At 66.6% G+C, this 56,654-nt stretch carries 51 protein-coding genes, 1 tRNA gene and 1 pseudogene (2 of these 53 running past the window's edge); 23 read left to right on the top strand and 30 right to left on the bottom strand.

Features of this window, described 5'->3' with window-relative positions; translation table 11 throughout:
- Both thiC and MXA07_RS08575 read left to right on the top strand, forming a co-directional pair.
- Positions 1-6: the final stretch of a phosphomethylpyrimidine synthase ThiC gene (gene thiC / locus MXA07_RS08580; protein WP_247731626.1), read on the top strand. Its footprint begins 1,377 nt before the window's first position; only the last 6 of its 1,383 coding nucleotides appear in the window; its start codon lies beyond the left edge, outside the window; it ends in the stop codon at positions 4-6.
- A gap of 65 nt (positions 7-71) precedes the next feature.
- On the top strand, positions 72-1,052 hold the full coding sequence (locus tag MXA07_RS08575) for a PhzF family phenazine biosynthesis protein (protein ID WP_247731625.1): 981 nt from the start codon (positions 72-74) through the stop codon (positions 1,050-1,052).
- Positions 1,053-1,168: 116 nt separating this feature from the next.
- On the opposite strand, the gene MXA07_RS08570 is transcribed toward MXA07_RS08575, so the two are convergent.
- The 4 genes from MXA07_RS08570 to MXA07_RS08555 all read right to left on the bottom strand — a co-directional run bounded on the left by MXA07_RS08570 (position 1,169) and on the right by MXA07_RS08555 (position 4,733).
- Complete coding sequence (locus MXA07_RS08570) at positions 1,169-1,738, bottom strand: hypothetical protein (RefSeq protein ID WP_247731624.1); 570 nt, start codon at positions 1,736-1,738, stop codon at positions 1,169-1,171.
- 56 nt (positions 1,739-1,794) lie between these two features.
- Positions 1,795-2,319 (bottom strand): DUF5817 domain-containing protein, encoded by a 525-nt coding sequence (locus tag MXA07_RS08565; RefSeq protein ID WP_247731623.1) that lies wholly within the window; start codon positions 2,317-2,319, stop codon positions 1,795-1,797.
- 56 nt (positions 2,320-2,375) lie between these two features.
- Positions 2,376-3,416: a glycosyltransferase gene (locus MXA07_RS08560; protein WP_247731622.1), complete on the bottom strand. Its 1,041-nt coding sequence runs from the start codon at positions 3,414-3,416 to the stop codon at positions 2,376-2,378.
- 393 nt (positions 3,417-3,809) lie between these two features.
- Positions 3,810-4,733, bottom strand: coding sequence for a glycosyltransferase (locus MXA07_RS08555; RefSeq protein ID WP_247731621.1), 924 nt, complete (start codon positions 4,731-4,733; stop codon positions 3,810-3,812).
- A 279-nt stretch (positions 4,734-5,012) separates the two neighbouring features.
- Here MXA07_RS08555 and MXA07_RS08550 point away from each other — a divergent pair, with 279 nt between their 5' ends.
- The 4 genes from MXA07_RS08550 (at position 5,013) to MXA07_RS08535 (ending at position 10,865) form a co-directional block, all read left to right on the top strand.
- Entirely contained in the window at positions 5,013-6,359 is a 1,347-nt protein-coding gene (locus MXA07_RS08550) for a sulfatase-like hydrolase/transferase (protein ID WP_247731620.1), read from the top strand.
- A gap of 136 nt (positions 6,360-6,495) precedes the next feature.
- A complete protein-coding gene (locus tag MXA07_RS08545) occupies positions 6,496-9,378 on the top strand; it encodes an oligosaccharyl transferase, archaeosortase A system-associated (protein ID WP_247731619.1) in 2,883 nt (960 codons plus the stop codon).
- 256 nt (positions 9,379-9,634) lie between these two features.
- Positions 9,635-10,576, top strand: coding sequence for a DUF368 domain-containing protein (locus MXA07_RS08540; RefSeq protein ID WP_247731618.1), 942 nt, complete (start codon positions 9,635-9,637; stop codon positions 10,574-10,576).
- 151 nt (positions 10,577-10,727) lie between these two features.
- Positions 10,728-10,865 (top strand): DUF7503 family protein, encoded by a 138-nt coding sequence (locus MXA07_RS08535; RefSeq protein ID WP_247731617.1) that lies wholly within the window; start codon positions 10,728-10,730, stop codon positions 10,863-10,865.
- A 107-nt stretch (positions 10,866-10,972) separates the two neighbouring features.
- Here MXA07_RS08535 and MXA07_RS08530 read toward each other — a convergent pair whose 3' ends face one another.
- A complete protein-coding gene (locus MXA07_RS08530) occupies positions 10,973-13,117 on the bottom strand; it encodes a hypothetical protein (protein WP_247731616.1) in 2,145 nt (714 codons plus the stop codon).
- Between the two features lie 327 nt (positions 13,118-13,444).
- Here MXA07_RS08530 and MXA07_RS08525 point away from each other — a divergent pair, with 327 nt between their 5' ends.
- The 3 genes from MXA07_RS08525 to twy1 all read left to right on the top strand — a co-directional run bounded on the left by MXA07_RS08525 (position 13,445) and on the right by twy1 (position 15,757).
- Complete coding sequence (locus MXA07_RS08525; protein ID WP_247731615.1) at positions 13,445-14,122, top strand: HAD hydrolase family protein; 678 nt, start codon at positions 13,445-13,447, stop codon at positions 14,120-14,122.
- A 77-nt stretch (positions 14,123-14,199) separates the two neighbouring features.
- Positions 14,200-14,679 carry a hypothetical protein gene (locus MXA07_RS18240; RefSeq protein ID WP_343217262.1) on the top strand — a complete coding sequence of 160 codons (480 nt, stop codon included), beginning with the start codon at positions 14,200-14,202 and terminating at the stop codon, positions 14,677-14,679.
- Positions 14,680-14,779: 100 nt separating this feature from the next.
- Positions 14,780-15,757, top strand: coding sequence for a 4-demethylwyosine synthase TYW1 (twy1, locus tag MXA07_RS08515; RefSeq protein ID WP_247731614.1), 978 nt, complete (start codon positions 14,780-14,782; stop codon positions 15,755-15,757).
- 74 nt (positions 15,758-15,831) lie between these two features.
- Here the strand turns inward: twy1 and MXA07_RS08510 are convergent, their stop codons facing one another.
- Positions 15,832-16,155 carry a DUF5615 family PIN-like protein gene (locus MXA07_RS08510; RefSeq protein ID WP_247731613.1) on the bottom strand — a complete coding sequence of 108 codons (324 nt, stop codon included), beginning with the start codon at positions 16,153-16,155 and terminating at the stop codon, positions 15,832-15,834.
- Complete coding sequence (locus tag MXA07_RS08505; RefSeq protein ID WP_247731612.1) at positions 16,152-16,376, bottom strand: DUF433 domain-containing protein; 225 nt, start codon at positions 16,374-16,376, stop codon at positions 16,152-16,154. Before MXA07_RS08505 ends, MXA07_RS08510 begins: the two co-directional genes overlap by 4 nt.
- 428 nt (positions 16,377-16,804) lie before the next feature.
- Between MXA07_RS08505 and MXA07_RS08500 the strand changes: the two genes are divergently transcribed.
- Complete coding sequence (locus MXA07_RS08500; RefSeq protein ID WP_484496860.1) at positions 16,805-17,089, top strand: DUF8028 family protein; 285 nt, start codon at positions 16,805-16,807, stop codon at positions 17,087-17,089.
- A gap of 80 nt (positions 17,090-17,169) precedes the next feature.
- Here the strand turns inward: MXA07_RS08500 and katG are convergent, their stop codons facing one another.
- Positions 17,170-19,311, bottom strand: coding sequence for a catalase/peroxidase HPI (gene katG, locus MXA07_RS08495; protein WP_247731610.1), 2,142 nt, complete (start codon positions 19,309-19,311; stop codon positions 17,170-17,172).
- Positions 19,312-19,687: 376 nt separating this feature from the next.
- Between katG and MXA07_RS08490 the strand changes: the two genes are divergently transcribed.
- Complete coding sequence (locus tag MXA07_RS08490) at positions 19,688-21,055, top strand: M48 family metallopeptidase (protein ID WP_247731609.1); 1,368 nt, start codon at positions 19,688-19,690, stop codon at positions 21,053-21,055.
- Positions 21,056-21,111: 56 nt separating this feature from the next.
- Here the strand turns inward: MXA07_RS08490 and cofG are convergent, their stop codons facing one another.
- The 4 genes from cofG to MXA07_RS08470 form a co-directional block, all read right to left on the bottom strand.
- Positions 21,112-22,287: a 7,8-didemethyl-8-hydroxy-5-deazariboflavin synthase subunit CofG gene (cofG, locus tag MXA07_RS08485; RefSeq protein WP_247731608.1), complete on the bottom strand. Its 1,176-nt coding sequence runs from the start codon at positions 22,285-22,287 to the stop codon at positions 21,112-21,114.
- Between the two features lie 103 nt (positions 22,288-22,390).
- Entirely contained in the window at positions 22,391-23,041 is a 651-nt protein-coding gene (gene cofC, locus MXA07_RS08480; RefSeq protein WP_247731607.1) for a 2-phospho-L-lactate guanylyltransferase, read from the bottom strand.
- 125 nt (positions 23,042-23,166) lie between these two features.
- Entirely contained in the window at positions 23,167-24,351 is a 1,185-nt protein-coding gene (locus MXA07_RS08475) for a tubulin/FtsZ family protein (protein ID WP_247731606.1), read from the bottom strand.
- A 271-nt stretch (positions 24,352-24,622) separates the two neighbouring features.
- Complete coding sequence (locus MXA07_RS08470; protein WP_247731605.1) at positions 24,623-25,522, bottom strand: complex I NDUFA9 subunit family protein; 900 nt, start codon at positions 25,520-25,522, stop codon at positions 24,623-24,625.
- A gap of 166 nt (positions 25,523-25,688) precedes the next feature.
- On the opposite strand from MXA07_RS08470, the gene tmk reads away from it, so the two are divergent.
- Positions 25,689-26,279, top strand: a complete 591-nt coding sequence (gene tmk, locus MXA07_RS08465) for a dTMP kinase (RefSeq protein ID WP_247731604.1) — start codon at positions 25,689-25,691, stop codon at positions 26,277-26,279.
- Here the strand turns inward: tmk and MXA07_RS18285 are convergent.
- Together MXA07_RS18285 and MXA07_RS08460 are read right to left on the bottom strand one after the other, a co-directional pair.
- Complete coding sequence (locus tag MXA07_RS18285) at positions 26,194-27,243, bottom strand: CocE/NonD family hydrolase C-terminal non-catalytic domain-containing protein (protein ID WP_425492204.1); 1,050 nt, start codon at positions 27,241-27,243, stop codon at positions 26,194-26,196. The genes tmk and MXA07_RS18285 overlap by 86 nt on opposite strands.
- Before the next feature lie 55 nt (positions 27,244-27,298).
- Entirely contained in the window at positions 27,299-27,529 is a 231-nt protein-coding gene (locus tag MXA07_RS08460) for an Lrp/AsnC family transcriptional regulator (protein WP_247731603.1), read from the bottom strand.
- 117 nt (positions 27,530-27,646) lie between these two features.
- Between MXA07_RS08460 and MXA07_RS08455 the strand changes: the two genes are divergently transcribed.
- Complete coding sequence (locus tag MXA07_RS08455; RefSeq protein WP_247731602.1) at positions 27,647-28,342, top strand: potassium channel family protein; 696 nt, start codon at positions 27,647-27,649, stop codon at positions 28,340-28,342.
- On the top strand, positions 28,339-28,572 hold the full coding sequence (locus tag MXA07_RS08450) for an Lrp/AsnC family transcriptional regulator (RefSeq protein ID WP_247731601.1): 234 nt from the start codon (positions 28,339-28,341) through the stop codon (positions 28,570-28,572). The genes MXA07_RS08455 and MXA07_RS08450 overlap by 4 nt, the downstream gene beginning before the upstream one ends.
- Positions 28,573-28,628: 56 nt before the next feature.
- On the opposite strand, the gene MXA07_RS08445 is transcribed toward MXA07_RS08450, so the two are convergent.
- The 5 genes from MXA07_RS08445 to hutU are packed head-to-tail and all read right to left on the bottom strand — an operon-like array spanning position 28,629 to position 34,816.
- Entirely contained in the window at positions 28,629-29,150 is a 522-nt protein-coding gene (locus MXA07_RS08445; protein WP_247731600.1) for a DUF5813 family protein, read from the bottom strand.
- 37 nt (positions 29,151-29,187) lie between these two features.
- Positions 29,188-30,816: a histidine ammonia-lyase gene (gene hutH / locus MXA07_RS08440; RefSeq protein ID WP_247731599.1), complete on the bottom strand. Its 1,629-nt coding sequence runs from the start codon at positions 30,814-30,816 to the stop codon at positions 29,188-29,190.
- Entirely contained in the window at positions 30,809-32,074 is a 1,266-nt protein-coding gene (gene hutI, locus MXA07_RS08435) for an imidazolonepropionase (RefSeq protein WP_247731598.1), read from the bottom strand. Before hutI ends, hutH begins: the two co-directional genes overlap by 8 nt.
- Positions 32,067-33,080 (bottom strand): formimidoylglutamase, encoded by a 1,014-nt coding sequence (gene hutG, locus MXA07_RS08430; RefSeq protein WP_247731597.1) that lies wholly within the window; start codon positions 33,078-33,080, stop codon positions 32,067-32,069. Before hutG ends, hutI begins: the two co-directional genes overlap by 8 nt.
- Positions 33,080-34,816 (bottom strand): urocanate hydratase, encoded by a 1,737-nt coding sequence (gene hutU, locus MXA07_RS08425; RefSeq protein WP_247731596.1) that lies wholly within the window; start codon positions 34,814-34,816, stop codon positions 33,080-33,082. The genes hutG and hutU overlap by 1 nt, the downstream gene beginning before the upstream one ends.
- 84 nt (positions 34,817-34,900) lie before the next feature.
- Between hutU and MXA07_RS08420 the strand changes: the two genes are divergently transcribed.
- Positions 34,901-35,545, top strand: a complete 645-nt coding sequence (locus MXA07_RS08420) for a helix-turn-helix domain-containing protein (RefSeq protein ID WP_247731595.1) — start codon at positions 34,901-34,903, stop codon at positions 35,543-35,545.
- Between the two features lie 353 nt (positions 35,546-35,898).
- On the opposite strand, the gene citE is transcribed toward MXA07_RS08420, so the two are convergent.
- Genes citE through glmS form a run of 5 tightly spaced genes read right to left on the bottom strand, consistent with a single transcriptional unit; the run spans position 35,899 to position 41,255 of the window.
- On the bottom strand, positions 35,899-36,939 hold the full coding sequence (gene citE / locus MXA07_RS08415) for an L-malyl-CoA/beta-methylmalyl-CoA lyase (protein ID WP_247731594.1): 1,041 nt from the start codon (positions 36,937-36,939) through the stop codon (positions 35,899-35,901).
- 56 nt (positions 36,940-36,995) lie between these two features.
- Complete coding sequence (gene mch, locus MXA07_RS08410; RefSeq protein ID WP_247731593.1) at positions 36,996-38,084, bottom strand: 2-methylfumaryl-CoA hydratase; 1,089 nt, start codon at positions 38,082-38,084, stop codon at positions 36,996-36,998.
- A complete protein-coding gene (locus MXA07_RS08405) occupies positions 38,077-39,354 on the bottom strand; it encodes a methylaspartate ammonia-lyase (protein WP_247731592.1) in 1,278 nt (425 codons plus the stop codon). Before MXA07_RS08405 ends, mch begins: the two co-directional genes overlap by 8 nt.
- Positions 39,344-40,801, bottom strand: a complete 1,458-nt coding sequence (locus MXA07_RS08400) for a methylaspartate mutase subunit E (RefSeq protein ID WP_247731591.1) — start codon at positions 40,799-40,801, stop codon at positions 39,344-39,346. The genes MXA07_RS08405 and MXA07_RS08400 overlap by 11 nt, the downstream gene beginning before the upstream one ends.
- Positions 40,802-40,814: 13 nt before the next feature.
- A complete protein-coding gene (gene glmS, locus MXA07_RS08395) occupies positions 40,815-41,255 on the bottom strand; it encodes a methylaspartate mutase subunit S (protein WP_247731590.1) in 441 nt (146 codons plus the stop codon).
- Between the two features lie 334 nt (positions 41,256-41,589).
- Here glmS and mct point away from each other — a divergent pair, with 334 nt between their 5' ends.
- The 3 genes and pseudogenes from mct to MXA07_RS08380 all read left to right on the top strand — a co-directional run bounded on the left by mct (position 41,590) and on the right by MXA07_RS08380 (position 43,682).
- Positions 41,590-42,771, top strand: coding sequence for a succinyl-CoA:mesaconate CoA-transferase (mct, locus tag MXA07_RS08390; protein WP_247731589.1), 1,182 nt, complete (start codon positions 41,590-41,592; stop codon positions 42,769-42,771).
- Between the two features lie 397 nt (positions 42,772-43,168).
- Positions 43,169-43,240, top strand: a pseudogene (locus tag MXA07_RS08385) (hypothetical protein); the annotation flags it as partial.
- Positions 43,224-43,682, top strand: coding sequence for a class I SAM-dependent methyltransferase (locus tag MXA07_RS08380; protein ID WP_247731728.1), 459 nt, complete (start codon positions 43,224-43,226; stop codon positions 43,680-43,682). The pseudogene MXA07_RS08385 and the gene MXA07_RS08380, both read left to right, overlap by 17 nt.
- A 205-nt stretch (positions 43,683-43,887) precedes the next feature.
- Here MXA07_RS08380 and MXA07_RS08375 read toward each other — a convergent pair.
- Together MXA07_RS08375 and MXA07_RS08370 are read right to left on the bottom strand one after the other, a co-directional pair.
- Positions 43,888-43,972 (bottom strand) — tRNA-Leu (locus tag MXA07_RS08375).
- Positions 43,973-44,436: 464 nt separating this feature from the next.
- The gene (locus MXA07_RS08370; RefSeq protein WP_247731588.1) at positions 44,437-44,985 is read right to left on the bottom strand and encodes a peptidylprolyl isomerase; all 549 of its coding nucleotides are present in this window, start codon (positions 44,983-44,985) and stop codon (positions 44,437-44,439) included.
- 211 nt (positions 44,986-45,196) lie between these two features.
- Here MXA07_RS08370 and MXA07_RS08365 point away from each other — a divergent pair, with 211 nt between their 5' ends.
- Positions 45,197-46,168, top strand: a complete 972-nt coding sequence (locus MXA07_RS08365) for a succinylglutamate desuccinylase/aspartoacylase family protein (RefSeq protein ID WP_247731587.1) — start codon at positions 45,197-45,199, stop codon at positions 46,166-46,168.
- A gap of 25 nt (positions 46,169-46,193) precedes the next feature.
- Here the strand turns inward: MXA07_RS08365 and MXA07_RS08360 are convergent, their stop codons facing one another.
- Positions 46,194-47,546: a sulfatase family protein gene (locus tag MXA07_RS08360; RefSeq protein ID WP_247731586.1), complete on the bottom strand. Its 1,353-nt coding sequence runs from the start codon at positions 47,544-47,546 to the stop codon at positions 46,194-46,196.
- 289 nt (positions 47,547-47,835) lie between these two features.
- On the opposite strand from MXA07_RS08360, the gene MXA07_RS08355 reads away from it, so the two are divergent.
- Both MXA07_RS08355 and MXA07_RS08350 read left to right on the top strand, forming a co-directional pair.
- The gene (locus tag MXA07_RS08355) at positions 47,836-50,964 is read left to right on the top strand and encodes a beta strand repeat-containing protein (protein ID WP_247731585.1); all 3,129 of its coding nucleotides are present in this window, start codon (positions 47,836-47,838) and stop codon (positions 50,962-50,964) included.
- Between the two features lie 331 nt (positions 50,965-51,295).
- Positions 51,296-51,913, top strand: a complete 618-nt coding sequence (locus MXA07_RS08350; RefSeq protein WP_247731584.1) for a hypothetical protein — start codon at positions 51,296-51,298, stop codon at positions 51,911-51,913.
- Between the two features lie 85 nt (positions 51,914-51,998).
- On the opposite strand, the gene MXA07_RS08345 is transcribed toward MXA07_RS08350, so the two are convergent.
- Positions 51,999-52,835 carry an HNH endonuclease gene (locus tag MXA07_RS08345; RefSeq protein WP_247731583.1) on the bottom strand — a complete coding sequence of 279 codons (837 nt, stop codon included), beginning with the start codon at positions 52,833-52,835 and terminating at the stop codon, positions 51,999-52,001.
- A 130-nt stretch (positions 52,836-52,965) separates the two neighbouring features.
- Positions 52,966-53,679 carry a DUF547 domain-containing protein gene (locus MXA07_RS08340; RefSeq protein ID WP_247731582.1) on the bottom strand — a complete coding sequence of 238 codons (714 nt, stop codon included), beginning with the start codon at positions 53,677-53,679 and terminating at the stop codon, positions 52,966-52,968.
- A 148-nt stretch (positions 53,680-53,827) separates the two neighbouring features.
- Between MXA07_RS08340 and MXA07_RS08335 the strand changes: the two genes are divergently transcribed.
- Positions 53,828-54,841: an AI-2E family transporter gene (locus tag MXA07_RS08335; RefSeq protein WP_247731581.1), complete on the top strand. Its 1,014-nt coding sequence runs from the start codon at positions 53,828-53,830 to the stop codon at positions 54,839-54,841.
- 116 nt (positions 54,842-54,957) lie between these two features.
- Positions 54,958-56,211, top strand: coding sequence for a tRNA (N(6)-L-threonylcarbamoyladenosine(37)-C(2))-methylthiotransferase (locus MXA07_RS08330; protein ID WP_247731580.1), 1,254 nt, complete (start codon positions 54,958-54,960; stop codon positions 56,209-56,211).
- Positions 56,212-56,276: 65 nt separating this feature from the next.
- Here the strand turns inward: MXA07_RS08330 and MXA07_RS08325 are convergent, their stop codons facing one another.
- Positions 56,277-56,654: the 3' portion of an HIT family protein gene (locus tag MXA07_RS08325; protein WP_247731579.1), read on the bottom strand. Its footprint extends 171 nt past the window's final position; 378 of the gene's 549 nt are visible here — the last part of the coding sequence; the start codon falls outside the window, past its right edge; its stop codon occupies positions 56,277-56,279.

Raw genomic sequence — 56,654 nt, 5'->3', positions numbered from 1 at the left:
GAGTGAGCGACCGTCGCTGGCCGGCGGGACGCGTCGGTACGATTAACAGGCCACCATCCGTTCGGTCGGACATGAGCGCAGACTCCCGGACGATCGCCGTCCAGCTCGTCGACGCCTTCACGGACGAGGCGCTCGCGGGTAATCCGGCCGGCGTGGTGTTCGAGGCGGACGATCTCGCCGCCGAGCAGCGCCAAGCGATCGCGAACGAGCTCTCGGTGAGCGAGACCGCGTTCGTCGAGAAGAGCGACCGAGCGGACCGTCGCTTGCAGTACTTCACCCCCACGCAGGAAGTCGACCTCTGCGGACACGCCACGATCGGAACGCTCGTCGCGGCCCACGAGTCCGGCCGGATGGAATCAGGGGCGGGGACCATCGAGACCAACGTGGGTATGCTCGACGTCGAGATCGAGCCGGACGGGACCGCATGGATGACCCAGGACGCTCCGAGCGTTCGTGAAGTCGACATCCCGTACGACCGCGTCGCCGACGCCCTGGGCATCGAGGTCGCTGCGCTGGAGGGCGTCGGTGCCGATCTGCCCCTCGCCGTCGCCTCGACGGGACTACCCTTCCTGATCGTCCCCGTGACGTACCTCCAGGACCTCGGCGGCGCGGAGCCGGACATGGCGGCGATCGAGACGGTGAGCGACGAGGTCGACGCGACCGGCATCTACGTCTTTACCTTCGATACGCTCGCAGCCGACTCGACGCTCCACGGTCGGATGTTCGCACCCGGCGCCGGCGTACCCGAGGACCCCGTGACCGGAACGGCGAGCGGCGCGACCGGCGCCTACCTGCGCCGATTCGGGGCGTTCGACGCCGGCGCCGATGGAGCGCTCGCGGCGGGAAGCGACGGGGAGACGAGCGTCGCCGTCTCCATCGACGAGTCGGCGCCCGCGGAACTGCGCATGGAACAGGGCCACTACGTCAACCGGCCGGGAACCGTCAGGGTTCGGGTCGACGGCGACGTGCAGGTCGGCGGACGCGGCGTTCGGTCGATGACGGGCGAACTGACGGTTCCGTCGGTAACGGAATCGGACATCATCGAAGGCTGAGGGGTCGAACGTGCCCGGTCGCTGATCACCGCGTACTCCCACTGATCGACGCGTCCAACGCTGGTCGAGGTGTCCCTCGCTGATCAACCCGCCCGTATCGGGTCGTCCTCGTTCCGTCACCCCTCGTCGTCGGACCGCGTGGTCGACTGCCCAGCGGCGTCGGCAGGTCGTCCAGTCGTCGCAGCGACGTCGCCCGTCGTCCCTTCCGCGCCCGACACGCGGTTGCGTTCGCCGGCCGTCTCGTCCGCGTTCCGTCCGTCGTCGAGTTCCGGTTCGTGGAACGCCTCCGCGCTGCTCGAATCGAGCGATTCGACGGCGTACCTGGTCTTCTCGACGTCGGTTTCCATCTCGGTCAGTCGCCCGTCGAGCGCCTCGAGCACGTCGCTTCTGATCTTCGTCGTATCGATCGCCGTCCGCGTCTCGGCGGTCGTCGCCTCGGGAAGCGTCTTGAACAGGGCGAACGCGCCACCCAGTTGCCAGCACGCGAGACCGAGGAGTCCAGCCGCGACGAGTACGGCAGTATTGGCCTCCTCGAGTGCAGCGCCCGGATCCGAAAGCAGGGGCTCGACTGAGCCGCCGAGGCTCGCGATCGCACCGATGGCGAACACGACCGATCCGAGGACGAACGCGCCGGCCGTCATCGCCCGATACCGAAGCGCCCATCGGAGTGCCGTCAGTGATTCCATAGTCGGCCTAGCTAGCTATACCGTCATAACAGTGTGGGGGTTACTGTGCGGCTCGGTCAAAGCAATCGATAGGTGCCGCGGTGCTCGCTCGCGTCACCGTTCCGGACGAGTTTCTCGAGGACGGATTCGACCGCCTCGGCCGGGACGCCCCGGTCGCTCGCGTACTCGACGATCGCCGGTTCGGTGGCCGTCTCGAGCGACTCGATCGCCGCCTCGACGATCTCGCGTCGACTGCCGTGCCCGGCGCTGCCGCGTGGATCGCGTTCACCCGCGGCCGAGATGGCGTCCGGATCGAGCCCGGACGCAGAGAGATACGCCTCGTCGTCGACGACGCCGTCCGCAACGGTCGATTCGAGTTCGTCGAACGAGTCGATCGAGGCGAACGCCTCGCCCTCGTCCTGGCGATTGGCCAGCATCGAGGCGCGAACCTCGCGCGCGTGATCCGCGTCCTCTGTTTCGAGGAACGTCCGTCGGCGGTCGTACGATCGACGCGAGCCACACCGCGGACACTCCGTCGTCTCTGATCGGCCCTCGAGCAACCAGAGGTGCGAACAGTCGCTGCAACCGACGACGGCGTACATGATCGGCGGTGGGGGCGCCAGGCAATTGAACGCGACGGTTGGGTCGCCGATTTCCGTTATGTATTGTTCGGTTCGGCTACGTTGTCGGGGGTGATGCTCCTGAACAATCGATCGTAGCCGTCCGCGATCTCGTCCCAGCTCGCCGCGCGAGCGATCTCCTTCCCCGCCCGCGAATACGACTCGCCCAGGGACGGATCCGACCGAAACGCCTCCAGTGCGTTCGATATCGCGACCGGTTCGAGGTCCACGAAGCACAGTTCGTCCGAATCGTACCAGCGTTCCAGTTCACCGCGCCGAGCGACGATAGGCAAGCCAGCTGCGCCGTACTCTTTGAGCTTCAGCGGTTGTTCGGCGTCTTTGAAACAGAAGCCGACGTCGGCGTGCGCGAGGAATCCGGGCATCAGGCGGTACGGGAACGCACCCGGATACGCCACGTTCTCGACGTTCCTCGCGGCCTGATCGACGGTCGACTCGAGTTCTCCCTCGCCGACGAAGCAAAACTCCCACGCCGGAGTCTCCCGGGCAGCCTCTAGCAGTTCGGTAATGCCGTACGACGGTGAGAACACGCCGATATAGATCCCGATCGGCTTTTCCAGGTCGACGCCGGCATCGAGGAGGATCTCTCGAGCCTCCGCTACCGCACCCTGCTCCGGATCGGCGAACCGATCGAAATCGACGGCGTTGGGGAGTTTGACCGCGTCGGAGATCCCTCGTTCGGCGGCCTCCTGGAGCGAGGACTCGTAGACGAACGCGGTCGCGTCCGCTCGCTCGAGCGCCTGCCACTCGTACCACTCGAAGAACCGATAGAGCGGACCTGGCAGATAGTCGATGTCAGATATCGGATCGCTCACGTCGCCGAGAAACGGTTTTCGACGGAGAACCGAGAGTGGATACCCGAGATAGAGACCGACGCGGACGTTCCCGGCGATCACGTCGTAGTCGCCGGTGAGTGCGCGTCCGATCGCGTCGATCGAGTCTCGTCCGCTCGCGTCGACGATGTCGATCTCGTAACCTCGCTCTCGAAGGCGGTCGGCGATCCGCTCGCGTCTGACGCTGATGTTGTCCCCTTTCGATGGACGTAACCAGAGGACGTTCATGTCATCCCGAACGGCGGGTAGTGTGACTCTCGGTGGTTGACGCCGGTTCGCGCTCCAGAGATCGTTGGGCGTGTTGGATCGCACCGTACGAAGGGAGGACGGGCAGTACGCCCCGTGACCCATTTTCGCGTGAAATTCTCCCGGTGAGATACTGCGATATCGCTTTCGGGAAACCCGTTCCGAACCCGGACCGACCCGTATCGAGGCGGAATCGAAGTGAAACGCTGTCTGGACAGGCACGTCGGCCACCGACTGACATCCGGCACCATCTGTCTCTACGTAAGACGTGGTGTGGCACTCGATTAATATCTGTTGTCACATTCACTCGGATGCTCCGGTACCGACGCGGCGGTTCCATCTGTCGAGCAGACAGGGGACGAGTTGGCACCCTCGTTACGTTCGTAACCACGCACGAACCGCTCCCGTCAGGTAGCCAGCTCCCACCGTGGCCGTAAGCAGAAGGAGAAACAAGAGTTGCTGCAAGCGGTTCCACCGGGGCGGCCGGTGCAGGGTCATCACTCGCCGCGGCACGAAATCGACGAAAAGCTGCCTCAAGAACGCGCCTTCGTCACTCCCCAGCTCCGGTGTCGAGCGACTCAGTTCGTACTTCGATCGCCCCTGCTGGAATGCTCGATTGAGTAACCATCGCCAATCGGTCCGATGCTCGTATATTTTGTGTCCAACGACCGCGTCCGGATTGTAATAGACCGTCCCACCGAGTTCCGTTCGCAACCGAGTCGCGAGATCCGTTTCTTCTCCCTGCCCCTGTTTGTCACCGATTCGACCGAGTGATTCGTCGAATCCACCGATTCGCTCGAAGACGGACGTTCGAAAGGAGATATTGGAGCCGAACGTGTTTCTCACCGGCCCGGCGTCCGGGAAGCCTCGATGGGTTACGCCGACGAGCCAGTAGAATTCCTCCGGGAGGAAGGTCGGTTTCCCGGCGACCCAGAGGGGAGCCATGCGACCGCCGACGGATTCGACGTCGCGGTCTCTATAGACGGAGACCAGTTCGGCAATCCAATCGGGTTCCGCGACCGCATCGTCGTCCATAAACGCGACGACGTCGCCAGACGCGAGGGAGATCCCTACGTTTCGGCTCGCCGAGAGGCCGACGTTTTTTTCGTTACAGTGAACGAGTACCCGATCCGTATCGCCCCAATCGTCCCGTGCCCACTCACAGACGCGATCGGAGCCATCGACGACGGCGATTACCTCGACGGACTCGTATTCCTGATCGAGGACGCTCTCGATCGCTTCACAGAAGTCCTCGTACAGCGACGGGGAGTACGTACAGATAACGACCGAAACGTCCATCGATCCGAGCATACGAAAGGAGCGTCAAAAGGATTTAGATTTCGGCGGCCGAGGAACTCGTCCGGTCCGATCGACGGCTAGACGGACTGACGGGACGAGTGTGGCCGCTGGATCATCGACCCTCGCGTCACCCATCGATCACGTGTCGAACGCGCGGCGAAGCCGTATCGAGCATCGAGGTGAAGCCGTATCGAGCATCGAGGTGACGGTATTCCCGAGAGGTTCCCCGACCGGGACCGTGGCGATACATCCAAGACGGACCGAGGGAATGCTGTGACAATGAACGTCAAGCGGACGCTGATCGAGCGACTGCCGCCGTCAGTGAAACGAGTTCTCGCGATCCCCTACGACTGGCAGCAGACGCGCGCCGCCGATCGCGCATTCGCCCAAAAGGAGCTTCCACCGGCGGAGCGAGATCCGGACGCACCCGCCCACATCGTTTGTCTGGTCGTCGACGCCCTCCGTGCGGATCACGTCGACGCGCAGCTGACGCCGTTCCTCGCCTCGCTGAACGGCACGGATGCGATTACACCGAGCACCTGGACGTTTCCGGCGATGTCCTCGTTCGTCACCGGCGTCTATCCGCACGAACACGGCGCGATGAAACAGTCCGACGAACCCGACGACTCGTCAGGGCTTTCGCTCCCGCCTCGAATGGCCGAGGACCGAACCACCCTGACCGAGACCCTGGCCGGTGCTGGCTACGAAACGTACGGCGGATTCGGCCACGACACGCCGTTCGTGGCGTTGTCCGGCAGATTCGAAACGCACGAGCTGTATCACTCGATCACCGCGAACGCGGACGACGTCCTCTCGGATCACGTAAACTGGCTCGCCGGTCGAGAGCGTACGTTCTCGCTCGTACACCTCGCTGACCCACACGTCCCGGTCGATCCGCCGACCGCCTACTGGGAGTCACACGAGGTCGATCGCTCGATCGAGGCGATCGAAAACTGGCGGTACGGTACCGAAACCGAGTGTGCGGACGACTGCCGTCGCTATCGCGAACACCGTCGGCGCCTCTATCGAGCAGCGATCGACTACGTCGACGACGCGATAGAACGCTACGTCGCGCGACTGGACGAAACGATCGACGAGGACTACGCGCTCCTCGTCACCGCCGATCACGGAGAAGCGCTTTGGGAGCACGTCGATTTCGACGTTACGCACTTCGACGGTACCGGTTGCGTGGATCACGGCGGTGCGCCGTACGACGAGCTCGCACGTGTTCCACTGCTGACGAACCGCCAGTGGGAGGTCGACGCGCCAGTTTCCCTCGTCGACGTCGCCCCGACGATTCTCGACAGCGTCGGTGTCACCGGCCCGCACATGTCGGGGGTCTCGCTTCGTGGAGACGCGCCGGCCGAGCGACGATTACTCGTCGAAGGAAGTCTCAGCGGATACGAGAAAAAGGCCGTCTACGACGGCGGGGCCAAACTCGTCGCCTCTCGAGGGAACGACGTCGAGGTGGTCCTCGATTCGAACACCGACGAGCCGATCGACGTCTCCGAAGACCGTCTCGAATCGATGCGCGAGTCGCTGCCACCCTGGCCGGACGGGGGCGAAAACCAAACTGAAGTTCCGGAGGTGGTCGAAGATCGGCTCGCACAACTGGGGTATCGATAGTACCGACGAAAGTCATCCGCCGAAAACCGTACGTGATCCGTTACTATCTGCTACGATGCGATTCGAGCGGAACGCCCGGTCGTTCACCGCTTCCGTATGAGAAGGCTTATTGATCCGATACCGAATCGATAGACCAATGAGTAGCGAGACTGCAGACGCTCGAGCCCTCCAGGCCGACGATGTCGTTGCATACGCGGAGCGCTACGGCCACCTCGCGCTGGTCGGCGTCCTGATGGTGTTCATGCTGTGGGTGCGCCTGAAGAACCTCGGGTCGTTCCGGGGGAGAGACCGCCTCGCCTTCACGGGGATCGACTCGTGGTACCACTGGCGAGCGACCGACTGGACGGTCCAGAACTTTCCGTGGGTGATGCCGTACGAAGTGTACACCGGGTTCCCGGACGGGAACAACGTCGATCAGTTCAACACGCTGTTCGACCAGTTCGTCGCGCTCCTCGCGATGCTCATCGGCCTCGGAAGCCCGACCCAGTCCGACATCTACCTCGCGGCGTTGATCGCGGGCCCCATCCTCGCGACGCTGACGGCGATCCCGGTGTACCTGATCGCGAAGCGAGTGAGCGGCGACAACCGCTTCGCCGGGCTCGTCGCGGTCATCATCCTCGCGTTATCGCCGGGTGAGTTCACCAGACGGTCCCTCGCCGGCAACTTCGACCACCACGTGGCGGAAGCGCTGCTCATGGCCGTGGCGATCTACGCGCTCGTCGTCGCGCTCCGGAGCGCGGAGCGAGACAAACCCATCTGGGAACTCGTCACCAGCCGGGACTGGTCCCTCCTTCGGACGCCGACGAAGTACTCGGTCCTCGCCGGCGTCGCCATTACACTGTATCTCTGGGTCTGGCCGGCCGGGATCGTGCTCATCGGTATCCTCGGCATCTTCTTCGCCGTCCAGCTCGCCCTCGATTTCGTCCGCGGCGTCTCGCCTGACCACGTCGCGTTCGTCGGCGTCGTCAGTATGGCCGTCACGGCCCTCTTCTCCCTCCTCAAAACGGACGTCTACTCGCTCACCGAGGTCACCCAATACAGCCTCATTCAACCCGCACTCGCGGTACTCGTCGCGCTCGGCTGTCTCTTCATGGCCTGGTTGGCCCGACAGTGGGAAACACGCGAGCTCGAACGCGTCTACTACCCGGCCGCCATCCTCGGCCTCGTGGCGGCCGGACTCGTCGTCCTCTGGATCGCACTCCCCGATCTCTACAATACGGTGATGACCAACGTGACGACACGGTTGCTCCCGATTCGGTCGACCGATACCGCGTTGACCGTCCAGGAAGTCCAACCGCCGGACGATATCGTCCGTCGGGCCGCGCGATCGTTCGGTATGGGGCTGTACCTGTTCATTCTCGGGCTCGTCCTGCTGATCGCGCGGCCGTTCGTCGGCGATCGGTTCCGCGCCGAACACACGCTCGTGATCGTCTGGGGGCTGTTCCTGCTCGGCATGGCCGCCTCCCAGTCGCGCTTCTGGTACTACTTCGTACTCCCAGTCTCGATCCTCTCGGGCTATACGATCGCCCAGGTCGTCGGGCTGATCGACCTCAACCCGAGCGATCGAGTGCGCGACGTCAAGGGGTATCAGGTGCTGACGATTCTGCTCGTCCTCACCGTCCTCTTCGTCCCCTTCGCGCCCGGAATCGCGAGCTACACCGCACCGGATATCGCAGATGCGGTGCAGCCGGGCGGCGAATCGGATACGTGGGCCGAGGGCAACGAGTTCCTGCAGGAGAACACGCCCGAGCCTGGAAACCTCTACGGCGCCGGGAACGAAAGTGAACTCGACTACTATGGCACCTACGAGCGGCCCGCCGACGGTGACTACGATTACCCCGGCGGCGCCTACGGCGTCATGTCGTGGTGGGACTACGGCCACTTCATCACGAGTCAGGGCGAACGGATTCCCCACGCGAACCCGTTCCAGCAACACGCTCGCAGCGCCTCGGCGTTCCTCCAGGCGCCGTCCGAGGACGCCGCGAACGAGGTTCTGGACGCGATCAGCGCCGGGATGGAGCCGCGCCTCGACGCTTCCGGCAACGTGACAGTCGACGCGCCGGAGGACGTCGACAACGACGTTCCGTACGTGATGATCGATCACAAGATGGCCGGCGAGAAGTTCCCGGCCATCGCTCGGTGGACCGGTCCGAACCGGGCGATCTACGGGACGCAGAAGGATATCAACCTCGGCGTGCAGAACGAATCGCAAACGCTCCCGGCGTTCAGCGACGCGTACTACGACACTCAGCTGGCGCGGCTCTACCTCGACGACGCCAGCGGGATGGAACACTACCGCCTGGTCCACGAGGCGGACGAGTGGGCGCTCGTCGGCGGGCAGGTAACGCAAACCCGACCACTCCCGTTCAGCAACGCAATCCTGAACGCCGATTCGTGGGGGCCGATGGTGGAGAACACGTCGATGCTCTACGAGCGTGAACGTAAGAACGGCAACCTCACGCGGACGAATTTCTACGAGCCCCACGTGGAGTCGTCGCTCAAAACGTTCGAACGCGTCGAGGGGGCGACGATGACCGGCCAGGTCGAAAACGCGACGAACGCCTCGTCGATCCGGGTCTCGCTCGAACTGGAGACGGCGCCCGGCCGGACGTTCACGTACACCCAGAACGCCGAGCTCGGTGACGACGGGAGCTTCGAGGTGACGGTCCCGTACGCGACGGACAACGTCCGCGGCCCGGACGAGGGCTACACGGACAGCTCCGTCACCGCCAACGGCAACTATTCGGTCGTGGTCCAGGGCGATGACGGCATCCACCAGGCGTCCGCGAACGTCTCCGAAGGGGCCGTCTACGACGGCGAGTCGATCGCCGTCGACGGGTTCGAGTTTACGTCCTACGACGATCTGTTCGAGACGAACCCGGGCGACGAATCGGACGAAAACGTGACTGACGGCAACGCGACCGACGGCGAAGGCGATACCGAGAGCGGATCGGATAACGAAAGCGACGCCACGAGCGAGCGTATAAGCGGTCCGGACGTCCGCGTCCCACCGCAATAGGCACCATCTACGGGTTGCGGATTTCGCTCCCGTTCGAGTACGCCGGGATGCAGTTGCCCCGCTGTAGCCGCTTCCATCGGCGTCGGCTCAGAATACCTGCTGTCCGGCGATATCACCTGCGGAGACGCGCTCGCCGTCGGCCGCAGATATCGTCGCGGCCGCGGGCGCTCGGAGCGAGCATCCGAGCGAACAGGTCCCGCGACGCGAACTGGGAGCGAAGCGAATGCTTTTGCGTCGGCCGGCAGTAACGCCACCAATGCGCGAGGCGCTGACGGTCTATCTGAAGGGGTTCGCGATGGGGTCGGCGGACGTCGTTCCGGGGGTGTCCGGGGGGACGATCGCGCTCATCGTCGGAATCTACGATCGATTGATACGGGCGATAACGGCGCTCGACCCGTCGATCCTCGCCGACATCGATCGCCTCGGTTCCGCGGACGGGCGGGCCGACCTCCTCGCGGACCTGCGCGAGATGGACGTTCCGTTTCTCGGAGCGCTCGGGCTGGGCGTCGCCTCGGCGGTCCTGTTGCTCGCGAGTACCATGCACTTCCTGACGACGACGTATCCCGTCCCGACCTACGGGTTCTTCACGGGGCTCATCGCCGCCAGTGCCGTCGTCCTCTACGGAGAGGTGGACGTGACCACGCCCGCTCGCATCGTCGTCGCAGTGGTCGGCGTCGTTCTGGCAGTGTCGATTACGGGCGTGACCGCGGGCGAGGTCTCACACGCGCTCCCGATCGTCTTCGTCGCGGGTGCGATCGCCGTCTGTGCGATGATCCTCCCCGGCGTCTCGGGATCCTTCCTCTTGCTCGTGCTCGGCCAGTACGAGTACATGACCGGAACGCTCAGCGAGGCGATCGACGCGGTCACCGCCGTGCTGGGGGGCGCGTCGGCCGGCGAGGCGATCGATCCGTTGCTCGTCGTTTCCGTCTTCCTCACTGGTGCGGTCGCGGGACTGTTTTCGATGGCCCACCTCGTCCGACGAGCGCTGGATCGAAATCGGGAGGTGACGATGACGTTTCTGGTGAGTCTGATGGTCGGTGCGCTGCGACTGCCGATCGAACGTATTGACGGGAATCTCGGCCGCTCGACGACCGAGTCGCCGAGCATCGCGATCGCCGCCGCCATTCTCGGCGCCAGCCTCGTCTTGGCCGCAAATCGATTCGCCGTCGACGGGCGGGCGCTCACCAGTCCGACGTGACTGCCAGCGCCGATTGGCGGGGCAGCACTGGTGTTGGCCGATCCGGCGACGTTCGTCGATCCGCGACAGTGCAAGTCATTAACATACATGTTTTAATCGTCTGAATTCTTAAGATACTGTTATTACCATTGGAAACATGGTTCCGGTTGCAATGTCAGCAACCGAATCCCTCACGGACGCCGTCGAAGCACACCCACGACTGCTCGGAATCCTGTTCGCCGCGATGGTGCTGCTGAGTCAGGCTGGATCGGTCGCCGCCTCCGCAGCCGACGTCGGCGTCGGTCCCTGATCGGTCCGTCCGAGTCATCCCACTGTTCGTCGTCGGTGATACCACGACACGAGCGATAGGAGAACAGCCGGTCGGTTCGACTATCGCTCCCCATTCGAATCGGAGCATCAGTCGCCGTCGGAACCGGTCCCGTTTGACGGGCAGATTTCGTCGAAGAACGCAGGTGGCCCGATATCGGTATTCCACTGGAGGGCCCCGTCGTAGATGACCGGCATCTCCGTCCAGCTGAAGTAATTGCGCAGTTCGTCCGAGGCGACCGCCGCCCGAATGTCCTGGATCGGAAGCAGGAAGAGTTTTCGAACAGATTCGATGTTCGGCGACGTGACAGAGCCGATACGAAACTCCTTGGCGGGATAGAGGTTGAACCGGACCTCGTGCTCGTCTCCGGTGGCTCGGTCGACTTCGACGAGCGTCGGCGCGCCGCCGTCGGTCTGGGCGATGTCGACCGATCCGTCGCCGACGATGAGGTACTGATCGCCCAGAACCGTTTGGTCGGCGACGACTTCGAGGGCGACCCGGAGCGGGAAACCGAGGTTGAGCAGCCTGGCCAGCGCCGCGCCGGACTCGACGGCGTGCTCGTTGATGACGTCTCCCAGCGTGGCGACGCCGCCGAACGCACCGTTTCGAGCCAGCGCGAGTCCCTGCTCGTAGGACTGACAGGCGTTCAGGAAGAACACGCCGAGGTCGACCGACGAGAGCGATCGGACGTCGAGCTCACCGTCGGGACAGCGCAGTCCGTCGGCCGTGGCGTGTCCGATGTAGTGGAGGAAGTCGTAGCCGCCGGTCTCGAGCAGCTCCGCGAGGTCGTCGCTCGCGACGCCGAACGCCGAGTCGACCTCGAACGGCAGGATCTCACGCGAGCCGTACGTTTCGTCGAGGACGTCGTGCTCGTCCAGCATCCGCGAGTCGTTACAGACGAGCAGGATCTCGATCGATTGGGTTCGCGACCCCCTGTCGAGCTGGTTGCGATAGCCCTCCACGGTGGCTTTCGACGCGCCGCGCGGGATCGAATCGCCGAACCACGCGTGTTCGATCGAGCTGTCGGTCACCGCCGGTTCGACGACCGAGAGCGACTCCGCCCCCTCCGATGGGGAGGGGTTGCGATGCTGGCTCGCGGAGCGCACCAGCGGGCCGGCGGCGGACGCTCGCGCGGGCGCCGCGGTGTCGACGTCCGTTCGAATCGTCTCGGTGGTGCCCTCGGGTTGCCTGACGATCCCGAGTTCGTTGACGACGAACGGGAGGAGTTCCGCACTCGACGATCGGGGCGGAACGTAGGCGGTGAGCGGCCAGCGCGGGAGGTGGGGCCGAACGGTCTCGTAGTCCACCTCGAGGTAGTACTCCAGCTGTTTCGGCAGGGGCATGCCGTAGAGGGTCGACGGCGATCGCGGGAGGGTCGATTCGAGCGTCTCCCGTTCGTGGAGGTCGTACTGGTAGACGCCTTCGGTTCTGACCAGACAATCGAGAAAGAACAGCTGTTTGAGCGTCTCGCCGACGTCGTCTTCGAGCGGCACCTCGCGGCCCAGTTCGTACCGTTCCGAGTCCGTGTGAACCGCCGGCTCCGGACCGGGAACGAGATCCGCACCCAGGTAGAACGAGAGCGGAGCGATCGTAAAGAGATCCTCGTAGGTCGGCGGCGTCTCGATCGTGACGCCGGTCTCGGGCGGCGTGTTCGTGGTGTCGACCGAAAACTCCTCGCCGAGTTCGATCAGCGGGGGATGGCCCCGAAGCGTCGGCCAGGATCGTTCGGCGGTATCCGTCTTCAGGGCGGATCCCAGTGCGGTGATCGCATCCATCACCGATCGCGGATCATCGGGCGTCGTAATGGTCCCCGCGGGCCGTTCGTGCAACGAGCGGGCGCCGAACTCGATCGAGACCGGCCGATCGAACGTGATCTTGATGGAGTTCATCCCCATCGTGATCGTCCCTTCGTCGGCGATGCGACAGTACAGCTTCATCGGACCGTCCATCCCGACGAACTGCGTGGACGAATCGAGCTCGTAGGTATCGCCGGCCTCGAGCCGCACGTCGGCACGGCCCGACACGTCGTGAATATTTACGAGGTACTTCTGGTCGAAGATGAGCGTCTCGGCATCGATGCGACAGGTCGAATCGACGGGAAAGCAGAACCGATCCGAGACGCTCGTATCGGGAGAGGCGGGGCGGTCCGTCCTGATCGAAAGCTGGCGCTGTTCGTTCGAATCGAACAGCTTCAGCCCTGGGGGGTCGCTCATTTCGGTTATTTCGATGGCCATTCGTCGGTGTGGCGTTCATACCGTCCCAACAGCAAAAAACCAACTGATTCTCAGCTTAAACAATTAGTGATGGGAATTACCGTGAAGGCGTCGTTGCACGGGGGTCGTCGACGGCGGTGCGGCAATCGAGATCGGACCGGTTTCAGGATAGAACCCTATCAGCAACCCCGCCGAGCGAGCATCGTCGGTGGCCGGTGGATACCCGCCATCCAGTCCGCGGGTGGTGCGCGAGATGCCCGAACGGATCGTACCCGTTGCGAGCGTGGTGCGGGGGGACGACAGGACCCGGGACGGCACGTTTTTGCGTCCGCCCGCGAATCGTCCGGTGTGACGCAGGTACCGCCGCTGGTCCTCGACATCGACGGCACGCTCACCAGACCGGCCGGTCCCGGCCTCGACGCGCGGGTGTTCGCTCCGTTGCGCGGCTGGGAGGCACCGATCGTGCTGGCGACGGGAAAAGCCGCGCCGTATCCGGTCGCGCTCTGTCACTTCCTGGCGATTCCGGAACGCGCCGTCGCGGAGAACGGCGGCGTCGTGGTCACCGACGACCGGTTCGTCGTCGCGGGGGACCGCGAGGGCCCCGCCGCCGTCGCGCGCGAGTACGAACGCGCCGGCTACGACCTCGGCTGGGACGGTCTCGATACGATCAACCAGTGGCGCGAAACAGAGGTCGCGGTCAGTCGCGACCAGCCCCGCGAACCCCTGGAAGCGATCGCCCGCGCAGCCGGGCTTCGCGTCGTCGACACCGGCTACGCCTATCACGTGATCGGTCCACACATCTCCAAAGGCGCGTCGCTCGAAGCGCACGCCGACGAACTGACACTCGACCTCGAGGCGGCGGTCGCGATCGGCGACTCCGAGAACGACGTCTCGACGTTCGAGCGCGTCGACCGGAGTTTCGCCGTGCGAAACGCCGACGCGGCCGCCAAAGCCGCGGCCGACGAAGTCGTCGACGGCGAGCACGCCGACGGCACGCTCTCGATTCTCGAGCGATTGCGGGACTGACGAACGTCGCTGTCGGCGGAAACGTGCGAAACTCCGGATCGAGAGGGCTTTCCTCCTCCACGGGCAATCTCCAGCGTATGTCTCCCGTCCATGTCGAGGGCGTCGGGCCGTCCGCATATTTCGGCGCGGAGTCGACGGGGTCGGCGGTCGCCAGCGTCCTCTCGGCCGACCCCACGGAGATCGCGGTCGGGGCCATCGGGCTCGTCGCCACGGTCGTCGTCTTCGCGTGGGTGCGCCGCGACGCCAGCGCGAACGACGTCCCCCGGGCGCGGCTGTGGCCGATCCTGGCCAGCGGCGCCGTCGCCCTCGGGCTGTACCTGTACCTCTTCGCGCCGGTTCCGATGACCGGCGTCATCATGACGTCGAATACCGGGCTGGTCCTCTACGGCTTCGAACGCGAACTCGCCACTCGGGATCCGGCCCCGACCGAGCCCGGAACGCTGCCGCACGCACCAACCTCGAGCGACGAGTCGACGGCCTCGAACGGCAATCCGTCGGCCACGACTGGCGAGTCGTCGACCTCGAACGGCGAATCGTCCGTCACGGACGGTGAGTGACGGACGGATTTCGATCGCGACTCCGTCGCTGGCGGTCGCCGTCGAGGGAGTCGACACCCGGACCACGACCCTTTTGAGCCCCAGTCCCGAACGCCAGGTTATGAGCGACGCGGACGGGCCGAAGCAGGTCTCCGACCCGGACTACCACAGCGTCAACCACACGGCCGCCCAGACGTGCGGCTGGACGGCCAACGCCCTCCGCGGCGAGGGCAAGTGCTACAAGAACATCTTCTACGGCATCGAGTCACACCGCTGCATCCAGATGACGCCCGTGGTCCGGTGTAACGAGCGCTGCGTCTTCTGCTGGCGCGACCACCAGGGCCACGCCTACGAACTCGACGACGTCGAGTGGGACGACCCTGAGGCCGTCGTCGACGCCTCGCTGGAGCTGCAGCGCAAGCTGCTCTCCGGTTTCGGCGGCAACGACGAGGTCCCTCGCGAGGTCTTCGACGAGGCCATGGAACCGCGTCACGTCGCCATCTCGCTGGACGGCGAACCGAGCCTCTATCCCTACCTGCCGGAACTAATCGACGCCTTCCACGATCGGGACATCACCACGTTCCTCGTCTCGAACGGCACCCGTCCCGGCGTGCTCGCCGACTGCGATCCGACCCAGCTGTACGTCAGCGTCGACGCACCTGAACGGCACACCTTCGACCAGGTCGTCCGCGCGATGGAGGACGACGCCTGGGAGACCCTGCTCGAGACGCTCGACGTGCTGGCTGCGAAGGACGAGACCCGCACCGTCCTGCGAACCACGCTCCTCCAGGGCGAGAACATGCACAGCCCCGACTGGTACGCCGGCCTCTTCCGGCGGGCCGACCCCGACTTCGTCGAACTCAAAGCCTACATGCACGTCGGCCACTCGCAAGGTCGCCTGGATCGCTCGACCATGCCCGACCACGAGGACGTCGTCGCCTTCGCCGAGGCCATCGGCGAGCACATGCCCGATCACCCGGTTCTGAAGGAAGTGCCCGCCTCCCGCGTGGCGCTGCTCGCCCGCGAAGACGACACCTGGGTGCCGAAACTGAACAAAGGGAGCGAGTTCTGGGAGCGCGATCCGGTCGCGGCGGAGTGACGGTCACACCCGTCGGGATCTAGGGACGGTCTAGGCTCGTCGGTTGTTGCAACTGGTGCGGTAACGGCGAGACCTCAACAGTAATGGATTCCGCGGTCGTCTGACGAGAGGGTCTCGAGAAGCGCGTCGATCGTTTTGACGACGCCTCCGATGTCGCGCCCCGCCTGCTGGACGTAGATGATGCCCGCGTGTTCGAGTTCGTTCGTTTCGACCAGGGAGAGGAAGTCATCGTCGAAGGTGACGAGTATCCAATCGTTCCGTCGCGCGTAGGAGAGCTGGTCTCGATCCGGGTCGCCTAACGTTCCTTCCCCACGAACGGTGTGGACGGTCCATTCGCGCCTCCTGAGCCCGTCGGCGACGGGAATCCATATTCCCTCGTCACAGTACAGCGGCCTCATGCGACGGCGGACTCCGCAGATCGGAACTCGTCGATATGATCGTAGTAATAAGCGAGCGCTCGATGGACGTCGCCCAGCGAAAGATCGGGATAGAGTTGCGTTATTTCGTCCGGTTCGTATCCGCTATGTTCGTAGGCACCTGCGATATCCTTCACCCGAATGCCCGTCCCCTCGATAGTGGGTGCACCATCACTGTGGGCAGGATCCTGAACGATGCTCATGGACGATGATATGGTCGGTATCACATTTAAAGTCGCGGTTGGAATGTACCGAGCGAGGGACGCAAGTCGCTGGAAAGCAACCAGGATAAAACGGCCCTCGCTCTTCGCAGATTGATCCCGACCCGGTCCGCCAGTCGGTCGTCCGTCAGTCGTCGAGATGACCGTCCCCCGGTATCACTCTCCGCAATCGCGGGGAACCAGGTGCTCGAGAACGTGATCCGCCGTCGGGGGATTTGTTGCGATGCTCGCCCGCGAGCGACGCCTGGGTGCGAAACTGAACAAAGGGAGCGAGTTCTGGAAGCGCGATCCGGTCGCGGCGGAGTGACGGTCACACCCGTCGGACCAACGCGTCGCAGACGCTGCCGGCGACAATCCGACCTCGCTTCGCCCGAGCGCCCAAGCTACAATCGCGATTTGAGTCTGCGTGAGTGATAATATGGCATCGACGAAAGTATGAATGCGGACGGTTCGACGCCGTCCGCGAATCCGATCACCCCGCCACCATGCATCGACTCCCCCGACTCGTTTGGACCGCCCTCCGCGCGATCGCGTTCTGGGCCGCCGTCGCCCTCCCGCTGGCGTACGTACCCGCACTGGTCGATCTCGTGCCGACGGTGCTGGTTCTCGCAATCGTTCCGATCCACGCCCTCTGCCTGATCGTGGGCCACGAACACACGCCCCGATCGCAACCCGTGTCGCCGTCACGATCCTGATCGCGGCGGAATTGCCCACCCGCGAACGACGCAGCCGAGAAAACGAAACCGAACACCGACGAACGCGGTAGCTGCGAGGCTTACTCCAGATCGAACCGATCGGCCGCCATCACGGAGTGCCACGCGTCGACGAAGTCCGCGACGAACGTCTCCTCGCCGTCGTCGGCACCGTAGACCTCCGAGAGAGCGCGAAGCCGGGAGTTAGAGCCGAAAACGAGGTCCACGCGCGACCCCGTCCACTCGACCTCGCCTGTCTCGCGGTCGCGAAGCTCGAAGACCTCGCGGTCCTCCGAGACCGGCTCCCACTCGTAGTCCATCGAGAGTACGGTCTCGAAGAAGTCGTTGGTCAGCGTCTCCGGCTCGTCGGTGAAGACGCCGTACTCCGAGCCCTGGTAGTTGGCGTCGAGGACGCGCATGCCGCCGACGAGGACCGTCATCTCGTCGGCCGTCAGGTCGAGCAGGTCCGCCTTGTCGACCAGCGCTTCCTCGGCGGTGAGCCTGGTCTCGTCGGTCATGTAGTTCCGGAAGCCGTCCGCCGCCGGCTTCAGCGCCTCGAAGGACTCCACGTCGGTCTGGTCCTGCGTGGCGTCCGTGCGGCCCGGTTCGAACGGAACCGTCACGTCGTAGCCGGCCTCGCTCGCGGCCTGCTCGACGGCCGCGTTCCCGCCGAGGACGATCAGGTCGGCCAGCGAGACCCGCACGTCGTCCGATCGCGAGTCGTTGAAGTCGGCCTGGATTGCCTCGAGCGCCGAGAGGACCGTCTCGAGTTCGGCCGGTTCGTTGACCTCCCAGCTGCGCTGGGGTTCGAGGCGGATCCGCGCGCCGTTGGCCCCGCCGCGCTTGTCGCTGTCGCGGTAGGTCGAGGCCGCCGCCCAGGCGGTCTTGACCAGCTGCGAAACCGACAGCTCGGAGTCCAGAACGCGCGCTTTGAGTTCCTCGATCTCCGCGTCGCCGATCAGATCGTGATCGACGTCGGGGAGCGGGTCCTGCCAGAGCAGTTCCTCGTCGGGGACCTCTGGGCCGAGGAAACGCTCCGGCGGGCCCATGTCGCGGTGGATCAGTTTGTACCACGCCTTCGCGAAGGTCTCCTGGAACTCGTCGGGGTTGTCCTGGAAGCGCTCGAGGATCTCCCGGTAATCGGGATCCTTCTTGAGGGCGACGTCGGTCGTCAGCATCATCGGATCTTCCTTCTTCGAGGGGTCGTGGGCGGCGGGGACGGTGTTCTTCGGCTCGTCGTCCACCGGCGTCCACTGCCACGCGCCGCCGGGCCCCTCGACCGGCTCCCACTCGTAGTCGAGCAGGTTGTCGATGTAGGAGGTGTCCCACATGGTCGGCCAGGCGTTCCACGCGCCCTCGATGCCGCTGGTGATCGTGTCGCCGCCCTTCCCGGAGCCGTACTCGCTCTTCCAGCCGAGGCCCTGCTCTTCGATCGGGGCCCCCTCGGGCTCCGGACCGACGTGTTCGTCCGGATCGTCCGCGCCGTGGACCTTCCCGAACGTGTGGCCGCCGGCGATGAGCGCCGCCGTCTCCTCGTCGTTCATCGCCATCCGACCGAACGACTCACGAATGCGCTCCGCCGAGGCTTCGGGGTTCGGCTCGCCGTCCGGCCCCTCGGGGTTGACGTAGATGAGCCCCATCACGGTGGCGCCGAGGGGATGGTGCAGTTCGCCGTTCTCGTCGAATCGCTCCGAGGCTTCCCACTCGTCCTCGGGCCCCCAGTCGACGGCCTCGTCGGGTTCGTACTCGTCCTCGCGCCCGCCGGCGAAGCCGTACGTCTCGAAGCCCATCGACTCGAGGGCACAGTTACCTGCCAGAACCATCAGATCGCCCCACGAGAGCTTGCGCCCGTACTTCTGTTTGATCGGCCAGAGGAGTCGTCGGGCCTTGTCGAGGTTGGCGTTGTCCGGCCAGCTGTTGAGGGGAGCGAGGCGCTGTCGACCGCCGGCCGCGCCGCCGCGGCCGTCGCTCGTCCGGTAGGTGCCGGCGCTGTGCCAGGCCATCCGGATGAACAGCGGCCCGTAGTGGCCGTAATCGGCCGGCCACCACTCCTGCGAGTCCGTCATCAGGTCCTTGATGTCCGCCTTCACGGCGTCGTAGTCGAGCGACTCGAACGCCTCGGCGTAGTCGAACTCCTCACCCATCGGGTCGACGTCGCTCGCGTTCTGATCGAGGACGTCCAGCTTCAACTGGTTCGGCCACCAGTCGCGGTAAGATTCGGGCATCGAAGTATCCTTGCTACGTTTCCCTATTAAGAGTGTCTAATTCAGAAAGGAAGTCTTCGTCCAGAGAGAATAAATATTCGTGAAAGGCGAATTTGGTAGAAGTGGCCCGCCTACCCGGATCGATTCGCGACGGGCGACCTCGGTCGCGGCTCGGCCGCCTCAGTCGACCCGCCCGGCGGGTTACAGGAGACCCATCGGTTCGACAACGGGCGTCTCGAATCGACACCCGTGTCACTCCGCTCGGCGTCGCCAGGACGTTCGGACAAGCCCAGCATGCATCTCGTGAGTACAGGGAGCCTCCAGCGGGTACGTCCGGACACACGGGAGACCGACACGATTGCGAAACCGTTACTCGCGTCGCCACCAATCCTCCCCCATGATCGAACCCGTGCCGATGGGCGAGTACCCGATCGCACACGCCGTCTTCCTCGCGCTCGTCGTCGGCTCGTCGGTGTTTTTCAGCTGGCTCGCCTGGGTGAACGTCCGCCACGGCCGCCGCACGCTCGATCGCGAGCGCGAGTGGGTCGAGTCGACCTTCGATCTCGAGGACCCGTCGCGCGTCAGCGCGTACCACCGGGCGAAGACGACCCTCGGGCAGGTCCGGTCGTGGGCTGTCCTCGCGGTCGTCCTGCTCGCCCTCTATTCGGGACTCATCGCCTCGATCGTCGAGTGGTTCGAGACGCTGGGCTACGGCCCCGTTGTCACCGGAACGGGGTTCTTCGTCGCCGTGATGGTGGGGATGCGGGCCCTGTCGGTGCCGTTCGACCTCTACGACACGTTCGTCGTCGAGGAGCGCTTCGACTTCAACAACCAGACCCTCGGCCTGTTCGTCCGCGATCTGGTGATCGGGTTCTGCGTCACCGTCGCGCTCGTCGCCAGTCTCGCCGCGGCCGTCCTCGTCGCGGTCGACGCCCTGCCGACCCTGTGGCCCCTCGCCGCGCTCGCGATCTTCGCGGCCTTCTCGCTCGCCATGCTGGTCGTCTACCCGCGGGTGATCGCGCCGTTGTTCAACGACTTCGAGCCCGTCGAGGCGGGCGAGCTGCGCGAGGCCGTCGAGCGGGTCTTCGACCGCGCCGGCTTCACCTGCGACGACGTCTACGTGATGGACGCCAGCCGCCGATCGGGCCACTCGAACGCCTACTTCGTCGGCTTCGGCCGAACGAAGCGCGTGGTGCTCTTCGACACCCTCGTCGAGCAGATGGATCTGCCCGAACTCGAGAGCGTCCTCGCGCACGAACTCGCCCACTGGAAGCAAAACCACATCTGGAAGCAATTCGGCGCCAGCCTCGTCCGGATCGGCGTCGCCCTCGGCGTCCTCTGGGCCCTGCTGGAGACGACGTGGCTCTACGCGATGTTCGACCTGCCCGCGACGCCGTACGTCGGCCTCGCCGTGGGCGCCCTCTGGCTCGGACCCCTGCTCGAGTTGACGAGCCCGCTCGAGAACCGCCTCTCGCTGGCTCACGAGCGCGAGGCCGACGCCTTCGCGACGAGCGTGATGGGCGACGGCGCGCCGCTCGTCGAGGCGCTCACTCGCCTCACCGGCGAGAACCTCTCGAACCCGTTTCCGCACCCCCTGTACGCCACGTTCCACTACGACCACCCGCCGATCCCCGAGCGAATTCGCTACATCCGTGGGCTCGGCGAGGCAGGTGAAAGCGGTGCTGGCGGGGGGAGTGCCGGCGAGGACAGTTCTGGCGAGGGAAGGGATGGTGCAGGGGCGACGGCGAGCGGATCCGAGGCCTGATCCCACGGACAGACGGCGCGACCCGCACGAAAACCTCCGCGACTGGGGCCGGCCGGTCACGAGGTGAGGACCGTTCTGAATCGCCGGCCCGCCTCATCGTCCGCGGCGATCGCGTCGGAGATTCGAGGCGAAATCCACTCGCCCGTCGAGTTCGATTTCGCCCGGATGCCTGGAATATCAGCCGAAGCGTCGGCGGCGACCGGCCGGTCGGCGGTAGCAGACGCGAGTTCCGCCGGCAAAAACCGCTCGTACACCGCCAATCGCTCGCGCAGGGGGAGTCCGACGTCTTCCGCGATGGCCTCGAGTTCCCGCAACGCGGGCCAGGCGTAGTCCGGGTTGACGTGGTCGTCGGTCACCGGCGAGACGCCCCCGAGGTCGTCGACGCCGCAGTCGACGAGGTCGCGGATCGGCGCCAGGTTCGGCGGCGCCTGGACGGAAATCTCCTCGGGCAGGGCAGCCCGGGCCATCGCCGTCGCGCGGCGCATCGTCGCGAGGTCCGGCGTCCCGCCGCGCCAGCGCTCGTTGTCGCGAACGGGCTGGACGATCACCTCCTGGATGTGGCCGTATCGCTCGTGCAGGTCGCGGATGGCGAGCAGGCTCTCCGCGCGGTCGCGCCAGTCCTCGCCGATGCCGACGAGGATCCCGGTGGTGAAGGGCACGGCGAGTTCGCCCGCCGTCCGGATGGTCGCGAGTCGTTGGCCGGGCTCCTTCCGCCGCGGACCGGCGTGGGCGTCGACGTCGGCCGTCGTCTCCAGCATCACGCCCATGCTGGCGTTGAGGTCCGCGACGGTCTCCATCTGCTCGCGCGTCTGGTCGCCCGGATTCGAGTGGGGGAGCAGTCCCTCCTCCAGCGCGACCTCGCAGGCCGCCCGGAGGTACTCGTGGATGGAATCGTAGCCCCACTCGGCGAGCTGGGCGTGAATTTCGGTGTATCGATCGTCGGGGTCGTCCCCGAAAGTGAACAGGGCCTCCGTGCAGCCGGCGTCGGCGCCGCGCCGACAGATATCGCGCACCTCCGAGAGCGAGAGCAGCGACGCCTCGCCAGGCGGGTCGAAGTACGTGCAGTAGGTGCAGGTGTAGCGACACGCCGTCGTCAGCGGCACGAAGACGTTCCGGGCGAACGTGAGTTCGGCCGGCGTCGAGACGTCTTCCGGCATCACCGCACACAGCTCGTCGATCTCGTCGGAGTCGACGCGGACGTCGGCGTCGTGGCGGGCCGCCCCGGAGCTCATCGCTCGGGAGGTCGTCGGCCGGTCAGTTAAGTGGTATCGTTCCGGCCGGAGCTGTCCCATCCCGAGAGCTGGGAGCCCGCCCCCGGATGTCCTGCTAACCGGATCACCGACCGGGCCGGGAGACCGTCACCCGGCCGTCGGTCGTCTCGAGCTCGAACCCGGCGTCGTCGAGGTAGTCCCTGGCCCGCCCGTCGCCGTGACAGAGCACCTCGACGAGGTCGGCCGGCTCGTCGACGTCCGTCGAGAGGCGAACCGAGTCGACGACGGCGACCGACGCGTCGATTTCGCTCGCGATTCGACGGTGGTCGAGGTAGGACGTCCCGTGATAGTCGACCCGGAAGTCGGGGTGGCGCGTCAGAAACGCGTTCGTCCCCCCGCCACGACCGGGCGCCAGCGCGACGTCGGCCGACGCGTCGAACAGCCGGTCGAGCGACGAGGGCGTCGCGAGCGCCAGGTCGGCCATGACGACCGCCAGCGGGTCGGCGCTCACGGAGCGGCGCGGCGCAGGTGAGCCGAAATGCTCGTCGAGTCGGGCGTTGACCGCCTCGCTCAGCGGACGCTCGTCGACGGTCACCGTCGCGTCGACGTCGATCGGGGCCGTCGCGAGGACGCGCGGGTCGCGACCGCTCGCCTCGATCGCTCCGAGCACGTCGGCGAGCATCGCCCGGGCGAACGCCCGCCGCTCGTCCGGCGAGAGAACGGGCGAAAGCCGACTCTTCGGGGCGTCGGCGGCGAACGGGATGAGCACCTCCATGGTCGAACTCGTCGGCGCCGGCCCAAAAGCGCGTCGTCACCGGCGCCCGGAGAACGCACGAGTCGATGCGCGTGCAGTCTTCGTCTCGATTGAATCTGGCCCGAGCCCGCCGAATTCGGTCGGATTCAGAACAGCGGTTCGAGGTCGTCCGCGTCGTCCTCGACGAGTTCTTCGAGATTCTCCTCGCTCTCCTGCTGGATGTCCTCCATGTTGTCCTGGGCCTCGATGGCGACCTGCTGGAGGCGCTTGATCCGGGGGACGTTCGTCACGCCCGAGAGCAGGATCGACGCGGAGACCTCGGGGACGCGACGCGGGTAGTCGCCGCCGCGGACCTCCATGCTGCCGGTCTCCTCCTCGAGCCACTTGCGACCGCGCTCGATCCCCTTGCGGTTGAGGTGGTCCGAGGGACCGGAGAGGACCAACAGTGCGCGCTCGGCGCCGTCGATCTCGCAGGGCAGCGTCAGGCGACCGAGCGCGGCCTTGCGGACCAGGCTCGTGATCCGGTTGGTCGTGTTGGCCGCGTCGAGGTCGGTCCCGCCGGTCGAACTACCGCCGGTAAACCGCGAAAGGAGGCCGCCAGAAGACGACGTGAGGTCGACCTCTTCCGAGGCGTAGCCCACGGTGGAGACGCCGCCCCCGGAGAGGGTGTTGATGATCTCCGAGGAGTCGACGACGCTCTCCGCGACCTCCTGGCCGGCCTGGACCTCGCCGGCGCCGAAGAGGACGCCGAATCGCCGGACGATCTCCTCGTTGATCTGGTCGTAGCCACCCTCGACGGACTCGCCGGCGCTCCGCCAGGAGTCGTTGTCGAAGACGAGCAGGTTGTCCACCTCGCGGACGAACGTCTGGAAGGATCGCGCCGCGTTGAGCGTGTAGATCCCGCCCTCGTCCGTCCCGGGGAGGATTCCCATCCCGTAGACGGGGATCGTGTAGATTCGCTTGAGGTGTTTCGCGAGGACGGGGGCGCCGCCGGACCCGGTGCCACCGCCCATGCCGGCGATGATCAGGAACGCGTCGACCTCGTGGGTCGGGATCGAGTCCACGGCGTTCTGGATCTCGTCGATGTCCTCCTCGGCGACTTCCGCGCCGAGCTCGTTGTCCGCTCCGACTCCGTGTCCTTTCACGCGTGCCTGACCGATCAGTACACGGTTTTCCTGTGGGATCCGCTGCAGGCCCATGAGGTCGGCTTTCGCCGTGTTGACGGCGATCGCCGCACGAACGATGCCGCTGTTCGTTCGATCGTCGTAATCGAGGAATCGATCGACGATCTTCCCTCCCGCCTGTCCGAATCCGATCATCGCCAGCTTCATTTGTATTCTGGGGGCTCCGTTGAATAGAGACCAGTGGAAAGAAGAATATAAACTTTGTGTCTGTATGACTTTCACGTTCGTTGTCTAGTTCTGGTAAATCGCAGGACGGAGTCGGGTTAAGATGTTAAATTTTGGGCCAGATGTCGGGATTAATCCGCCCGGATGACGATGGTTGAAATAGGTTTGGGCGATACAATGGCGGCTTGAAATAGGGGGCTGTACCGAGATCGTGATAGAAGGATCGATGTAATGACCAGAGCAGGCTCGTAAGTCAGTCGGGTCCGTCGATCGAGGCCTCGAGGTACTGCCGGAGCGTTCGAAGGTCGCCGTCCGAGCGGCCGAAGGCCGGCACGTCGTTGGCGTCGACCGTGTTGTCGACGGTCAGGCCGAGCGCCTGCTCGCGGCCGAACGGGACGAAGGGGATCGGTCCGGCGAGGGTGAGTCCGAGTCTGGATAGCGTCATGGGGACGGGGACGATCCGGACCGATTTGCCCCGGGTCTCGTAGTACAGCCGGGTGACGTCGGCCAGCGTGAGCCGCTCGGGGCCGCCCAGTTCGTACGTTCCGTCGGCGTGGTCGGGATCTTCGAGGGCGTCGGCGAGCATCGGCGCCAGATCGCCGATCCAGATCGGCTGGAATCGAGTCGATCCGCCCCCCGGCAGCGCGGTCACGTACGGGGTCGTGGTCAGCTCGATGAACGAGAGAAATTCGCTCCCATCCCCGAAGACCACCGACGGCCTGACGATCACGGACGGCAGGTCGCTCTCGCGGACGACGCGTTCGGCCCGCCCCTTCGCCCGAAGGTGTCGGGTCGGCGCGTCCGGATCGGCACCGAGACCGCTCAGCTGCAGGAATCGGTCCACGTCCGCCGACGATGCGGCTGCGACGAGATGCTTCGTGCCGCCGAGGTGGACCGACTCGTGGGTCACCCCGTTCGGCGTCTGAAACAGCGGCGACAGGGCGACGAGGTTCGCGACGGCATCCCGCCCGGCGACCGCCCGGTCGATCGAATCCGAATCCGTGACGTCTCCGGAGACGGCGTCGACGCCCGACGGAAGGGCCGCCGGATCGGGATCGCGCGCGAGGGCCGTCACGTCGTGACCGCGCTCCGCGAGCGTTTCGCACAGTGCCGTCCCGATGAATCCGGTTCCGCCGGCGACGAGGACATCCATGCGGATCGATTCGGCGAACGAACTGAAATACGTTGGCACGGACGGGTCTCGCCGCGGCGCTCGGGCGCGTTCGGCGGTGCCTGCGGGATGGACCGTCCGCTCTCGAAGCGACTGCGACGCAGCCGAACTCGGTACATCCTTGTAGGCGCCGACCCTCGTCGGGCACATGCTGCTCACGCTGGAAGGGATCGACGGCAGCGGCAAGACCACGGTCTGGGAGGCGCTGCAGGCCGAGTATCCCGACGCGACGTTCACCCGGGAACCGACCGACTCGTGGTACGGCGAGGCGGTCGAGCGCTCGATCGCCGACGACGACGCCGATCCCCTCGCAGAGTGCTTTCTCTACACGGCGGACCACGCCGACCACCTCTCGCGGGTCGTCGAACCCGCCCTCGAACGCGGCGATCTGGTGATCTCGGACCGCTACGCCGACTCGCGCTACGCCTACCAGGGTGCGACGCTCGACGGCGAAGTCGTCAGGCCTCTCGAGTACGTGCGGGGGATCCACGCCGCGTTCACCGTCGAGCCGGACCTCACGCTCTACTTCGACGTCGATCCGGAGACCGGCGCCGAGCGGGCCGGTGCGACGAACAAGTTCGAACGCGCGGCGATGCTGGCCGCCGTCCGCGAGAACTACGAGCGACTGCTCGAGGCCGAACCCGAACGATTCGTCAGAATCGACGCCACGCAGCCGCCCGAGGACGTGATCGAGGCCGCCATCCGGATCGTCGACGACGCGCTGAGCGCCCGTGATTGAGCACGGCATCCGTCGAAGGGGCGGTCGGTCTCTGAGCGCCGTCGAACGCGGGCTGCGGACCCGGCTCGAACGCCGGAAGCCGGATCCCCGACCGTTCGTCCGGCCCGCCGCGAACCGCGTGCTCGACCGTCCTGAGCGTCGTCGCCTCGCCGATCGGTGCGCCGGTCCCCGGGTTTCGCGACCAGCGGGGGAAGGCGCCGCCGGCGACCTGGACGCGGAGTCGGCTGCCCGGGTCGACCCGGAACGCGGTCGGCCAGCACTCGACGGTCACCCGGCGCGGACGGCCGGTGTTCGCCGTCTCGTCGGGACGGAGTGACGAAGTCTCGCAGACGTTGCGGGAGCCACCGTCGGCGTCGACCTCGCAGAGGCAGACGTAGACGTCCGCGTGTGGCGAGACCGGGTCGACGACGAGATCGGCCGAGATGGGGCCGATCAGTTCGAGCGCCTCGTCGAGCGGGCCGAGGTGCACGTCAGAACGTCGGGCCGGGACTCGAGCGCGGACTGCTCCGCCCGGCCGGCCGAAGTGCCCGTGATCGGCCCCGCGACGTTCGGGTCGGATACCGAGGATCGTACGCGAACTCGTCGCGATACGCCGTCGAGGGCGGGTCGGGCGAGAGGCCGCGACCCGGCTGGAAGTACCACCGGCGTCCGTCGACGCCGGACGGTGGCCACTCCTCGAACCGTCGCCACTCGTCGGCACCCCGGACGGAGAGCGTAGTGGGTCGCCTCCAGGGCGGCGCCATCCGTGACCAGAATCGAAACGGGTTCGGCGCGAACGTCTCGCGTTTCCGCCTGCGGCAAGTCGAGTACGCCCGAGAGGATGCGAGTCGCGAGCGTCACGGGTCTCTCCCCCGGTATGCGCCGGATACAACGACGAGGTCCACTTCCGGGTCGGAAACGCTTCCAGCCCAGGTCTACTTCCGGACAGGAACTCCCGTTCGGGCGGGATGCGTGCCCGGTTCATCGCTTCAGCCGTGGCTCCCGGTTCGGGAACGCGGTAATTCACGCCGTTGAGTGAGTCACACCATCGCGATGTAGGTTCTGGTATCGGTCACGCCATCGTGCGACTGAATGTCAGACGAGACGGCCTCGAGGACGTCGTAGACCGCACCCGCATCGACTTCGGCGATGATGTCGTAGTCCCCGGCGACGATGTGGGCTTCCTCGACCGGAGGGATCGACTCGATCGCCGAAAGGAGCTCCTCCGATTTTCCGGCGGCCGTCTGCACCATGACGTAGGCGTGGACCATCGCGGGTGTGGTACACGATGGCACGACTAAAGTGTTCCCCCGCTCGTCACGACGGGACGAGGCGTCGTTGCGGGGAGCGGGGTAACGTTATTAACTGGCGACAGCGTACCTCGACCCATGCGGTTTGTTATCGTGGGATCCGGACGCGTCGGGTTGCGAACCGCGCGCGTCCTTCGCGAGGAGGGCCACGCGGTGACCCTGATCGAACCGGACGAATCGACGCGACGTCGGGCCGAGTCCGCCGGCTTCGACGTCGTCGCGGGCGACGGGTCGCGCGAGGAAACCCTCGAACGAGCGGGCGTCGCCGAGGCGGACGCGCTGGGTGCGCTCACCGGCGACCTGAACGTGAACTTCGCCGCCTGCATGATCGGCGCCCACCACGGCTGTCGAACCGTCATGCGGATCGACGACGACTACCGCGAGGAGATCTACCGCAAGTACGCCGCGGCGGTCGACGAGGTGGTCTACCCCGAACGCCTCGGCGCGATCGGGGCGAAGAACGCCCTCCTCGGCGGGACCATCCGCGCCATCGCGGACGTCGCCCAGCACCTCCAGATCGTCGAGCTCACCATCACGACCGAATCGCCGATGGCCGGCTACACGGTCAGCGAACTCCAGCTCCCGGCGGACGCGACCGTCCTCGCGCTGGCGAAAGCGGGGGCGTCGTTCGAGATTCCGGACCCCGACGAGGCGCTCGAAGCCGAGGACCGGCTCGTCGTCCTGGCCGATTTCGCGGTCCTCGACGACGTGCGCCAGCTCGTCGTCGGCTCCTCGGAGAACGAACGGATCGCCGCCGGCGGTGATCGGCGATGAGCGTGATCGCCTACGTGCTGGTGAAGGCGAACACGGGCGAGGCGGAACGCTTGCAGGCGGCGATCGAGTCGATCGACGGCGTCGAGTCGGTCCACGTCGTCGCCGGCGACGTCGACCTGATCGCGAAGACGCGCGTCGAGAACCCGGCCGCCGTCAAACGGATTTCTGCGACGGAGGTCCAGGGGATCGACGGCGTCGAGGGGACGAAAACCTACATCGCGATGGAGTGAGGGCCGGTCGGTTCCAGCGAAACGAGGGGAACGCCAACGGCATCAGCCGTGGGTGGTCAAAGTGGCGTTCCCCCTTCCTCGGCGGCCGTCCCGCCGCGTTCGTGCGCGTTCGCTCGAAGCGTGTTCGCCGCACCCCGGTACTCGTAGCCGGGAATCAGGCCCTGGGCGTAGGTCCCCTCGACGAACTCCGCGAGCGCCTTGGCGTCCTCGACGCCCTCGGTCGCGTCCCACGCCTCGTACGTCAACCTCACCGACAGGGTATCCCCCGACCGCTCCACCGCGGGATCATCGTGGGTCCCCGCGTTCGCGACCGAAAACGCGTCCGCGATCCGGCGCTCGAACGTCTCCACCCAGTCCGTTTCGACCACGTCGGCGACCTCGCCGACGACCGCGGCCGAAAGCGTCGGGAGGGAGACCTCGACGGTGAACTCGCCGGCGCGATCGCCGGCCGTCTCGGTCGCCGTCACCCGCACGTCGAAGACGGTGGTCGAGAGCGCGTAGCCGTCCGCGGCCGGTTCGAAGGCGTCGTGAGCCGACAGCGCCGTCGCGACGTCGTCGGGAAGGGTCTCGTCGGTCATCGACGGATGGACGCGCCGGCGAGAAAAGTGCGTTGCGTTACTCGACGACCGATTCGACCGCTTCCGCGACCGTCCCGTCCGCGACCAGCGCCGCCACCGACTCGATGTCGTCGGTGAGCGGTCGATCGCCGGCAAGCGGCGGGACGCGCTCGCGGACGAGCTCGTAGACGGCGGCCGTCCCGACGCCGTGGGACAGGTCGTCGTCGACGTACTCCGCCGCTTCGGCGGCCGCGGCCAGTTCGGTCGCGACGACGTGGCGGGCGTTGTCGAGGGCCGTCCGTGCGTGGGTCGCGGCCTGGGCGCTCATGCTGACGTGGTCCTCCTGGCCCCCCGATACCGGCGTGTTGTCAGTCGACGGCCGGCCGAGCGATCGGTTCTCGTTGACCAGCGACGCGGCGGCGTACTGCGCGATCATGTAACCGGACTCGACGCCGCTCTCGGTGGCGAGAAACGGCGGCAGGTGCGGTTCCTGCAGATTTGGGTTGAGCAGTCGGTCGACGCGGCGCTCGGAGATGGCCGCGAGTTCGGTCAGCGCCGCGGTGGCGTAATCGAGCCGGAGCGCGAGCGGTTCGCCGTGGAAGTTCCCACCGGAGAGGACGGCCGCCCGGTCGGTGCCGCTGGCGCGCGGGTCGGCGTCGACCGCGTCGAACACCAGCGGATTGTCCGTCGCGCTGTTGAGTTCGATCGCGACGGCCTCACGGAGGTGCGCCACGGCGTCGCGGACCGCGCCGTGAACCTGCGGCAGGCAGCGAAGCGAGTAGGCGTCCTGCACGCGATCGCAGTTGCGGTGGGACTCGACGATCTCGGAGTCGGCCGTGAGTGCGCGGACTCGCGATGCGCTCTCGCGGTGGCCCGCGTGAGGGCGCACCTCGTTGAGAACGGGGTGTGACGGGACGGTCGACCCCATCGTCACCTCGGTCGTCAGCGCGCCCGCCGCGTCGGCCGCCTCGAGGAGGCGCTCGGCGTCGACGACGAGCAGCGCGGCCAGCCCGACGGTCAACTGCGTGCCGTTGATCATTGCCAGTCCCTCCTTCGGGGCGAGCGAGAGCGGGTCGAGCCCCGCTGTCGCGAGCGCCTCGTCGCCGGGCAGGCGACTCGGGTCAGCTGACTGCTCGCTCTCTCCACCGTCGACGACGGCTTCGCCCTCGCCGATGAGCACGAGCGACATGTGGGCCAGCGGCGCGAGGTCCCCGCTCGCGCCGAGGCTGCCGCGCGAGCGGACGACCGGGTGGATCCCCTCGTTCAGCATCGTCGCGAGGTACTCGGTGACGACCGGTCGAACGCCGGAGTGGCCCTTCGCGAGCGCGTTCAATCGGGTGACGAGCATCGCCCGAACGGCCTCGCGTTCGAGGTCCGCGCCGGCGCCCGAGGCGTGGCTGCGAAGCAGGTTGTGCTGCAGTCGTTCGAGCTCGGCCGCCGGAATGCGCTCGTCGACGAGTTCGCCGAAACCGGTGTTGACGCCGTAAACCGCCTCGCCCGAGTCGACGACGTCCGCGATGCGCTCGCGCGCGAGTTCGATGCGTTCGAGCGCCTCGTCGGTCAGTTCCACCGGCGCGTCGCGTCGCGCGACGCGCTCGACGTCGGTCGGAGTGAGCGTCTCCCCGTCGATCCGGACTGGATCCGCGACGGACGAGGAGGCTGTCGCCGAGTCGTCTCCGTCACTCACGGGCGCGCTCACCCCCTTTGAGGACGGTTTCGACCCGGTTCACGCCGAAGCTGTAGGGAACGTGAACGTGACTGGACGCGTCCAGGACGAGGAGATCGCCGGGGGCACCCTTCCGCAGCGTGCCGGTTTCGGCGGGGAGCGCGCCAGTCTGAACCGGCTCGCGGCCGGCGCCGAGGGCTCGGGCTCCGCCGCGGGTGGCCGCGACGAGCGCCGATTCGGGCGTCATCTTCATCTTCGCACACGCCAGGGCGACGGTAAATCCCATCGACTGGCCGTGGCAGTTGGGGTTGAAGTCGGAGGCGAGCGCGATCGTCGCTCCTGCCTCGCGAAACAGTCCCGGATCGGCGTAGTCGGTGTCCAGCGAGAACGCCGCCGCGGGTAGCAGCGTCGCCACCACGTCGGCGTCGGCCAGCGCCTCGGCGTCGGCCTCGCTCGCCTGCAGGAGGTGGTCGGCGCTCACCGCTCCCGCGTCGGCTCCAACCTGCGCGCCGCCGGTCCTGGCGAACTCCTCGGCGTGGATCTTCGGCGCCAGGCCGTGGTCCCGACCGGCCTCGAGGATGCGCCGACTCTGCTCGGGCGTGAAAACGTCTTCCTCGCAGAAGACGTCGCAGAACGTGGCGATTCCCTGCTCGGCCACGGCGGGCAGTTGCTCGTCGATCACCCGCTGCGCGTAGGCTTCAGCGTCCACCCCCTCGGGAACCGCGTGGGCGCCCATGAACGTCGGGACGACGTCGACCGGATGGTCGCGGCCGGCTCGTTCGACGGCCGAAAGCATGCGTAGCTCCGTCTCCCGATCGAGCCCGTAGCCCGACTTCACCTCCACGGTGGTCGATCCGTGTTCGAGCGCCCGATCGAGTTGGGCCGTCAGGTTCGCGACGAGCTGGTCGTCGCTCGCCTCGCGGACGGCCCGCACCGTTCGCAGGATGCCGCCGCCCTCGGCGAGGATCTCCTGGTAGTCGGCCCCGCGAAGTCGGGCGGCGAACTCGTCCGACCGATCGCCGGCGAAGAGCGCGTGCGTGTGCGAGTCGACGAAGCCGGGGATGACACTGCGACCGCCGCCGTCGATCGCCGTCGCGGCGTTTTCGGGCGGGTACTCGCGAGTGACCTCGTCGCTCGACCCCACCGCGGCGACCGAGCCGTCGACGACGGCCACGGCGGCGTCTTCGTGGCGTTCGAGCGAGACGGCGACGTTCTCGTCTTCCGTGGGCCCCACGACGACCTCCGCGGCGTCGTGTACGACCGCGTCGAGATCAGACACGGTCGTCACCTCCGGAATCACCGACTTCGCGACTGCCGATCGCCTCGCCCGTTTCACCGCCCGCGCCGTACCCCGCGAGGGCGTGCGCCACGGTCCGTGCGGCCGCCCGCGGAGTTCGATCACCGTCGCCGAGGCCGGGCGCGCACTCGACGACCTCGACGCCGGCCAGCCGGTCGTCGTCGCAGGCTCGTCGCACGCACGCGAAGAGTTCCCTCGTCGTGAGCCCTCCGGGCGTCGGCGCGCTGACGCCCGGCGCCGACGGCGCGTCGAGCACGTCCAGGTCGACGCTGACGTAGAGGTGATCGACGCCGGAGACCGTCCGCAACGCCCGATCGAGCGCCGCGTCGCGATCCTCGTCGACCGCCTCGGCGGTCACCACCGCACCGCCCTCGGCCTGGAGCCACTCGACGTACGCCGTCGAGGTCTCGAAGTGCCTCGCACCGACGACGGCGTAGGCGTCGAGGCCGCGCGCTACGAGCTGGCGGTACGGCGTTCCGCTCGACGGGCCGTCGACGGGTTCGCGCACGTCGAGGTGGGCGTCGAAGTTGAGGACGCCGACCGATCCCCGATCGAGCAGGGGCGTGACGTTGGGCACCGTGAGGGAGTTGTCGCCGCCGAGGAAGATCGGGAGCGCCTCGGTCGCGTGGACGTCGGCGGTCAGCGTCTCGGCCAGTTGCTGGACGTCGGCGACGTCTCCTCGGTCGTCGAGAGCCACCGCGTCCGCCGGCCACGCGGCGTCGCCCAGGTCCCCGACGCTCCCGACCGCGCCGGCCTCGACGTGGTGGGTCTTGACGCCGGCCAGCGCCTCGCGGATCGCTCCGGGCCCCTCGCGCGCACCGCGGCGACCGATGACGGCGCCGTCGTACGGTTCGCCGAGCAGGACGGCGTCGAGTTCGTCGGCGGCGTCCACGGTCGCGGGCTCGATCACGTCGCCGAACGTCTTGTCGTACGGATCGTCGGACGGCGACGCCCACGTTCGGGGGTCCGTCATCGTCGCCTCGGCCATCACTCACCACCTCGGTCGCGCATCGGGATCGCGACGTCGGACTCGCGGGCGGTTTCGAGCGCTTCCTCGTATCCGGCGTCGGCGTGACGGATCACGCCCGTTCCGGGATCCGCAGTGAAGACCCGCTCGGCGGTCTCGGCCGCGCGATCCGTCCCGTCGAGCACGACGTGGTTGTTCGCGTGCAACGCGTTCCCGATGCCGACGCCGCCGCCGTCGTGAACGCTGACGATGTCCGCTCCCGCTGCACAGTTGAGTAAGGCGTTGAGAATCGGCCAGTCGGCCACCGCGTCGGTGCCGTCGCGCATCGCCTCGGTCTCGCGGTTGGGGCTCGCGACCGAACCGGCGTCCAGGTGATCCCGCGTGACGACGATCGGCGCCGCGATCTCGCCGTCGCGGACGAGTTCGTTGATCCGCAGGGCGAATCGAGCGCGCTCGGTGAGTCCGTCTTCGTCAGTGTGATATCCCAGCCAGCACACGCGGGACGGTAATCCCTGGAACTGCACTTGCTCCCGGGCGAGTTCGATCCAGCGCCGCAGCGAGTGCTTCCCGGGGAACAGCTCGAGGACGGCCTCGTCAGTGCGGTAGATGTCCTCGGGATCGCCCGAGAGCGCGGCCCAGCGGAACGGGCCCCGCCCCTCGCAGAACTGCGGGCGGATGTACGCCGGGACGAATCCCGGATAGTCGAACGCCGACTCCATCCCGCGTTCGTCGCGGACCTGCCCCCGGATGTTGTTTCCGTATTCGAACGCGGTCGCGCCGCGATCCTGCAGGTCGAGGATGGCCCGGACGTGGCGTTCCATCGTGTCCAGGCTCTCCGCGACGTACCGGTCGGGGTCGGCCTCGCGCAGCCGATCGGCCTCGGCGACGGTGTAGCCCGACGGGTAGTATCCCTCCAGCGCGTCGTGCGCACTCGTCTGGTCGGTGACGACATCCGGGACGAACCCCCGGTCGAGCATCGCTTCGAGCATATCCGCGGCGTTCGTGTGGACGCCGACGCTGTAGGGGTCGCCGGCCGCGGCGGCCTGTTCGGCGCGCTCGATCGCCTCGTCGAGGTCGTCCGTTTTCTCCTCGCAGTAGCCCGTCTCGATGCGCCGATCGATGCGCTCCTCGTCGACCTCGGCCGCGATGCAGACGCCGCGGTTCATCGTGACGGCCAGCGGCTGGGCGCCGCCCATTCCGCCGAGGCCGCCGGTGACGACGATGCGTCCCTCGAGGTCGGTGTCGTCGTATTCGACGCGTGCGAGCGCGGCCAGGGTCTCGTAAGTTCCCTGGATGATCCCCTGCGTGCCGATGTAGGCCCACGACCCCGCCGTCATCTGGCCGTACATGATCTTCCCTTCGGCCTCGAGTTCGTGGAAGTGCTCCCAGTCGTCCCACTTCCCGACGAGGTTCGAGTTCGCGATCAGGACCCGCGGGGCGCGCTCGTGGGTCCTGAATCGCCCGACAGGCTTTCCGCTCTGGACCAGCAGCGTCTCGTCGTCTCCCAGGGTCCGCAACTCCGCGACGATCGCGTCGTAGGCGTCCCAGCTCCGGGCCGCGCTCCCGGTTCCGCCGTAGACGACCAGTTCCTCGGGCTTCTCGGCCACCTCGGGATCGAGATTGTTGTTGAGCATTCGGAGGGCGGCCTCCTGACGCCACCCCTCGCACTCGATCTCGGTGCCCGTTCGAGCGCCCCGGTACGACTCCCACGTCGCCGAGGGCTCGCCGCGGTCGAACGAGGTATCCTCCCGTTGCATGCCATCCGCTCGCACGCCCACGCCGAAACGTGGTCGGCCTCCGTACGGTGGGGGATTTACGTATCGTCGGCGCCGTTCGTCGGTATGCACGAAGCCGTGTTCCGGATCGCCCCGGGCGGACCGTACGGCGAGCCGACGGCCCGGACGGAAACGACCGTGGAGCTGTGGTGTAACGATCACTCGGACCTCCTGTCGATTCGGGGCGACCCGACCGCGGTCGTCGACGCCGTACAGGCGCGCGTGGGAATTCGCGACCGGCTCGAACGAGGTGACCGCACCGTGGTCGTCACCGCGGACTGCCTTCGGGAACGCGGCGGCACCGTCGAGGAACCCCTCCGGCGGCACGGCTGTCTGCTCGTCCCGCCGCTGCGGTACGCCCGCGGCGCCAAACTCTGTCGGATCCTCGCCCTCGACCCGTCCGACCTCACCGGCCTCTATCGCGACCTCCTGGACGAGCGCTCGGTGACCGTCGAATCGAAACGATCGGTCGACGATCCCGCGGTCGAAACGCCCGGCCCGGGTGCCGGCGCGTCGCCTCCGCAGCTCTCGGCCCGGCAACACGACGCGCTCGTCGTCGCGTTCGAGGGTGGCTACTACGACCTGCCGAGGGGGACCACGACCGCCGAGATCGCGGCCGAGCTCGGCGTCGAGCGCCGGACGGCCGAAGAGCACCTCCGGCGAGCCGAACGAAAGGTCATGCACGCGGTCGTCCCGGAATTGGCACCCTAATCGGATCGCGTCTGCATCGCGGGCGCGGTAATCGCCGTAGGCGCCCCCTGTCGATCCGTAGGCCGCCGCTTACAACGGGACCGACCGCCGAAGCCTGACGGCATGGCACTCGATCGTCAAGCCGCAGACCGACGCCAATTCGCGCTACTCACCGGCCTGGCCGACGGACCCAGTAACGGCCTGCCGGTGGGCCGTCAGCAACCGACCGAGGACGCCGAGTGAGCGAACGGTGAGTAGAAAACAGCGGGGCTAGACGGGCCCAGCGGCGTCCGATCGGCAGTCACACGGTGTATCCAGAGCGATTCGGTTACCGGGACGTCGAGCAAACTATCGGCACCGGCGCGAGACGGGCGCTACCTGAAGACGAGGTCCACCGATCGGGCGCGTTCCAGCAGGTCGTCGTCGTACGTCGCCTCGGTCTGGGTGGGGCGGCCTTCGTCGATCGCCCGGACGGTCTCGACCGTGTTTCGGAAGTTCTTGAACGTGGCCTCGTCGACCATCTGCCCGTCGATGTTGACGGCGCCGGTCCCCTCCCGCTTGGCCTCGTTGAAGCGCTCGATCTTGTGGACGTCCCGTTCCAGTTCCGCAGCGGTCGGCATGTGGACGGTGTTGGCCTGGATCGTCTGCTTGGGATACAGCGACCAGGAGCCGTCGAGGCCGATGCGGGCCTCGTGTTCGACCTGGTCGGCGTAGCCGTCGGCGTTGTAGTAGGTCAGCCCCGCGCGCTCTGTGAACAGGTCGTCGAATGGGCCGCCGATCGAGAGCAGGCCGGCCGCGCTCGCCTCGTTCGAGAGCGCCTCGAGGAGTCCGTCCCAGCGGGGCATCCCGTCGCCGAGGTCGCGCGCGCCCAGGTCGGCCGCGTAGTCGACGGGACCGAAGACCAGCGCCGTCAGTCGCGAGTCGGCGCCGAACGTCGCGATCTCGCGGAGGTCCGAGCGGGCCCGACCCGTCTCGACGATGATGGAGAGGCCGATCGACCCGTCGGCGTACCCGTGTTCGGCCTCGGCGTCGGCCACGACCGCGGCGGCGCGCTCGACGTCGTCGAGGCGGCCGACCTTCGGGACGACGACGCCGTCGACGTCGTCGCCGATCTCGCCGACGAGCCGGTCGATCTGTTCTCGACCGCGCTCGCGGGACGCTTCGTTCTCGTCACCCCACTCGACGCGGGGCCAGATCTCGCCCGCGAAGTCGTACCGCGGGACGAGCTCGATCGTGTTCTCCAGCCCGTCGTCTTTCATGTCCGGCGCCGTGCCGTCTTCCACGTCGGGGACGAGCCAGTCGGGCGCTCGAAATCCCTCGGCTTCGAGGCCTGATCGGAGGTACTTCGCCGTGTCGTCTTTCGGGACGGCGGCCGGTGCGGTCTGGAACGTTCGGCAGAGTCGTCGGTTACTCATGGGTGAATCGGCCATCCGTGTCGGGCTGGACGGTTTTGTGTCGTGGCATGCTGGTCTCAGTCCCGCGTCCGGATTTTCGCGGTCCTCGTGCCTGAGTACAGCGGTTCGTCGTCCTGGTCGAACGCGACGTGCTCGAAGCGAACCGTGCCGGCGGCGCCGTCGGCCGCCCCCGTCTCGAGGACGCGAGTGAACGCGTAGACGGTGTCGCCCGGGGTGACGAAGGTGTGGAACGACTCGTCGTCGAAGCCGACTTCGCGGTAGGTCTCCTCGTCGGATCGCGCGTGGCCGAGCGCCGTCGAGCGCGTCACGTCGCCGTAGGTGACGATGTCGCCCGAGGGAGAGTCGGCCATCGCGTCCACGTTGTGGTGCTGTTTCGCCGTGTTGAGCGTCGCGAGCGGGAGCTGGGCGACGGTGACGGCGTCCTGCGTGCGCCCGCGCTCGTGGCGGTACGCGACGGCGCCGTTTTCGGCCTCGGCCGCCTCGAGGGCGGCCTGGAAGTCCTCGAAGTATCCCCCGTCGGGCGTGACGAACGTCTCGGGGAGGCCCGAGCCCTCGTCGTCCTCGGCGGCCCCAGCCCCGCCGTCCGTTCGCGAAGCGTCAGCTCCCGAGCGCTCCCCGTCGTCGGTCGCGACCGGCTCGCGACGCGGGATCATGTTCGTCCGCTCGTACGAACAGAGGACCTCGTCGGTGTCGGCGTCTCTTCCCCTGGTTCGCCAGGAGACGATACCGAACTCGGGCCTGGAACGCGAGGTCGCGGTGTCGACGACTTCGCTCTCGACGGCGAGTTCGGTACCCGGGTACACGGCGTCCTGCGGGAATCGGACGTCGGTTCGTCCGAGGAAGTACCCGCCCGTCTCGCTCAGGTCTTCGACGGTGCTCCCCAGGGTCGCCGCGGTGAGGTAGTCGGGATGGATCGGCGGTTCGTCGAAGTCCCGCGCCTCGGCCGCGTCGGATCGCCAGTAGGCGGGATCGTGGTTGAGCGTCTGGCTCATCCACGCCTCGTTTCCCCACCGCGTGAGCGTGAGTCCGGGATCGTGTTCGATCACCTCCCCCGCCGCGAAGTCCTCGAAGTAATTCCCGTTCTCCACCGTCTCGACGCGCTCGAGCGCCCGTGCGAACGTCTCCGGATCGGTCCAGTCAGTCATCGACGGACACCTCGTCGGTCGTCTCCGCACCGCGCCGTCGGTTTCGTCTCGCGATCGTCCGGCGCATCTCGTTCTCGACGATCATGTAGCCCTCGTCGAAGCCCATTCCGGGTTTGGCGAGCACCTGCGCGGCGTCGGTCGCGAGTGCTACGTGCACGCACGCCCGCGCGGAAACGTCCGTCTCGTTGCACGTCCCGCCCAGGTAGGCTCGCGTATCGGTCCCCTCGCAGTACCGGACCGCCCGGGCGCTGCGGTGAACGCCGCCGAGGTCTGGCGTCTTGATCTGGACGACGTCGGCGGCTCCGGCGTCGACGAACGCCCGGACGTCCGCGAACGTGTTGCACCACTCGTCGGCGACGACGTCGACGGCGACCCCGGCCTCGGCCAGCCCGTCCCGGAGTTCGACCATCGCCTCGATCTGGGCCGCCCGGTCGCCGACGTCCATCGGCCCCTCGATCTGGAGCGGGAAGGGGTCGGCCGCCTCTTCGAGCGCGGCGAAGTAGTCGACGATCTCCGGCCGATCGAAGGGGCCGCCGAAGAGCTCGCCGATCATGCCGTAGACGTCGACGTGGAACCGCGGATCGTAACCCTCGGGTCCGAGTTCCTGCGACCGCTCGGTCAGCCACTCGACGTACTCGAGGAGCGTCTCGCCGTTCGAGCCGATCTTCTCCTCGCTGTTGATCAGGGCGTGTGGCAGAACCGGAACACCCTTGAGGACCATCTTCTCGGCGTTCGCGTATCGGGCGTCGCCCGATTGCCCGAAGACGGGGATCGGCTCGGTCGCCGGTTCGGTCCCCAGCGCCGCGGCCAGCACGTCGGTCTCGGTCGTCCGCTCGGCCGCCGCGGCCGCGGCGAGCAGCGCCTGGGAGACGCCGTACCGGATCGCCGTGTGGAGGCGGTCGCCGTCGACGACGAGGGCCTCCAGCAACTCGGCGTTCTCGAGGAACGCCGTCGCGTCGCGGCCGACGAGCGCCTCCGCGACCGGCCCGTCGACCACCGGGACGTACTCCTCGGCGACGAACAGCGGGTCGCGCCCACCGGCCGCGGCGTACTGGACTGCGGCGCAATCGCCGCGAGCGCGGGTTCCGTCCGCGAGTTCGATTTCGACCAGGATCGACTCTCCGGCCCGGCGAATCTCGTCGAACCCGTCGGTGACGGGATCGCCGTCGTAGGTGAACCCGTCCCGTTCGGCCCCGCGCTTGATCGCGCGCTGATCGTCGACAAAATAGCCCGAATAGCCGGCCGTGGCGTGGACGCCATCAATCCGCATTCTGCACCCCTCCCTCGGTTCCGTCCGTCGGCCGGCCGATCAGCTTGCCGTCGCTGATGGCGGCGACGTCGTCGGCGACCATGCGGAACGACTGGGTTCGGCCTTCGGACTCCGCACGCGTCGAGAGTCGCGCGGCGTGGATCTCCTTGATGTCGTCGTTCATCTCGAGGTCCGCGAACTCGATGATTCGCACCCGTCCGTCGTCGTCCCGGGCGGGGAGGACGTCCCCCTTCGCGCTGTCGCTCGGGGCGAACGGCACGTCGAGCGCGCCGGACTCGAACGCCTCGACGGTCCCAGCGGCGACGTCGCCGTCGCCGCGGTCGAACACGGCGTCCAGCAGACAGCGCGTCTCGCGCGCGATCAGGTCCTGCTCATCCTCGACACCGTCGATGTCGATCCGCTGTTCGATCGTCATATCGATTATCTGTCTGGTAGTGCGGAGTCCGGCGGCGTTCGCCTCCTTCGTCGGGATGCCCTGGAATTCCTGGGGCGACTTGGTGATCACCTTGTCCGGGTTCGCGATCGCGGCGGTCATGCCCCCGAGACTGATGACCCCGTTCGCGCGGGCCTCGTCCGGCGGGAACCCGCCCATCCACTCGTGGAAGACCGTGGTCACCGTCACCTCGTCCGGGAGGTACTCGGTACCGAGGTCGCGTAGCGCGCGGAGCGCGGCGACGTCCTGGACGACGTTTCCGACCTGTCCGTAGCCGAGCGTGATCGAGCGGACGCCCTGCGTGGCCGCGAGCGTTCCCTCGATCAGCATTACGGCGATGGCGATCGACGGGGGCACCAGCGTGCCGGTGAGCGGGCCGAACGGTTCGCGGTTGATCGTGACGCCGCGCTCGGTGTAGGCCCCGGCGAGGCGGTCGACGTACTGCCAGTGCTCGATCGTCCGGGCGAGGTCGCGGCGCTTCGTGTACGGGATGTTGTAGGAGATCGGACCGCCCTCGAAGCTCTGGAAGCCGCCGGCGAAGGTGATCGCCGCCAGGAGCCGGGCATCCGGCGTGCCGTGGCGCACCTCGATCGGCGCGTCGATCGCATCGATCAGCTGGCGACACCCCTCGACGCCGTGGTTGACGGCGGGGAAGCCGTTGAGCGTGTCCTCGCCGGTCTCCCGAACCGTGTCGAGCCCCTCCTGGGCCTTCCCGTACTCGTTGTCGCGCGTGTACGAGTCGATGGTCGTCGGCAAGAGGTCGGCCTCGCCCTCCTGGTTGAGGTACCGAAGCAGGTCGATCTGGTCGTCGAGTCGCGCCACCCCGGCCCTCGGCTGGAGGAGCGGCTGGTCGGCCGACTCGAGGACCGGTGCGAACCGCTTGTGCCGCGGGAGCGATTCGTGGTACTCGATCGCCTCTTCGAAGTCGACGTCCGCCCCCGTCGGCCACCTCGATCGTAGTTGCTCGTCGATATGCCGTAGCTCGTCGGCGGGAATACGTTCGTCTCGTATCATTCGGTGGACTACGTCAGGAGTTGACAGTCGCCTGTTCGGCCTCGGTCGTCGTCAGCTGCAGATCACGGTGCAACGCAGCGATGGCCTCCTCGGGGTCGGTCTCGGAGTCGAAGACCCGGTCGAACCCGAGGTCCTCGAACGTCGACCTGATCCCGTCGAAGGTATCCTGTCCGACCGCGAGGTTCCCCCCGATGTAGGTGACAACGTCGAGGCCCTCCTCCGCGAGGAGTTCGTGGAAGCCCTGACAGTCCTGCTCGGCGTGTCCGTAGAGCGAAGAGACGAGTACGGCTTCGGCCTCGTGAACACGTGCCGCCTCGGCGAACTCCTCCTGGGAGGTCTGGACGCCGAGGTTGATCACGTCGAATCCCGCAGCCCCGAGAGCCTGCTCGAGGATAGTGATGCCGACGACGTGCGCGTCGGATCCGATCACGCCGAGGACGACCGTTTTCGTCATGCATGCAGAATCATGAGGGTTCCGGGTATAAAGTTAATGTTTGATCATGATATTAGGCCTTGTACACCCTTATTTGTGAATAGTTGTCAATGCCAATTCGTCGTCGTACGACCCTGTACCAGGGAGTCACGGTGGCCGACTCCCGCGACCGTCGCCGGGTCTCCGTCGCGTCGGAACGGACCGCTGAGAGCAGACGGATACGCCGAAGGCGACGACACCGTCTTCCGATCGGACCGGCGGCGCCCGTGCGGGCCGGCGACGAGCCACGACCGGAGGCGCCGTAACTATCACGAACGATAGTAACAATTATGGCGATCATCCGGGAATCCGGGGTATGGGAGCGCTCTCAGATATCCGGGTTCTGGATCTGACGCAGGTTCTGGCCGGACCGTACTGCACGATGGTACTCGCGGACATGGGGGCGGACGTGGTCAAGATCGAGCGTCCCGGCGGCGACCTCATCCGGTCGAACCCGCCGTTCGTCGAGGAGCCCGATCAGGAGGCCTACGGCGGCTACTTCCAGAGCGTCAACCGCGGCAAGCGAAGCATCGAGTTGAACCTCGGCGACGCCGAGGATCGGGAGGACTTCCTCCGACTCGTCGAGACGGCAGACGTCGTCGTGGAGAACTATCGCGCGGGCACGATGGAGCGATTCGACCTCGGCTACGAGACGCTCGCCGAGCGGAATCCGTCGATCATCTACTCCGCTATCCGGGGCTTCGGCGACCCGCGAACGGGCGAAACGCACCGACAGGGCCAGCCCTCGTTCGATCTCATCGCGCAGGCGCTCGGGGGCGTCATGGAGATCACCGGCCAGCCGGACGGACCGCCGACGAAGGTCGGGCCGGGCATCGGCGACCTCTTCACGGCGACGCTGAACTGCATCGGCATCCTCGGCGCACTCCATCACCGCGAACGGACGGGCGAGGGCCAGTTCGTCGACACGGCCTTGTACGACTCGATGATCAGCATGACCGAGCGCGCCATCTACCAGCAGTCCTACGACGGCGAACCGCCGACCCGGCTGGGCAACGCTCACCCGACGCTGTTTCCCTACGACGCCTTCGAAGTCGACGACGGGTACGTCGTGATCGCCGCGTTCGGATCGAACCACTGGACCGCACTCTGCGAGGCGATCGGTCGCGAGGACCTCGCGGAAGAGTATCCGACGGCCGACAGTCGGCTCGCCAACCGCGAGGTCCTCCGCGGCGAACTCGCCGACTGGATGATCGAGCGGGCGTCCAACGACGTCGTCGAGTTGCTCGAAGGAAGCGTTCCCGTGGCCCCGGTCCAGACGACGGCGGACATCTTCGACGATTCGCACGTCCACACGCGCAACATGCTCTACGAGGTCGAACAGCCGGGAGCCGACCGACCGGTCCAGATCGCCGGGGCCCCGATCAAGATGAGCGAGACGACCCCGGAACCGCGAGGCAGGGCGCCGCTGTTGAACGAGCACGAGGCGGAGGTGTTCGACGAACTGGCGGACGACGAAGCGGCGACCGCCGACGACTGACCGAGAGCGCTCCGGACGGTCGCCCTCACTGCGCTCGGACGCCGCGACTCGCGCGTGTCGATGCCGATCTCTGCCCCGCAGAAAACCGACTATCAGCCTGCTTCTCAGGCGAGTTTGTCACTGATAGCACCGAACGGACGAGAGTCGACCCAGCGTTCACAACGATTACCGTCGCGAGGACAGCACGATCGGGTGTATGCCGCCCGATGAGAATCCCACCGTCGCGGACGCGTACGATACCTTTCGAGGACGTACAGGGCGCAATAATTGAACCCGTACTGCGCAGACCTGGAGTTTCTGCGATGACGGACCTCATTCCTGACGTCGCGGGCGCTCGAGTTCTCGATGCGGGTGTGGCCACGGCCGGTACACGGAGTGGACGCTCGAGAGCGGTGCAGACGTCACAGCTGCCGATGTGAACGGTGAGATGCTCGACACGGGCGAGGGATCGAATCGGCGATCGCGCTGAACTCCGCCACGCAGATATCACGGAGCCCCTCGAGTTCGCCGACGACGTATTCGACGGCGTCGTTTGCGGCCTCTCGCTCCACTACGTCGAAGACTGGCGAGACCCCTTCACGGAGTTCGCTCGCGTTCTCCGGCCAGGTGGCTTCCTCGTGTTTTCGGCCCAGAACCCGGTCGACGAGTACATCGCGTTCGATAGCGAGAACTACTTCGACGTCGAACGGAGACAGATGACGTGGTCGGCTGCAGGCGATGACGTCGACGTCCCGGTCTATCGACGACCACTTTCGGAGGCCATCAATCCGCTCATCGAAACCGGTTTCCATCTGGATGAACTGCTCGAACCGAGGCCGACGGAGTCGTTCGAAGCCAAGAAACCGGAGTCCTACGAGAAGCGATCGAAATACCCGACCATTCTGTGTGTCCGTGCGACGAAATCTGACTAGTGGTTTTGGGTGCCCCACATTCGGGATGCTCACGGCTCGCTTCGCTCACCGTTCGCAGAACCGAGACACTCACCGACGTTCGTGTCTCGCATGCGAGGGTTGGGATTCGAACCACCTCCAGACGGTCGCTCACTTCGTTCGCGCTGCGACTGGCATAATTCGAATCCCTCGTCACGCATACACGTCTCTCACGTTCGAGACGGTATGCGAGGGTTGGGATTCGAACCCAAGGACCCCTACGGGAGCGGGTCTTAAGCCCACCGCCGTTGGCCTGGCTTGGCTACCCTCGCGCAGACGCGTCTGTTGATTGCTGGGGGGTGTGGATGTGCGTTTCGGTGTCGGTCCGCACCGACCGCGAGCGATCGCGGTTCTCGCTGCGCCTCGAAGCGCGATCGTGAGCGGCCCGACCGACAACAGGAGTACAACGAACGGTCGGTGATCGGAAACTCCATTCGAACTCACCCCGGTACTGTCCCGACTGGTCTATGTATCCGGGCGCTACGCGCGACACCGGTTCCTTCGACTAAGAATCAATGTAGCGATTCATCTCGTCGGTCGATTCGAAGAGAGAAAATGCCGACGAAGCGGACCCCCATCAGCTTCGTCGGACCCCCATCCCTGACTCTCGTCAGGCAATCACACGTACGAAGCCATACGTTATTAATTTTTCCCTTGGCGGTTGAAACGAGACGCCCATAGCAGGAGCAGCGCATCGGTTCGGGTGGCAACGCGAACCGGGGTCAGTACGTGCCGCTCAGTCGCGATCGACCGTGACGGATTCGATCTCGATCGCGTCGGTGGGCTTGTCGTTGGAGTCGGTCTCGACGGCGCCGATCTCGCGGACGACGTCCATGCCGTCCGTGACCTCCCCGAAGACGGCGTGGCGGTCGTCGAGGTGGGGCTGGGCGTCGAGGGTGATGAAGAACTGCGAGCCGTTGGTGTTGGGACCGGAGTTGGCCATCGAGAGTTTGCCGGGCCCGTCGTGGCGGAGCTCGTCGTGGAACTCGTCGTCGAACTCGTAGCCGGGACCGCCGCGACCGGTGCCGGTCGGGTCGCCGCCCTGGACCATGAAGCCCTCGATAACGCGGTGGAACTCGGTGCCCGCGTACAGCGAGTCGCCGCGTATCTCGCCGGTCTCCGGGTCGGCCCAGGTGGTCGTGTCCGGGGCGGGGTCCGCGTCGGCCGCGGGGTCGTGTTCCGCCAGATTGAGGAAGTTCTCCACGGTGCGGGGCGCTCGATCCGCGTAGAGTTCGATCTCGATATCGCCCGCGGTGGTGTGCAGGGTCGCCGTAGGTGTACCCATGTCCGGGCCGAGGAGGTACGCGCTGAAAACGGTGATGATCGCGCACGATCGGTCGCTACCCGTGCGCCCGTCGTCAGGACCCGGTCGAGAGGGCCGGATCAACAGATCTGGAAGACGAGTCGGCCGCGAGAGGATCTCGGCCCCGTTTACCGTTATCCGCGCGTGATAGGTTCCCCCTGCATACATACTGTCCCCCGTGGAAGAAACGGGCATGCGCAGTGCGAGCCACACGAGCGACCGGGTCGTCCTGGCGAGGCTGCCCTCGGGGGTTTCCGTCGAGACGACGGTGCACACCTACGAGGGGGCTCAGCCTGGTCCGACGCTGTACGTCCAGGCGGCCCAGCACGGCCGCGAGGTGAACGGGACGGCGGTGTGCCGCCGGTTTCACGACCGGATTCGCGGGCGATCGCTGGCCGGCCGCATCGTGGTCGTCCCGGTGGCGAACCCGCTCACGTTCGATCGCGTCTCCTACACCACTCCGGAGGTGCTCGACAGCGTGAATCCCAACATGAATCGCGTCTGGCCGGGCGACGCGTCGGGCTCGCTGCACCAGCGAATGGCGGCCACGCTGTGGCGGCGGGTCGAGGACTCTGACGCCGTCGTCGACCTCCACACCGGGAGTCCGGCGATGTACCCCCACGTCGTCTTCCTCGAGGGGAGCGAGGGCTCGCGCCAGCTGGCCGAGGCGTTCGGCACCGATCTCTTGCTCGGCGAGCAGGCGGGCGCCGACGCGTCGGACGAGTGGCACCGCCGGGGCTTCGCGGGCAAACTCCGCGTCGTCGCCGACCGCGACGGGATCCCCGCCATCACGCCGGAGCTGGCCCACAGTCGCGAACTCGTCGAGGATGCCATCGAAGTGGGCGTCGAAGGACTACTCGACGTCTGTCGCCATCTCGGACTCCTGGAGGGGACCGTCCCGGATCGGTCGCAGACGCTGGCTCGCAACCACCTCGGGCAGGTCACGGCGTCGGCGTCCGGACTCTTTCGTCCGAAACCGTCGCTCGAACTCGGGGAATCGATTCCAGCCGGCACCTCGATCGGCACGGTGTACGACCCGACGACCTACGAGACGGTACAGAACGTCTCGACCGACCGTTCGGGGATCCTGTACGCCTGCACTCGCGACGCGACAGTAAAGGCCGGAGACAAACTCGCGAGCGTCGCGATCGTCCGGGACGAGTAATGTGGTCCGATGCGGGCCCAGCCTGCTACCCCGGATCGTCCCCTGGCCAGGTCATGATCTCGTCGAAGTCGGCCGGCGGAACTGGTCCGTCGAGCAGCGGGTCGTCGGTCTCGACCATCCACTCGTGAAGTCGCGTCGCCAGGTTCCGGCGGTGCTCGCTGTATCGCGGTTCGTTCACCACGTTTTCCGTCTCCGTCGGCCCCTCGCGGAGGTCGTACAGTTCCTCGAACGGGCGTAACGGGACGCCGTAGGCCTCCCGCACCTCGCGGCCGGCCTCGCTGGCGAAGACATCTCGCGGGAGGTAGACCCGAGGCAGGTACCAGAAATTTCGGATGTACTTGAATCGCTCCGTCCGGATGGCCCGGATTGGGTTGTACATGTCGTGCCAGGTCATCTCGGCGAAGAGTTCCTCGCGGCCCTCGCCGGAATCGCCGGAGAGGAGTGATTTGACGCTTCGTCCGTCGACCGCGTCGGGGATCGAGATGTCGAGCACGTCGAGGATGGTCGGAAGGACGTCGACGTTGCTCACGAGGTCGTCGACGCGTCGGCCGCCGCTCGCGATCTCGGGATGGGAGACGATCAGCGCCGCCTCGATCCCGGGGTTGTAACACGTTCCCTTCGCTCGGGGGAACGCAATGCCGTGTTCCGTGGTGAAGACGAGGAGCGTCTCGTCCTCGAGGCCGGTCTCGATCAGGCACCGGTGAATCCGACCCATCGCCTCGTCGATCGCACCGACCATGCCGTGCATCTCCGCGAGGTCCTGGCGGATGCCCCGCCGATCCGGGAGGTACGAGAGCGGCGAGACGTCGTCCGGATCGGCGCCGTCGTAGTGGTCGCGCTCGAACCCGTATCGCCCGTTGGGCTCCTCGACGCGGTGCAGCTCGAAGAACCCGACCGAGGCGAAAAAGGGTGCGTCGAACGCCTCCGTCTCGAGAAACTCGGTCAAGACGTCGGTCACGTTCCCCGCACGATTGACCTGGTGGACCGCCGGCGAGACGCCGGGATAGAGGTTTCGCTCGGAGTGGACGTACTCGTAGCCCAGCCGGTCGGTGTCCTGGCTGATATGCTGGAGGCCGAAGAGGTGGGTTTCGTAGCCCGCCTCGTCGAGGTACTGCGGCAGGATGCGTTCGGCGGGATGCAGCTCCCAGTTCCCGTGGGCCAGCCCCATCAGGCCGTTGACGTGCGGGTAGCGACCGGTTAGCAGACTGCCCCGACTCGGTGAGCACTGCGGGGCGGTCCCGAAGTGGTTCTCGAACAACACCCCGCCGGCTGCGAGCGCGTCGACGTTCGGCGTTTCGACGTCGACGCCGTAACACCCCAGGTAGCGACCGAGATCGTGGCAGTGGACGAGGAGCACGTTCGGTTGCGACGCAGCCATAGCCGTCGCTTCCACGAGTGGTCGCAAATGACTTCGGGCGCACTGACCGTTCGGACGCGGTTCGAGGCCGATCCGGAATCGATCCGGTCGCTGGTCGTCGGAGCGCCCAACCCTGCGAGACCGGAGCTCGCACCCTCTCAGCTTGCGAAAGGCGGAGGAATCGGCCGGCAAACGTGGCCCCACGGTGACACGACGGCCGATAGCATCATATCACTCTGATTATGTGGTACGTTCGAAATTCACCTGGTGGATACCGCGCCGTCCGGTGGCGCCGTCCGCCGAACGTGCCATGCACTCGAACACACCAACCCCCCGGACCCCCACCGCAGCAGCGCGCCGTGCAATCATCCTGTCGATCCTCGTCGTCCTCTCGACCGTCGCGACGACCGGATTCGTTGCGCTGCCGGTCGCGGCGGCGTCGGGCGATCCGGCCGACGTCACGCTCGGAAGCACCGATCCGGGCGCGATGACAGCCCACAACTGGTCGCTGTCGGCGGACAGTGCCGGCGGTGAGAATCTCGGCCGCCTCTCACTCGATTACGCGGGCACCAACACCAACCTGTCGGCGGTGGAACCGAACGACGTCGCCGTGACGGTCGGCGGCAGCTCCGTTACAGTGAACGACGTCTTCGATTATAACGGAAACGAGACGCTCGACGTGTGGGTTACCGCGACGCAAGTTGCGGGCGGCGACAACGTGACCGTCGAGTTCCGCAACGACGTCGTCGAAAATCCGTCGAGTGACGGCGAGTACGTGGCGTGGATGGACCTCTTCGACGACGGCGGCGGGCTCATAACCAGCGGGTCGAGTTCGTTCACGATCGGGTCCGGTGACGAGGGCGGAACCGGAACCATCGCCGGACAGGTCACCAACGCATCGGACGGGACCGGGATCGGCGGGGCGGAGGTGTACGTCACACAGGGTGGCGGATTAGTCAACAGTACGGTTGCCGATTCGAACGGGAACTACTCGGTGAGCGTTCCGACCGGGACCTACAACGCATCCGCGGCGGCCGACGGGTACGACGCGAACACGACGCAGGACGTCGGCGTTACGGATAGCGCCACGACGCGGGTCGATCTCGCACTGGCGGAGTCGACCGAGGACGTATCGGATCCCGCCTCGGTCACCCTCGGAAACGCGGAGAAAGGCGTATTGACGGCCCACAACTGGTCGATGTCGGCGCTCTCCGCGAGCGGTGAGAACCTCACGCAGATCGACCTCTCGTATCTCGGCACCGGAGTCAATCTCTCGAGGGTCGCCCCCGGTGACGTCGCCGTGAGCGTGAACGGGACGCCAGCCACGGTCCATGACGTACTCGACACCGGATCGGCCGAGAACGCCTCGATTTCGCTCGGTAACGACGTCATCCTCGAGAGCGAACACGAGGTTTCGGTGAATTTCCTCGCCGACGTCGTCGAGAACCCGCCAGCGAACGGCACCTATACCGGGTACATCGACCTCATGGGGAACCAGTCGGTGGGCAGAATCACCGGCGGTTCGGCGGACTTTACCATCGGTTCCGACGGCGGTGGGAGTAACACCGGGACCATCGAGGGACGGGTGACCAACGCCACCGACGGGACGCCGATCGGCGGCGCGACCGTCGACGTCTACGGGGCGGAATACGCGACCACGACGACGGACTCGGGCGGCAACTACTCGCTCGACGTCGCACCCGGAACCTACGACGTGTTCGTCTCCCACGTCGATTACGACGACAATTCGACGAACGGCGTCGGCGTCACCGACGGCGGGACGACGACCGTCGACGTCGCGCTGACGAAACCGTCGTTCAAGATCGTCGACACGAGCGTCGAGTGGGTCGGCGGGACCGAACCCTCGATGATGCCAACGGTGAGTACGTATCGAACCAACCTCGCAGGCGTCAATCTCGTCGGGGAGAGCGGACAGGATCTGGCCTCCATCGGCGTCGAAACCGACACGGTGTTCAGAGTGAACGCCACGTTCGAGGACTTCACGCCGCGCCAGATGATCGGGACGATGCACGACGCGAGCTGGGAGTACGTCAACGTCACCGGGAAGCAAGTGACCGTCTCAGTCGTCGGGAAGCCGGGCAGTGCGCAATACATGAACAACGCACCCGGACTCCACGAGTGGCCCGACGACGGCACCGACCAGGCCGACGTCGAGTTCGAGCAGATGTGGGATTTCGCGTTCGACGAAATGGACTACGTGGGCATGTCCGAATCGGAGAAGGCGCAGGTTAACGGCTCCATCCTCGCGACCGACGCACAGACCTTCTCGATGCCCCAGTACGACGAGGGGACGAGTGACCAGCCCGGATCGCTCTCGATCGATATCGCCGGACCGCACCTGACGGTCGGCGGAAAGACGAACTACGGGTTCTTCGAAGGGTTCGTCACCGACGCGCAACTCGCGGCGTGGAACGTCTCCGATCCGACGACGGAGCTGATCGCGAATTATCAGGGCAGCGGCGTGACCGGGATGAACGTCACGGCAGTCGACGGCGGCGCTCGATACGAGTTCCCCGTCCACTACTCGGCGGGAACGGTGAGCGTCAGCGCGGGCGAACAACAGGGTTCGGCGAACTTCGACGTCGCGATCGATTCGACGAACGCGCCCGTCGAGGCGGGATCGGCCCTCTCGGTCGACGTCACCGTCACGAATACCGGCGCCGCGGCGGGGACGAAAGACGTCGGGTTGCTCGATCTCTCGGGATCGTCGGTCGATAGCGAAACGATCACCCTCGAATCCGGTGCGAGTACGACGATCACCCTCACCTGGTCGACCGGAGACGGCGACGCGGGATCGGGATCGATCACCGTCACCAGCACGGACGACAGCGCGTCGGTCGACGTAACGATCGAAGAACCGTCATCGGGCGGCGGGCCGGCGCTCCCGCCGCCACCGCCGAGCGAACCCGACCTCTCGGTCGTCGGGATTGACGCCGCCGCGACGACAGTCGCGCCCGGTGAGGAGATCTCGGTAACCGTCACGGTCGCCAACGACGGCGACGCGGCCGGCACGCAATCGCTCGAGCTGACGGTCGACGGAACCGTCGTCGCGTCCGCGTCGGTCGACGTCGCGGCCGGGGCGACCGTCGTCGAAACCGTCTCCTACACGTTCGAGTCGGCGGGTTCGTACGCGCTCGCGATCAACGGCCAATCCGCGGGTACGGTGACCGTCGAGGAATCCGCTGCGGACGGGGACTCGAAGGCTGCTGATCCGGACGAGACCGAGGGCGGTGACGACACCGATTCAGGATCCGACCAGCAGGGGGCCGGATCCGGTCCGACCGCGAGCACCGATCCCGATTCGACGTCCGCCGGGGACCCCGGGCCCGGAGCTGACGGCGTCCCCGGATTCACCCCGATCGTGACGATCGTGGCACTGCTATCCGTCCTCGCGGCCCGTCGACGACGAACCGGATAGTCCCCGGCCACCCGATGCGCGACGGTTCGGGACCTCCCCGTCGCGTCCCAGGCGGTTACCCGGACAGCCCGCGACCTCGGTTGTCGCACCTCGTTCGTGCTGTCAAGGCAATGCCCGACGGGCAGAGGGTTCTGTCGGCGCCCGGCACAGTCGAGATGGCTCCCGCTCTCGATACACGTTCGGTCGTTCGGAACACGCACGGGGTGCATACGGCGCCCAGCCGTGAACCGTTCACGCGCACCCGAGGCGAGACGACCGCGAACCCCAACCCGGTTTTCTACTTTCGTACCAGAATTATAATTATGCACCCGCCGTTCTGTATCGATGGGACATGAGCAAACCGAATTCCCGAACGACCGTCGACGAATCGCCAGGTGGCGCGACCTCACGACGCCGCATGCTCTCGGGGACGGTCGGCGTGGGCGCTTCGCTCGCCGGCGTCGGACTCCTGAGCGGCGTTGCAGCGGCCCACTTCCCGACGAAACTGGATTTCGACGTGCAACCGGAGAACGAAGACGACTTCATCGACCTCGGCGAGGACGAAACCGTCACCCTCGTCGTCCGTCCAACGGACTACCTGAACGGCGACGGCGAGGTCGAGACGTTCGACCCGACCGAGCGGGCCGTCCGATATCGCTTCGGTTCGCGGTACGCCCTCGACGCGGGTGACGGCTCGAGACCCGTCGACGACGGCGACGTCGTCAGGGTCGAGACCGACGGCGGCGACCGGGTCGAAGGGCTGGAACTGACGTTCCCGATCGAGGGAACGGGCCTCGAGGGTCGCGAAGAATCGGTCTGGCTCTTCTGGGAGCGCGACGAGTCCGGAAAGCACGGCCTCTCGGGGGTCGACACGGCTCGCGTCTATCCGGGGCTCGCGGAGGAGAGCGGCCTCCTCAAGTTCCTTCGTCACCTGCTCTGCCGAAATCGGAATCCCGGTCGCGGGCGCTGATTACCCAGATACCCCGGTCAGTCACCGGGAATCGATACCGCCGGTTCCCTCACTCGACGATACGGGGGCTGGCCCGCGGTTTTCGTTACCCAGCTAATCGGGCCGCGAGCGTTCCCGTTTCGTCGGTTAGCTCCGTCGTCGTCTCGCCGGCCGCCTCCAGCTGGTTCGAGAGCGCTCGGAAGAGGCGCGTTCGATCGACCTCGCCGTCCGTCGTCTCCCACTCGTCGATCGCTCGACGATCGTTCGAACACGCTCCGCAGCGATCGGGTTCGTCCGACGAGCTCGCGTCGTCGCCCTCGCGCCGCACGGCGATCGGTTCCAGACAGACCTGGCAGCGACCGTCGGCGACGACGGCCGTCTCCGCGAGGACGACGGCCGAACGGAGATGGGTTCTCAGGGTCCGCATCAGGTCGTCGACCGTCTCCAGTCTCGATCGCACCGACGGGTCGAGATCGTCGAACGGCGTCGCCGTATCGGTGTCCGCACTAACGTCGGCGAGCGCGTCGAGGTGTCGATCGACCACCGCCAGCGAACGGTAAACGTCGCGACGAGTCGCCAGGTACGCTTCGCGCGTGCGGCCGGTCGGTGGGTCCGACTCGTCCGCCGACTCCGGCCCGCCCGTCACGTCGGTCGCGAGTCTGGCGATCGCGGCGACGGTCGCCCCTTGCGTCGCGGTCGTGGTCTCGAGCAGCGAGAACAGGCTCCCGTGGACGTCGTCGCCGAGAGTCGACCGCCAGGTCGGGTCGGCACCGTCGAGAAGCGCCCCACAGGACGAACAGAGCGTCACCAGTGACGACCGAACCGGGTGCGAATCGATCGACCAGGTGGTGAGCGTCGACGCGTCAGCCCCGGTGGCGCCGCACTGCTGACACGCGTACTCGTCTCGCTCGAATATCGCCGCGTCGGCTACGACCTCGGTCACGAGTTGCTACTCGCAGGGACCGACGAAAAGCGTTCGGGGCCGATCGGCCGTATCGCGTCAGCGGACCGGTAGCCGTCAGTTGACCGATAACCGGGATCAGAAGGCCTGCGTGTCGCCCCCCCGGTTGCGCTCAGACCCGGTAGCGGTCGAGTTCGATCGAGTCGAACTCGACGAATTCGATCGAGAGCCCGTCGACGTCAGGGATCACGTCGTAGTCGAGGAGGAACGACCGAATGCCGCTCATTCCGCCGAAGTCGCCCCGGTACCACCGGAAGAGTCGCGGGACCGTCGCGACGGCCCGCTCGCCGTCGAAGCGCACCGTCTCCGAGAGGTACCACTCGGTCGCGACGTCGAGTTCGTGGTCGACGTCGGCCGGCGAGTAGACCGACAGCGGCGGCGAGTGCTCCCCGCTGCTGTTCAGCGCGAAGTGAATCCGCGGATCGCACTCCGCCAACCGGAATCGACGCTCGAAGGCGGACGGGAACGGTCGTGGCAGGTAGCCGAGTCCCCAGCGGAGCTTCGAGTGGCGAAGCATGCCGTCGCGGACGTCGTTCAGGCTGAGCGTCGTCCCCGCGATCGGGATCCGGTCCCTGGAGAAAAAGCGGTAGCGCCGCAGTCGATTACTCCCGAGTTCCTCGTCCAGGTCGTCGAGCAGGAGGTGGACGTATGCGTTGAAGACGTTGAGCCAGAACGCCAGGCGGCGCGGGCGATCGGCCAGGATGTGATCCAGGCGGTCCTGATCGAGCCGGGCGAGATGGTCTCGGTGTTCCGACGGATTCCCGTCCGTCTTCACCGTGTAGAGCAGGTCCGCCGCCGCAGAGAGTGGATCGAGCTGCGCCGACATCGGCGGAGGCTACGACGGGAACGCTCTTGAAGCCGCCCTGTGGGTGAACCGAACACTCCGCCCGGCGCGGGTATAAACCGGCCATTACGCGCTGAAACGCGCCGCACCGGTCGGTCCCTTTTAGGCGGGCGCTCGGGTACGGCCCCGAGTGAACCGCGCGACGGGAACGTTTCTCGCCCTCGTGGTCGCCTTCGGCTTCCTCTCGCTCCAGTTGGTCCTGCCGTTCGTCCAGTACGTCCTACTCGCACTCTTGCTCGCGTACGTCCTGCTACCGCTCAGAGATCCGCTCGCCGACCGTACGACGCCGTCGATCGCCGCGTTCATCCTCGTCCTCCTCGCGCTGACGGGGTTCGTCGTCCCGATCGCCGCCCTGTTCGCGCTGATCGGGGACAACGCCGTCAGGTGGGCACAGGGGGTCGACCCGGAGTCGATCCAGCTCGCGGACGTCGAATCGGCGATCGAGGAGACGACGGGATACGAGGTCGACCTGGCCGCGGAAGCGGCGAGCGCGAGTCAGGAGATCGCGGCCTTCCTGGTGGACCAGACGACGACCTACTTCGCGCTGGCGACGCACACGCTCCTCGGACTGGGGCTGACCCTGTTTCTCCTCTACTACCTGCTGAAGGACAGCGATCGGTTGCTCGCCTGGTTGCACGACGTCACGCCGTTGCCGCCCGACCTCCAGCGGGACCTATTCGCCCGGATCGACGCCGTCATGCGGGCCGTCCTGCTGGGCCACGTCTTCATCGCGTTCGTCCAGGGATCGCTCGCCGGCCTCGGCCTCTTCGCGATGGGCGTCCCCAACGCCGCCTTCTGGACGGTCGTGATGATGGTCCTCGCGCTCGTCCCGCTCGTCGGCGCCTTCCTCGTCTGGGGGCCCGCCGCGCTCTACCTGTTCCTGGTCGACGAACCCGTGCTCGCCGCGGCGCTGTTCGTCTACAGTCTCATCATCGTCAGCGTCTCCGACGACTACCTCCGCCCGATCGTCGTCGACCGGTACGCCCGGCTCAACCCGGCCGTGATCATCCTCGGCGTCCTCGGTGGCGCGTACGCGTTCGGCGTGATGGGACTGTTCTACGGCCCGGTGGTCCTCGGCGCGCTGATCGCGACGGTCGAGACGGTCGACGACTACTGGGATCGACAGGACCAGCGGTCGGCCTGACGCGCCCGGGGTTTCTCCGAGCGACGCGGCGGAGCGCCCGGAAACGTCGCGCTTTCGGCTCGCGTTGCCCGGTAATCGTCGCGCTTTTGGCCGGCGAGCGCCCACTGTGAATCGAGATGGCCCGCTATCACATCGAGACGTACGGCTGTACGTCAAATCGCGGGGAGAGCCGCCGGATCGAGCGGCGGCTCCGCGACGCGGGCCACCACCGGGTCGACGGCCCCGACGAGGCGGACGTCGCGATCCTCAACACCTGCACCGTCGTGGAGAAGACCGAGCGGAACATGCTCCGACGGGCCGCGGAGCTGACCGAGGCGACGGCGGACCTCTACGTCACCGGCTGCATGGCCCTCGCACAGGGCGAGGAATTCGAAGACGCCGGAATCGACGCCGAGGTTTGTCACTGGGACGAGGTCCCCGAGGCGGTCACCAACGGCGAGTGTCCCACGACCACGCCCGACGCCGAACCCGTCCTGGACGGCGTCGTCGGCATCCTGCCGATCGCTCGCGGCTGCATGTCGGACTGTTCGTACTGCATCACGAAGCGGGCGACCGGCAAGATCGACTCGCCGCCGATTGAGGAGAACGTCGAGAAAGCCCGCGCGCTACTCCACGCCGGGGCAAAGGAACTTCGCATCACCGGCCAGGACACCGGGGTCTACGGCTGGGACGACGGCGAACGACGGCTCCACCGCCTCCTCGAACGCATCTGCGAACTCGAGGGCGACTTCCGGGTTCGCGTCGGCATGGCCAACCCGAAGGGCGTCCACGGCATCCGGGAGGAACTCGCCGCCGCCTTCGCCGAACACGAGGAACTCTACGACTTCCTGCACGCGCCCGTCCAGTCGGGCAGCGACGACGTCCTCGCCGACATGCGTCGCCAGCACCAGGTCTCGGAGTACGTCGAGGTCGTCGAGGCGTTCGACGACGCGCTGGAGTACTGGACGCTCTCGACGGACTTCATCGTCGGCTTCCCGACCGAGACCGAGCACGATCACGCCCAGTCGATGGCCCTGCTTCGCGAAACCCGCCCGGAGAAGATCAACGTCACCCGATTCTCGAAGCGCCCGGGCACCGACGCCGCCGACATGAAGGGGCTGGGCGGCACCGTCAAGAAGGAGCGCTCGACGGAGATGAGCGCCGCCAAGCGCGAGATCGTCCGCGAGGCCTACGCCGACATGGTGGGCGAAACGCGCGAGGACGTCCTCGTCGTCGAGCGCGGCACCGGCGACTCCGTGAAGTGTCGCGACTCTGCCTACCGACAGCTCATCGTCAGGAACGCGAGCGAGTACGGCATCGAGCCCGGGGACTTCGTCGATCTCGAAGTGACCGCCAACGAGACCATGTACGCCTTCGCAGAGCCGGCGTGATCGAACGCGGCGATCGTCCGTCGCCACCGGTCGAGACCGACCGCATCACCGCCCGAATGCCACCGTCACCACTCGAACTCGACCGCCCGATCCGACCCCGGGACCGTCGCGTCGTCGAAGTCCGCGAACGCATCGTACAGCGCGTCGTAGGTGTCCTCGATCGCCTGCACGATGACCTTGGTGTCACTGATGACGGGCATGAAGTTGGTGTCGCCGCCCCAGCGGGGGACGACGTGCGTGTGGACGTGATCGTCGATCGAGCCGCCGGCCGCGTCGCCCAGGTTCAACCCGGTGTTGAATCCGTCGACGCCCATGGCCTCGTCGAGTGCGGTGAGCGTTCGCTGTTTCAGCCGGGCGTGATCGAGCAGGACGGCTTCCTCGAGTCCCGCGTACGCTCCGGTGTGCGTCCGGGGGATCACCATCACGTGGCCGGGATTGTACGG

This window comes from Halovivax limisalsi (genome assembly GCF_023093535.1).
In the GTDB taxonomy this organism is placed as follows: Archaea; Halobacteriota; Halobacteria; order Halobacteriales; family Natrialbaceae; genus Halovivax; species Halovivax limisalsi.
Note: the sequence above shows the minus strand (reverse complement) of the source record. Positions and strands in the feature narration are given on the sequence as shown.

Bases quoted from the DNA above. Each gene is read 5' to 3' on its own strand.
- mct (WP_247731589.1), top strand. From the start codon at position 41,590: ATGGGAGCGCTCTCAGATATCCGGGTTCTGGATCTGACGCAGGTTCTG.
- MXA07_RS08400 (WP_247731591.1), bottom strand. From the start codon at position 40,801: ATGATACGAGACGAACGTATTCCCGCCGACGAGCTACGGCATATCGAC.
- MXA07_RS08490 (WP_247731609.1), top strand. From the start codon at position 19,688: ATGATCGAACCCGTGCCGATGGGCGAGTACCCGATCGCACACGCCGTC.
- hutG (WP_247731597.1), bottom strand. From the start codon at position 33,080: ATGGCCGAGGCGACGATGACGGACCCCCGAACGTGGGCGTCGCCGTCC.
- citE (WP_247731594.1), bottom strand. From the start codon at position 36,939: ATGAGTAACCGACGACTCTGCCGAACGTTCCAGACCGCACCGGCCGCC.
- MXA07_RS08470 (WP_247731605.1), bottom strand. From the start codon at position 25,522: ATGGATGTCCTCGTCGCCGGCGGAACCGGATTCATCGGGACGGCACTG.
- MXA07_RS08350 (WP_247731584.1), top strand. From the start codon at position 51,296: ATGAGCAAACCGAATTCCCGAACGACCGTCGACGAATCGCCAGGTGGC.
- MXA07_RS08555 (WP_247731621.1), bottom strand. From the start codon at position 4,733: ATGGACGTTTCGGTCGTTATCTGTACGTACTCCCCGTCGCTGTACGAG.
- MXA07_RS08575 (WP_247731625.1), top strand. From the start codon at position 72: ATGAGCGCAGACTCCCGGACGATCGCCGTCCAGCTCGTCGACGCCTTC.
- twy1 (WP_247731614.1), top strand. From the start codon at position 14,780: ATGAGCGACGCGGACGGGCCGAAGCAGGTCTCCGACCCGGACTACCAC.
- MXA07_RS08460 (WP_247731603.1), bottom strand. From the start codon at position 27,529: ATGGTCCACGCCTACGTCATGGTGCAGACGGCCGCCGGAAAATCGGAG.
- MXA07_RS08355 (WP_247731585.1), top strand. From the start codon at position 47,836: ATGCACTCGAACACACCAACCCCCCGGACCCCCACCGCAGCAGCGCGC.
- MXA07_RS08565 (WP_247731623.1), bottom strand. From the start codon at position 2,319: ATGTACGCCGTCGTCGGTTGCAGCGACTGTTCGCACCTCTGGTTGCTC.
- MXA07_RS08445 (WP_247731600.1), bottom strand. From the start codon at position 29,150: ATGACCGACGAGACCCTTCCCGACGACGTCGCGACGGCGCTGTCGGCT.
- MXA07_RS08340 (WP_247731582.1), bottom strand. From the start codon at position 53,679: ATGTCGGCGCAGCTCGATCCACTCTCTGCGGCGGCGGACCTGCTCTAC.
- MXA07_RS08530 (WP_247731616.1), bottom strand. From the start codon at position 13,117: ATGGCCATCGAAATAACCGAAATGAGCGACCCCCCAGGGCTGAAGCTG.
- MXA07_RS08365 (WP_247731587.1), top strand. From the start codon at position 45,197: ATGCGCAGTGCGAGCCACACGAGCGACCGGGTCGTCCTGGCGAGGCTG.
- MXA07_RS08450 (WP_247731601.1), top strand. From the start codon at position 28,339: ATGAGCGTGATCGCCTACGTGCTGGTGAAGGCGAACACGGGCGAGGCG.
- MXA07_RS08560 (WP_247731622.1), bottom strand. From the start codon at position 3,416: ATGAACGTCCTCTGGTTACGTCCATCGAAAGGGGACAACATCAGCGTC.
- MXA07_RS08330 (WP_247731580.1), top strand. From the start codon at position 54,958: ATGGCCCGCTATCACATCGAGACGTACGGCTGTACGTCAAATCGCGGG.
- MXA07_RS08535 (WP_247731617.1), top strand. From the start codon at position 10,728: ATGTCAGCAACCGAATCCCTCACGGACGCCGTCGAAGCACACCCACGA.
- cofG (WP_247731608.1), bottom strand. From the start codon at position 22,287: ATGAGCTCCGGGGCGGCCCGCCACGACGCCGACGTCCGCGTCGACTCC.
- MXA07_RS18240 (WP_343217262.1), top strand. From the start codon at position 14,200: ATGTCTCCCGTCCATGTCGAGGGCGTCGGGCCGTCCGCATATTTCGGC.
- MXA07_RS08370 (WP_247731588.1), bottom strand. From the start codon at position 44,985: ATGGGTACACCTACGGCGACCCTGCACACCACCGCGGGCGATATCGAG.
- MXA07_RS08545 (WP_247731619.1), top strand. From the start codon at position 6,496: ATGAGTAGCGAGACTGCAGACGCTCGAGCCCTCCAGGCCGACGATGTC.
- mch (WP_247731593.1), bottom strand. From the start codon at position 38,084: ATGACTGACTGGACCGATCCGGAGACGTTCGCACGGGCGCTCGAGCGC.
- glmS (WP_247731590.1), bottom strand. From the start codon at position 41,255: ATGACGAAAACGGTCGTCCTCGGCGTGATCGGATCCGACGCGCACGTC.
- MXA07_RS08475 (WP_247731606.1), bottom strand. From the start codon at position 24,351: ATGAAGCTGGCGATGATCGGATTCGGACAGGCGGGAGGGAAGATCGTC.
- MXA07_RS08405 (WP_247731592.1), bottom strand. From the start codon at position 39,354: ATGCGGATTGATGGCGTCCACGCCACGGCCGGCTATTCGGGCTATTTT.
- MXA07_RS08455 (WP_247731602.1), top strand. From the start codon at position 27,647: ATGCGGTTTGTTATCGTGGGATCCGGACGCGTCGGGTTGCGAACCGCG.
- MXA07_RS08550 (WP_247731620.1), top strand. From the start codon at position 5,013: ATGAACGTCAAGCGGACGCTGATCGAGCGACTGCCGCCGTCAGTGAAA.
- MXA07_RS08360 (WP_247731586.1), bottom strand. From the start codon at position 47,546: ATGGCTGCGTCGCAACCGAACGTGCTCCTCGTCCACTGCCACGATCTC.
- hutU (WP_247731596.1), bottom strand. From the start codon at position 34,816: ATGCAACGGGAGGATACCTCGTTCGACCGCGGCGAGCCCTCGGCGACG.
- MXA07_RS08510 (WP_247731613.1), bottom strand. From the start codon at position 16,155: ATGAGGCCGCTGTACTGTGACGAGGGAATATGGATTCCCGTCGCCGAC.
- MXA07_RS08420 (WP_247731595.1), top strand. From the start codon at position 34,901: ATGCACGAAGCCGTGTTCCGGATCGCCCCGGGCGGACCGTACGGCGAG.
- MXA07_RS18285 (WP_425492204.1), bottom strand. From the start codon at position 27,243: ATGAACCGGGCACGCATCCCGCCCGAACGGGAGTTCCTGTCCGGAAGT.
- katG (WP_247731610.1), bottom strand. From the start codon at position 19,311: ATGCCCGAATCTTACCGCGACTGGTGGCCGAACCAGTTGAAGCTGGAC.
- MXA07_RS08505 (WP_247731612.1), bottom strand. From the start codon at position 16,376: ATGAGCATCGTTCAGGATCCTGCCCACAGTGATGGTGCACCCACTATC.
- MXA07_RS08540 (WP_247731618.1), top strand. From the start codon at position 9,635: ATGCGCGAGGCGCTGACGGTCTATCTGAAGGGGTTCGCGATGGGGTCG.
- cofC (WP_247731607.1), bottom strand. From the start codon at position 23,041: ATGGAGGTGCTCATCCCGTTCGCCGCCGACGCCCCGAAGAGTCGGCTT.
- MXA07_RS08570 (WP_247731624.1), bottom strand. From the start codon at position 1,738: ATGGAATCACTGACGGCACTCCGATGGGCGCTTCGGTATCGGGCGATG.
- tmk (WP_247731604.1), top strand. From the start codon at position 25,689: ATGCTGCTCACGCTGGAAGGGATCGACGGCAGCGGCAAGACCACGGTC.